The 57,671-nt window shown below is 53.5% G+C and carries 58 protein-coding genes (2 of these 58 running past the window's edge); 18 read left to right on the forward strand and 40 right to left on the reverse strand.

What is annotated here, in order from left to right; genetic code table 11:
- The 3 genes from K7G70_RS04535 to K7G70_RS04545 form a co-directional block, all read right to left on the reverse strand.
- Positions 1-236 carry the 5' end (the start) of a carboxylesterase family protein gene (locus K7G70_RS04535; RefSeq protein ID WP_223787410.1) on the reverse strand. 595 nt of this gene lie to the left of the window's left edge, so 236 of the gene's 831 nt are visible here — the first part of the coding sequence; its start codon is at positions 234-236; its stop codon lies beyond the left edge, outside the window.
- 75 nt (positions 237-311) lie between these two features.
- Entirely contained in the window at positions 312-1,085 is a 774-nt protein-coding gene (locus tag K7G70_RS04540; RefSeq protein WP_223787411.1) for a DUF817 domain-containing protein, read from the reverse strand.
- Between the two features lie 197 nt (positions 1,086-1,282).
- Entirely contained in the window at positions 1,283-2,821 is a 1,539-nt protein-coding gene (locus tag K7G70_RS04545; RefSeq protein ID WP_223787412.1) for an AbgT family transporter, read from the reverse strand.
- A gap of 167 nt (positions 2,822-2,988) precedes the next feature.
- Between K7G70_RS04545 and K7G70_RS04550 the strand changes: the two genes are divergently transcribed.
- Positions 2,989-4,107 (forward strand): hypothetical protein, encoded by a 1,119-nt coding sequence (locus tag K7G70_RS04550; protein WP_223787413.1) that lies wholly within the window; start codon positions 2,989-2,991, stop codon positions 4,105-4,107.
- Here the strand turns inward: K7G70_RS04550 and K7G70_RS04555 are convergent, their stop codons facing one another.
- The 5 genes from K7G70_RS04555 to K7G70_RS04575 are packed head-to-tail and all read right to left on the reverse strand — an operon-like array spanning position 4,108 to position 9,471.
- Positions 4,108-6,678, reverse strand: coding sequence for a serine/threonine-protein kinase (locus K7G70_RS04555; protein WP_223787414.1), 2,571 nt, complete (start codon positions 6,676-6,678; stop codon positions 4,108-4,110).
- Positions 6,675-7,235 carry an RNA polymerase sigma factor gene (locus tag K7G70_RS04560; RefSeq protein WP_223787415.1) on the reverse strand — a complete coding sequence of 187 codons (561 nt, stop codon included), beginning with the start codon at positions 7,233-7,235 and terminating at the stop codon, positions 6,675-6,677. The genes K7G70_RS04555 and K7G70_RS04560 overlap by 4 nt, the downstream gene beginning before the upstream one ends.
- A gap of 51 nt (positions 7,236-7,286) precedes the next feature.
- The gene (locus K7G70_RS04565; protein WP_223787416.1) at positions 7,287-8,207 is read right to left on the reverse strand and encodes a mechanosensitive ion channel family protein; all 921 of its coding nucleotides are present in this window, start codon (positions 8,205-8,207) and stop codon (positions 7,287-7,289) included.
- The gene (locus tag K7G70_RS04570) at positions 8,114-8,404 is read right to left on the reverse strand and encodes a hypothetical protein (protein WP_223787417.1); all 291 of its coding nucleotides are present in this window, start codon (positions 8,402-8,404) and stop codon (positions 8,114-8,116) included. The genes K7G70_RS04565 and K7G70_RS04570 overlap by 94 nt, the downstream gene beginning before the upstream one ends.
- A complete protein-coding gene (locus K7G70_RS04575) occupies positions 8,368-9,471 on the reverse strand; it encodes a hypothetical protein (RefSeq protein ID WP_223787418.1) in 1,104 nt (367 codons plus the stop codon). The genes K7G70_RS04570 and K7G70_RS04575 overlap by 37 nt, the downstream gene beginning before the upstream one ends.
- Before the next feature lie 200 nt (positions 9,472-9,671).
- On the opposite strand from K7G70_RS04575, the gene K7G70_RS04580 reads away from it, so the two are divergent.
- Positions 9,672-9,860 carry a lytic polysaccharide monooxygenase gene (locus K7G70_RS04580; protein WP_223787419.1) on the forward strand — a complete coding sequence of 63 codons (189 nt, stop codon included), beginning with the start codon at positions 9,672-9,674 and terminating at the stop codon, positions 9,858-9,860.
- 51 nt (positions 9,861-9,911) lie between these two features.
- On the opposite strand, the gene K7G70_RS04585 is transcribed toward K7G70_RS04580, so the two are convergent.
- From K7G70_RS04585 to K7G70_RS04595, 3 genes are all read right to left on the reverse strand, one after another.
- Positions 9,912-10,388 carry a DM13 domain-containing protein gene (locus K7G70_RS04585; protein ID WP_223787420.1) on the reverse strand — a complete coding sequence of 159 codons (477 nt, stop codon included), beginning with the start codon at positions 10,386-10,388 and terminating at the stop codon, positions 9,912-9,914.
- A gap of 47 nt (positions 10,389-10,435) precedes the next feature.
- Positions 10,436-10,861, reverse strand: coding sequence for a RidA family protein (locus K7G70_RS04590; RefSeq protein ID WP_223787421.1), 426 nt, complete (start codon positions 10,859-10,861; stop codon positions 10,436-10,438).
- A gap of 82 nt (positions 10,862-10,943) precedes the next feature.
- The gene (locus K7G70_RS04595) at positions 10,944-11,438 is read right to left on the reverse strand and encodes a nuclear transport factor 2 family protein (protein WP_223787422.1); all 495 of its coding nucleotides are present in this window, start codon (positions 11,436-11,438) and stop codon (positions 10,944-10,946) included.
- Positions 11,439-11,600: 162 nt separating this feature from the next.
- Between K7G70_RS04595 and K7G70_RS04600 the strand changes: the two genes are divergently transcribed.
- A complete protein-coding gene (locus K7G70_RS04600; protein WP_223787423.1) occupies positions 11,601-12,311 on the forward strand; it encodes a LytR/AlgR family response regulator transcription factor in 711 nt (236 codons plus the stop codon).
- A 111-nt stretch (positions 12,312-12,422) separates the two neighbouring features.
- On the forward strand, positions 12,423-13,634 hold the full coding sequence (locus K7G70_RS04605) for a cysteine desulfurase-like protein (protein WP_223787424.1): 1,212 nt from the start codon (positions 12,423-12,425) through the stop codon (positions 13,632-13,634).
- A gap of 141 nt (positions 13,635-13,775) precedes the next feature.
- On the opposite strand, the gene hrpA is transcribed toward K7G70_RS04605, so the two are convergent.
- The 7 genes from hrpA to petA form a co-directional block, all read right to left on the reverse strand.
- Entirely contained in the window at positions 13,776-17,582 is a 3,807-nt protein-coding gene (gene hrpA / locus K7G70_RS04610) for an ATP-dependent RNA helicase HrpA (RefSeq protein WP_223787425.1), read from the reverse strand.
- Positions 17,583-17,592: 10 nt separating this feature from the next.
- Positions 17,593-18,798, reverse strand: a complete 1,206-nt coding sequence (locus K7G70_RS04615; RefSeq protein WP_223787426.1) for a mechanosensitive ion channel family protein — start codon at positions 18,796-18,798, stop codon at positions 17,593-17,595.
- A 2-nt stretch (positions 18,799-18,800) separates the two neighbouring features.
- A complete protein-coding gene (locus tag K7G70_RS04620) occupies positions 18,801-19,190 on the reverse strand; it encodes a ClpXP protease specificity-enhancing factor (protein WP_255589865.1) in 390 nt (129 codons plus the stop codon).
- Positions 19,191-19,197: 7 nt separating this feature from the next.
- Positions 19,198-19,830: a glutathione S-transferase N-terminal domain-containing protein gene (locus tag K7G70_RS18045; RefSeq protein ID WP_223787428.1), complete on the reverse strand. Its 633-nt coding sequence runs from the start codon at positions 19,828-19,830 to the stop codon at positions 19,198-19,200.
- 113 nt (positions 19,831-19,943) lie between these two features.
- On the reverse strand, positions 19,944-20,687 hold the full coding sequence (locus tag K7G70_RS04630) for a cytochrome c1 (protein ID WP_223787429.1): 744 nt from the start codon (positions 20,685-20,687) through the stop codon (positions 19,944-19,946).
- Positions 20,687-21,925, reverse strand: a complete 1,239-nt coding sequence (locus tag K7G70_RS04635; RefSeq protein ID WP_488801373.1) for a cytochrome b — start codon at positions 21,923-21,925, stop codon at positions 20,687-20,689. Before K7G70_RS04635 ends, K7G70_RS04630 begins: the two co-directional genes overlap by 1 nt.
- 8 nt (positions 21,926-21,933) lie before the next feature.
- Positions 21,934-22,521, reverse strand: a complete 588-nt coding sequence (petA, locus tag K7G70_RS04640; RefSeq protein WP_223787431.1) for a ubiquinol-cytochrome c reductase iron-sulfur subunit — start codon at positions 22,519-22,521, stop codon at positions 21,934-21,936.
- A 348-nt stretch (positions 22,522-22,869) separates the two neighbouring features.
- Here petA and K7G70_RS04645 point away from each other — a divergent pair, with 348 nt between their 5' ends.
- The 3 genes from K7G70_RS04645 (at position 22,870) to K7G70_RS04655 (ending at position 26,778) form a co-directional block, all read left to right on the forward strand.
- Positions 22,870-23,967 (forward strand): S1C family serine protease, encoded by a 1,098-nt coding sequence (locus K7G70_RS04645; protein WP_223787432.1) that lies wholly within the window; start codon positions 22,870-22,872, stop codon positions 23,965-23,967.
- A 171-nt stretch (positions 23,968-24,138) separates the two neighbouring features.
- The gene (locus K7G70_RS04650) at positions 24,139-26,295 is read left to right on the forward strand and encodes a patatin-like phospholipase family protein (RefSeq protein WP_223787433.1); all 2,157 of its coding nucleotides are present in this window, start codon (positions 24,139-24,141) and stop codon (positions 26,293-26,295) included.
- A gap of 90 nt (positions 26,296-26,385) precedes the next feature.
- Complete coding sequence (locus K7G70_RS04655) at positions 26,386-26,778, forward strand: hypothetical protein (RefSeq protein ID WP_223787434.1); 393 nt, start codon at positions 26,386-26,388, stop codon at positions 26,776-26,778.
- A 59-nt stretch (positions 26,779-26,837) separates the two neighbouring features.
- Here the strand turns inward: K7G70_RS04655 and ligA are convergent, their stop codons facing one another.
- The 3 genes from ligA to K7G70_RS04670 form a co-directional block, all read right to left on the reverse strand.
- The gene (gene ligA / locus K7G70_RS04660; protein WP_223787435.1) at positions 26,838-28,856 is read right to left on the reverse strand and encodes an NAD-dependent DNA ligase LigA; all 2,019 of its coding nucleotides are present in this window, start codon (positions 28,854-28,856) and stop codon (positions 26,838-26,840) included.
- Positions 28,853-29,455: a cell division protein ZipA gene (locus tag K7G70_RS04665; protein ID WP_223787436.1), complete on the reverse strand. Its 603-nt coding sequence runs from the start codon at positions 29,453-29,455 to the stop codon at positions 28,853-28,855. Before K7G70_RS04665 ends, ligA begins: the two co-directional genes overlap by 4 nt.
- A 341-nt stretch (positions 29,456-29,796) precedes the next feature.
- Complete coding sequence (locus K7G70_RS04670; protein ID WP_223787437.1) at positions 29,797-30,504, reverse strand: SDR family NAD(P)-dependent oxidoreductase; 708 nt, start codon at positions 30,502-30,504, stop codon at positions 29,797-29,799.
- 318 nt (positions 30,505-30,822) lie between these two features.
- Between K7G70_RS04670 and K7G70_RS04675 the strand changes: the two genes are divergently transcribed.
- The 3 genes from K7G70_RS04675 to K7G70_RS04685 all read left to right on the forward strand — a co-directional run bounded on the left by K7G70_RS04675 (position 30,823) and on the right by K7G70_RS04685 (position 33,604).
- Positions 30,823-32,370 carry a peptide MFS transporter gene (locus K7G70_RS04675; RefSeq protein WP_223787438.1) on the forward strand — a complete coding sequence of 516 codons (1,548 nt, stop codon included), beginning with the start codon at positions 30,823-30,825 and terminating at the stop codon, positions 32,368-32,370.
- A gap of 78 nt (positions 32,371-32,448) precedes the next feature.
- The gene (locus K7G70_RS04680) at positions 32,449-32,754 is read left to right on the forward strand and encodes an FmdB family zinc ribbon protein (RefSeq protein WP_223787439.1); all 306 of its coding nucleotides are present in this window, start codon (positions 32,449-32,451) and stop codon (positions 32,752-32,754) included.
- A gap of 88 nt (positions 32,755-32,842) precedes the next feature.
- The gene (locus K7G70_RS04685; RefSeq protein WP_223787440.1) at positions 32,843-33,604 is read left to right on the forward strand and encodes a class I SAM-dependent methyltransferase; all 762 of its coding nucleotides are present in this window, start codon (positions 32,843-32,845) and stop codon (positions 33,602-33,604) included.
- A gap of 66 nt (positions 33,605-33,670) precedes the next feature.
- Here K7G70_RS04685 and ypfJ read toward each other — a convergent pair whose 3' ends face one another.
- From ypfJ to K7G70_RS04705, 4 genes are read right to left on the reverse strand one after another with little or no spacing between them, the layout of a single operon-like run.
- Positions 33,671-34,537 (reverse strand): KPN_02809 family neutral zinc metallopeptidase, encoded by an 867-nt coding sequence (gene ypfJ, locus K7G70_RS04690; protein ID WP_223787441.1) that lies wholly within the window; start codon positions 34,535-34,537, stop codon positions 33,671-33,673.
- 55 nt (positions 34,538-34,592) lie between these two features.
- A complete protein-coding gene (locus K7G70_RS04695; RefSeq protein WP_223787442.1) occupies positions 34,593-35,762 on the reverse strand; it encodes an ABC transporter permease in 1,170 nt (389 codons plus the stop codon).
- A 10-nt stretch (positions 35,763-35,772) separates the two neighbouring features.
- On the reverse strand, positions 35,773-37,023 hold the full coding sequence (locus tag K7G70_RS04700) for an ABC transporter permease (protein WP_223787443.1): 1,251 nt from the start codon (positions 37,021-37,023) through the stop codon (positions 35,773-35,775).
- 2 nt (positions 37,024-37,025) lie between these two features.
- A complete protein-coding gene (locus K7G70_RS04705; protein WP_223787444.1) occupies positions 37,026-37,949 on the reverse strand; it encodes an ABC transporter ATP-binding protein in 924 nt (307 codons plus the stop codon).
- A gap of 222 nt (positions 37,950-38,171) precedes the next feature.
- Here K7G70_RS04705 and K7G70_RS04710 point away from each other — a divergent pair, with 222 nt between their 5' ends.
- Genes K7G70_RS04710 through ispF form a run of 3 tightly spaced genes read left to right on the forward strand, consistent with a single transcriptional unit; the run spans position 38,172 to position 39,668 of the window.
- Entirely contained in the window at positions 38,172-38,462 is a 291-nt protein-coding gene (locus K7G70_RS04710; RefSeq protein ID WP_223787445.1) for a septum formation initiator family protein, read from the forward strand.
- Positions 38,452-39,195 carry an IspD/TarI family cytidylyltransferase gene (locus K7G70_RS04715; protein WP_223787446.1) on the forward strand — a complete coding sequence of 248 codons (744 nt, stop codon included), beginning with the start codon at positions 38,452-38,454 and terminating at the stop codon, positions 39,193-39,195. The genes K7G70_RS04710 and K7G70_RS04715 overlap by 11 nt, the downstream gene beginning before the upstream one ends.
- Positions 39,195-39,668 (forward strand): 2-C-methyl-D-erythritol 2,4-cyclodiphosphate synthase, encoded by a 474-nt coding sequence (gene ispF, locus K7G70_RS04720; protein ID WP_305067287.1) that lies wholly within the window; start codon positions 39,195-39,197, stop codon positions 39,666-39,668. Before K7G70_RS04715 ends, ispF begins: the two co-directional genes overlap by 1 nt.
- Here the strand turns inward: ispF and K7G70_RS04725 are convergent.
- Complete coding sequence (locus K7G70_RS04725; RefSeq protein WP_223787448.1) at positions 39,654-40,499, reverse strand: SGNH/GDSL hydrolase family protein; 846 nt, start codon at positions 40,497-40,499, stop codon at positions 39,654-39,656. The two genes, ispF and K7G70_RS04725, sit on opposite strands and share 15 nt — an antisense overlap.
- A 113-nt stretch (positions 40,500-40,612) precedes the next feature.
- Here K7G70_RS04725 and K7G70_RS04730 point away from each other — a divergent pair, with 113 nt between their 5' ends.
- Positions 40,613-40,996 (forward strand): SirB2 family protein, encoded by a 384-nt coding sequence (locus K7G70_RS04730; protein WP_223787449.1) that lies wholly within the window; start codon positions 40,613-40,615, stop codon positions 40,994-40,996.
- On the forward strand, positions 40,993-41,490 hold the full coding sequence (gene folK / locus K7G70_RS04735) for a 2-amino-4-hydroxy-6-hydroxymethyldihydropteridine diphosphokinase (RefSeq protein ID WP_223787450.1): 498 nt from the start codon (positions 40,993-40,995) through the stop codon (positions 41,488-41,490). The genes K7G70_RS04730 and folK overlap by 4 nt, the downstream gene beginning before the upstream one ends.
- On the opposite strand, the gene K7G70_RS04740 is transcribed toward folK, so the two are convergent.
- Positions 41,477-42,145, reverse strand: coding sequence for a DUF4097 family beta strand repeat-containing protein (locus K7G70_RS04740; protein ID WP_223787451.1), 669 nt, complete (start codon positions 42,143-42,145; stop codon positions 41,477-41,479). The two genes, folK and K7G70_RS04740, sit on opposite strands and share 14 nt — an antisense overlap.
- A 74-nt stretch (positions 42,146-42,219) precedes the next feature.
- Positions 42,220-42,762 (reverse strand): pseudouridine synthase, encoded by a 543-nt coding sequence (locus K7G70_RS04745; protein WP_223787452.1) that lies wholly within the window; start codon positions 42,760-42,762, stop codon positions 42,220-42,222.
- A 245-nt stretch (positions 42,763-43,007) separates the two neighbouring features.
- Between K7G70_RS04745 and K7G70_RS04750 the strand changes: the two genes are divergently transcribed.
- Positions 43,008-43,643, forward strand: coding sequence for an energy transducer TonB (locus tag K7G70_RS04750; protein WP_223787453.1), 636 nt, complete (start codon positions 43,008-43,010; stop codon positions 43,641-43,643).
- A gap of 178 nt (positions 43,644-43,821) precedes the next feature.
- On the opposite strand, the gene K7G70_RS04755 is transcribed toward K7G70_RS04750, so the two are convergent.
- The 8 genes from K7G70_RS04755 to hutF form a co-directional block, all read right to left on the reverse strand.
- Positions 43,822-44,013 (reverse strand): hypothetical protein, encoded by a 192-nt coding sequence (locus tag K7G70_RS04755; protein ID WP_223787454.1) that lies wholly within the window; start codon positions 44,011-44,013, stop codon positions 43,822-43,824.
- A 116-nt stretch (positions 44,014-44,129) separates the two neighbouring features.
- Positions 44,130-46,640 (reverse strand): B12-binding domain-containing radical SAM protein, encoded by a 2,511-nt coding sequence (locus K7G70_RS04760; protein ID WP_223787455.1) that lies wholly within the window; start codon positions 46,638-46,640, stop codon positions 44,130-44,132.
- 81 nt (positions 46,641-46,721) lie between these two features.
- Positions 46,722-47,270, reverse strand: coding sequence for an isochorismatase family protein (locus tag K7G70_RS04765; protein ID WP_223787456.1), 549 nt, complete (start codon positions 47,268-47,270; stop codon positions 46,722-46,724).
- Between the two features lie 9 nt (positions 47,271-47,279).
- A complete protein-coding gene (locus tag K7G70_RS04770; RefSeq protein ID WP_223787457.1) occupies positions 47,280-47,816 on the reverse strand; it encodes a TlpA family protein disulfide reductase in 537 nt (178 codons plus the stop codon).
- Positions 47,817-47,878: 62 nt separating this feature from the next.
- Positions 47,879-48,781, reverse strand: coding sequence for an SPOR domain-containing protein (locus K7G70_RS04775; RefSeq protein WP_223787458.1), 903 nt, complete (start codon positions 48,779-48,781; stop codon positions 47,879-47,881).
- Positions 48,781-49,869 carry a 3-dehydroquinate synthase gene (aroB, locus tag K7G70_RS04780; protein ID WP_223787459.1) on the reverse strand — a complete coding sequence of 363 codons (1,089 nt, stop codon included), beginning with the start codon at positions 49,867-49,869 and terminating at the stop codon, positions 48,781-48,783. The genes K7G70_RS04775 and aroB overlap by 1 nt, the downstream gene beginning before the upstream one ends.
- Entirely contained in the window at positions 49,866-50,426 is a 561-nt protein-coding gene (locus K7G70_RS04785) for a shikimate kinase (RefSeq protein ID WP_223787460.1), read from the reverse strand. The genes aroB and K7G70_RS04785 overlap by 4 nt, the downstream gene beginning before the upstream one ends.
- 62 nt (positions 50,427-50,488) lie before the next feature.
- Entirely contained in the window at positions 50,489-51,748 is a 1,260-nt protein-coding gene (hutF, locus tag K7G70_RS04790; protein WP_223787461.1) for a formimidoylglutamate deiminase, read from the reverse strand.
- A gap of 62 nt (positions 51,749-51,810) precedes the next feature.
- Here hutF and hutI point away from each other — a divergent pair, with 62 nt between their 5' ends.
- Both hutI and K7G70_RS04800 read left to right on the forward strand, forming a co-directional pair.
- A complete protein-coding gene (gene hutI / locus K7G70_RS04795) occupies positions 51,811-53,016 on the forward strand; it encodes an imidazolonepropionase (protein WP_223787462.1) in 1,206 nt (401 codons plus the stop codon).
- Positions 53,017-53,814: 798 nt separating this feature from the next.
- Positions 53,815-55,140, forward strand: coding sequence for a NupC/NupG family nucleoside CNT transporter (locus K7G70_RS04800; protein WP_223787463.1), 1,326 nt, complete (start codon positions 53,815-53,817; stop codon positions 55,138-55,140).
- A 226-nt stretch (positions 55,141-55,366) separates the two neighbouring features.
- On the opposite strand, the gene K7G70_RS04805 is transcribed toward K7G70_RS04800, so the two are convergent.
- From K7G70_RS04805 to K7G70_RS04820, 4 genes are all read right to left on the reverse strand, one after another.
- A complete protein-coding gene (locus K7G70_RS04805) occupies positions 55,367-55,825 on the reverse strand; it encodes a hypothetical protein (RefSeq protein WP_223787464.1) in 459 nt (152 codons plus the stop codon).
- Between the two features lie 12 nt (positions 55,826-55,837).
- Entirely contained in the window at positions 55,838-56,155 is a 318-nt protein-coding gene (locus tag K7G70_RS04810; protein ID WP_223787465.1) for a hypothetical protein, read from the reverse strand.
- Positions 56,156-56,211: 56 nt separating this feature from the next.
- Positions 56,212-57,273: a hypothetical protein gene (locus K7G70_RS04815; protein ID WP_223787466.1), complete on the reverse strand. Its 1,062-nt coding sequence runs from the start codon at positions 57,271-57,273 to the stop codon at positions 56,212-56,214.
- 67 nt (positions 57,274-57,340) lie between these two features.
- Positions 57,341-57,671 carry the end of a trypsin-like serine protease gene (locus K7G70_RS04820; RefSeq protein ID WP_223787467.1) on the reverse strand. It continues 476 nt past the right edge of the window, so the window shows 331 of its 807 coding nt (coding positions 477-807); its start codon lies off the right edge, out of view; it ends in the stop codon at positions 57,341-57,343.

Consider the following 57,671-nt stretch of genomic DNA (forward strand, 5'->3'; position numbering starts at 1 on the left):
ATGAACAACAACAAAGGGTATTCAGCCGCTGCGGTGGTGTATCCAGGCGGTAAATATTCGTAATATCCTTGGGCGGCTGTGGTGGAGCCCAAAGGTCTGGGGGTGTGTCGGTCAGCCGGCTGGCCGCTGCCGGCGGTTATTTCCGGCAAATCCGATGGTTCAAAGCCATCGACATGAATGGCCCAAGCCGAAGGTACCAACCAACACCACGCCATGATCACTGCGAATTTTTTCATGTGGGTCATCAATCATTGAGAAAACTTCAATGTAACACGACAAGACTGCCTGGATTGTGACCGATTTGGGTAAATTCAAGCCAGCCGCCGTTTGATCAAGGAAACCAACACAAAACTCAACAACATCAGCAAATACCAAGCGATCAACTTCGACCACGGCACCAAAGCCCAACCCTGGGATTGGTGGGGGTAGACCCAAACCTGGGTGAAGGTGCCGATGTTCTCGGCCAGCCAAATGAACAACGCCACCAAAAACCAGCCCAACAACAGCGGCATGTGGCGGTGGGTGTGCAACACCTTGAAGTGGATGCTGGTGCGGCGGAACAACCACAGTGTCAGGCCCAACAACAGCCACCGAAAGTCCCAGATATAATGGTGGGTGAAAAAATTCAAGTAGATGGCCACCACCAACACCACCGTCTTCCAGATGGGTGGATAATGGCTGAATCTGAAATCAAAAATGCGCCAGGCACGGGCCATGTAACTGCCCACCGCGCTGTACATGAAACCGGTGAATAAGGGCACATTGCCCAAGCCAAAAACATAGGCTTCCGGGTAAGACCAGGAACCGATGGCATCCGACGTTTTGAACAACTCCATCACCGTTGCCACCACATGAAACACCACAATCACCAGGGCTTCCCGTGGGGTTTCCAGGCGGCTGATCAACAACAGCAACTGAAAAGCGATGGCGGCCAAAAAAATGAAATCATAGCGGTGCAGGGACGCCAAGGGATACCACCAACTGGTGAGGATCATCACCCCCAACAAGAACCCACCGAACAAACAAGCATATGCCTGTTTCAGACCGAACCACCAAAATTCATGCAAGCCTGCTTTGATACCCAAGGTCTTACCCCTCCGCGTTTGAATCAATGGCCCCCATGATGCCGCACAAATCCGGTCCAGTCATGGCAATCCTGTGATCAATTATGGCATGTGGTCAGCCAATTGATCCGACCAAAGGGTCTGCGCCAGAAGCCCACAAAAAAGCCCCTTTTTCAGGGGCTTTTTTGGACTTAAGAACAACCAGCTGATGTTGGGTGTTATCCAGCCGGATACACGTAGCTGGCTTGCAAGCCCAAGGGGAAACCCAGGCCCCAATAGGCCAACAGGAACAAAGTCCAGCCGATCAAAAAGGCAATGGAGAATGGGATCATCAAGGCAATCAAAGTGCCCACCCCAGTGTCCTTCACATACTTCTGGCAGTAGACCACCACCAAGGGGAAGTAAGGCATCAGCGGGGTGATGATGTTGGAACTGGAATCACCGACCCGATAAGCCGCTTGGGTCAAATCCGGGGAAATACCCAATTGCATCAACATCGGGACAAAGATTGGCGCCAACAAGGCCCACTTGCCCGAGGCCGAACCGACAAACAAATTCACAAAGGCGGTGAGCATGACAATGCCAACGATGGTCACACCAGCCGGTAAGGCCAGGGCTTTGAGCAGTTCCGCCCCTTCAATGGCCATCAGTGCACCCAAATTGGATTGGCCAAATGCCGCCACAAACAAGGCACAGAAAAACACCATCACCAAATAATAGGACATGCCTTCCATCGCCTTGGTCATGGCGTCAATCATGTCTTTGGTGGTTTTGAAGGTGCCGGAAACAAAACCATACACCGCACCCGGTATCCAGAATAACAAGAAAATCAGCGGCACAATGGACTGCATCAACGGTGCCTGGAACACCGCCAATTTACCCTCATAGCGCAGCGGCGAATCTTCAGACCAAGCGGCCCAAATCAACAGCGCAATGCCGATCAACATGACGATCGAAGCGATGTAGAAAGATTTTCTTTCGGTGCTTGAAATTTCATCCAACTTGGGCAAGTCTTCGGTGTCGCCATCGAGTTTTGTGCTTTTTAACCGCGGCTCAATGATTTTGTCGGTGATGTACCAACCCACCAGGATGATGAACAAACTGGACACCGAGGTGAAGAACCAATTGTTCAATGGATTCACCGCCATGTCAGGCTGGATGATTTGCGCCGCACTTTGGGTGAAACTTTGCAACAATGGGTCGATGCCTGAGGGCACAAAATTGGCACTGAAACCACCACTGACCCCAGCGAATGCCGCCGCGATGCCGGCCAAAGGATGGCGGCCCATGGCGTAGTAAATCACCCCGGCCAAAGGAATCACCAACACATAACCGGCGTCGGTGGCGGTGTGACTGACGATGGCCACCAAGATGATGGTCGGGGTCAACAAAGCTTTGGGTGTGCGGCGCAGCATCAGCTTGATGGCGGTGTTGATGTAGCCGGAATGCTCGGCCACCCCGACCCCCATCATGGCCACCAGCACCACACCCAAGGGGGCAAATCCCGTGAAGGTGGTGACCATGGTTGAGAGGAAATTGGCCAGGGCATCACCGGTCAACAGGTTGTTGATGATGATGGGTGCCGAAGTTCGTGGATCAACGGCACTGAAATCAACCCCCGACAGGGCCCAAGACAGCACCCAAATCAGCAACAAGGCGAATAAAAAGATGATGGCCGGATCAGGCAGTTTATTGCCCACCCGCTCAACGGCATTCAAAAAGCGGGCCACCGCCCCCGGTTTGGTGGTTTCTGTCATGGTCTTCCTCTATTAAAAATGATGCCAAGGTTATACCCAATAGCGACGCCCAATTCAAGCGGTTTCATGGACAAGCCCGTGACTGCCAGAAAACTTTTGCAGGTTTTTTGTGTGGTTTTTGGCCCCATTGGCATTGACAGCAACAAGACTACCCAATTGGAGGGCCCATGAGAAATTCATTGATTTTGGTGGCACTGCTGTGGCCACCCTTGATGCAGGCAGCCAGCTTTTGTGTCAATGACTCGGCAGAGTTGGTTGATGCCCTGAGCGAAGCCAACAACAACGGACAAGACGACGTCATCCGCATCCGCAACGGGGATTATTTGATTGTCAACAACGAGCCCTTCCGATGGCTCAATTTGGAGCCCCACGACTTGGTCATTTCCGGCGGCTGGGAACCGTTCAATCAATTCGATTGCATGATCCAAAGTGGCACCCCTTATGACACCACTTTGGACGGCGATGACAGCGCTGCGGTGCTGTACTTACAAATCACCGGTGGCGATGAGGCCAATTTGGTGGTGGAAAACCTGACCATCAGCAATGGCCGCACCACCGCCGTGAATGAATCGGCCGGCTTGCGGATTTTGAACCAAGGCAACCCCAATGCCAGCGAAGTACTGATCGATCAGGTGCTGTTTTTGGGCAATGACGGGGTCAATGGCGCGGGCTTGTATTACCTCGGCACCGGTCAGCTGACTGTGCGCAACAGCGTCTTCATGTTCAACAACACCGACAGCGGCGATGGGGTGGCCAATATTGCCATGTCCGCCAATGCGCCAGGGGTTTATTTCATCAACAACACCCTGATCAACAACAGTTCCGACGACCCCAGCACCGCTGCCACCAACGTCAGTGGCTTGCTGTTGAACCTCAACTGGGACAATGGCGATACCCCGGAGGCGCTGCTGGCCAATAATTTGTTTTGGTATCAGAGTTCGAATGACTTTTATGTCACCTTTTCGGGCGGCTTGACCCATTTGTTCCACAACAACTATGAAAATGGCGGTGGCTTGATCGAGGCCAGTGGCCGTAACCGCTCTGTGCCACCGGCGCTGTCACCCTTTTTGTTGAACTTCACCCCGGAACCCGGCTCACCACTGATTGATGCCGGCCTGTCGATGGGTGATCCCATTCCCAATGCGTCGGCTTTCATCAACAATTGGGACCATGGTTCGGAGGATTTTGACCGCGGCATCATCACCCGCATTCACAACAACCAAGTGGACATCGGGGCGGTGGAATCCGATTGGGATGAATTGATCTTTAAAAGTGATTTCGATTGATTACTGCGACTGCAGCTGATTGAGCCAAGCCTGGTTGGCCGCCAGATCAGGGTGGCCCTCAGGCAAGTTTTGCTGTTGCACGGTGATCATGGCTTGTAAGCGGTTGGCGGCTTGTGTCACTTGTTCCGCCGCCAGCAAAGACTCCACTTCATGCCGCATCACCAACCACGTATAAGGATGGGCCTCACCGATGGCAGCGGACAAACCCCTGACCACTTGGCGGTGTTTGGGCAAGGCCGCCTCAAATTGCCCCAGGCCAGCCAGGCCAATGGCCCAGTTGTCCATACTCAGCCAAGTGTATGGATGCGTCGCACCCAACACCTCGGCTTTTTTCGCATGGGTGGCAGCGGCCATCGGGGCGGCGGTGGCATGTTGGCCTTGGTTGTTCAACAACTCGGCCAAGTTGTATTCCAATTTCAATGTTTCAACATGCGCCCGGGTGTATTGGCTGGTGGACATTTGTAATGCCTCTCGCATGTATTGTTCTCCTCTGGACACATCGCCTTGCTCCACCAACATGTTGGCCAAATTACCGGTGATGGCAATGCGTGTCAGGTTGACTTCCTCACCATAAATTTGCTGCGCCAATTGATAAGCTTGTTGATTGGTGGCCAAGGCATCATCCAGTTTTTTTTGGGCTTTTTGACCCGCTGACAGGTTAATCAAGGTTTCCAGGTATTCTTGGTTGTCGGTGCCATACACCCGTTCGGTGATCGCCAACACCTGTTGCAATTCCTTGACACCGGCATCGGCATCGCCCATTTCGATCAACACCAGGGCCAGCACCGTGCGACCACTGGCTTCATTCATCGGGCCACTTTTGGGATACTCTGCCAGCCATTGCAGACCACGTTCTGCCGCGGCTTTGGCCGCCTCAAACTGGCCCAACACATACAAGGCATTGGCTTTGAGCTGCAAAATTTCATAGCCGAAGTTATTCACCGCGGTTTTGGGATCGGGTACCGTGGCAAAATGGGTGTTGATCAAGTCATTCGCCTGTTGGTACTTGGACAGAGAAAACAGGTTATTGATCTGATGTTTTCTGGCCAGCTGCACATAACGATGCGCATCACCCAAGGCCGGCTCCGCCGCTGCCAAAAACTTGTCAATCAAAGCCAAGCTGGCTTCATGTCGACCGGCCAACTGATGGCTTTGGATGATTTCCAATAGGGTTCTGAATATTTCTGGGTCATCCGCTGGCAAGTAACTTTGCTTGTGCACCAGGGCGCTGTTGGCATGATCCAGGCTTTGCTCGGTGTCACGCAGTGCATTGTAAGAATTGGCCAGGGCATCAAACAAGGCCGCTGCCACTGGCGGTTGATCGGCAAATTTTTCGGCCACCTCTGGGCCTGCGATGTCCAGCATGTCAGCCACAGTGACATCCCGCCCCAAACCCAATTCAGCACTGGCGTGCAACATGTCTTGCAAGAAGCCACTGATCGCCTCGGCCTGATTTTTGGCGGTGATGGCGGCTTGTTTTTGTTGTTCGGCGCGGTAAAAGCCCCAGCCTGAAAGCAACAAACCCAGCACCAACACCCCGATGATGGCCAGCACGGCGCGCCGGTTTTTGCGCTGCTGAGGCAGCTGCTCAATGTGCCGCAGACTGCGTTGAATTTGCTGCGCGGTGGGTCGCAGGGACGCTTCTGGCTGCAGCATGGCTTCGATCAATTGCACCCAGGCTGGTTCCAGATCGGGTCGCAACGGACGCAGTTGTTGTCGCTGTTGTTGCTGGTGGGCTTGTTGGATGGCCGCCAGGGTTTCGCCCACCACCGGGTATTGACCGGTGGCCATTTTGAATAAAGTGGCCCCCAAAGCATACACATCAGCAGCCGGTCCAGATTGTTGTTGTAAGATCAATTCAGGAGCCATCAACAATGGCGTGCCTTGCCAAGCCGGTCCGGTCTGGCCGGCTGCGTCCATGCGACCTCCGGCCCCAAAATCCATGATCAGGTAGCCACCCCGGTCGTCTTTGATGATGTTGGCCGGTTTGATGTCACCGTGCACGATCCCAGCGCGGTGAATGGCCGCCAAGCCAGCCGATAAATCATCACTTATGGCCAACAATTCAGCGGCAGAGAGCGCCTCGTCTGTTGGCTGATCCAGGGTTTGCCCTTCGATCAAGTCGGCCCAAAATCCGGCCCGACCGTCATTCACATCGGCGCCATGGATGGCCAACACATGGGGATGACGCACCCGCGCCATGCGCCTGGCCTCGTCAATAAAGCGCATGGACTCCACCGCCGATTTGACTTCGGTTTTGAGCAGCTTCAACGCCACTTGCCGTTCCAACACCTCATCATGGGCTCGGAACACCTCACCATAAACCCCATCACCCAATCGGTCTTGTACCTTGAGGTGGCCCCAGCGAAAGGCATCGGGATCGGCGCTGGGCTCGGTTTGGGTGAATTGAGTGGCCTGACCTTGTAACTGCGCAATTTGACCCAGCACCCCCAAGTTGCGGATGGTTTTTTCGTCTTCTTCAGCCAAGGAATCGGCCAAGGCCCAGTCAATGACGAGATCATCGGCCAGCGAGTCTGCCAGCTGTTGCAGCACTTCAGTTTGATCACTCATGGCATGTGCCTCGCCACTTGCGCCAGTGAACGCGACACCATCATGCGCGCTGCATTGGCTGAATTCATGTCCACCGCACTGGCAATTTCGGCAAATGAATAGCCAAACTCCAAGCGCAAAATCACCGCCTCTCGGGCTTGTGGTTTCAGCTCCATCAAGCCTTTTTCATAGCTTTGTAAAGCTTCATCACCGATTACTTGCTGCATCACTGACGCCTCCATATCCACCACTTCGGCCTCGGGATCGGCGTGCCCGTGTTTTTGTCGCCGGCTGACCCGCCTGATTTCCATGCGGATGTGATTCAACAGGATTTGTCTGAGGTAGGCCAAAAAGGCCCCCTCCCTGACCGCCTCAAAATCGTCCACATGTTCCAGCGCTTTGAGTAATGAGGCTTGCACCATGTCGGCCGTTTCTGACAAGTCCCGGGCATAAGCCGGTAAGCGGCCATGGGCCCAACGGCTGATGATGGGTAGATAGGTGTTGAACAATCGCTCCCGGGCAGCTTCATCACCGGATTTGATTTTGAGCAACAAAGTGGAGGTGGATTCGGTGTTCACGATCAGCGGTCAAACAGTCACAGGTTCATTGATTTTAGCACAGCCTTGGACTCAATCATCGAGACGGATGAGGTCCTGAGTTGGCGGCGATTCTTTGGCCTGATGCAACACCCGTTGTGGGAATGGAATCTCAATGCCATGGTCTCTGAAGGCGGTGTCCAATTCCCACAAGAACGCCGCTTTGATCCGATTGGGGCGCCGCACGCCATATTTGGAAACCCACACCAACAAGATGAAATCCAGCGAATTGTCACCAAAACCGGTCATCCACACTTCGGGTTCTTTGCCTTTCATGTTGGTCAGGGTATACGGCACTTTTTCGGCCGCTTCAATGGCCGCTTGTTTGACCAGGTCTTTGTCGGTGCCGTAGGCCACACCGAAGGGGATTTTCACCCGCTTGATGGAATCGCGCAAAGTCCAGTTGATGATTTGGTTGGTCACCAAGTCTGAATTGGGGATCACCACATCGATGTTGTCATTGGTGTTGATGCGGGTGCTGCGGGCGTTGATTTCTCGCACCGTGCCGGTGATGCCGTCTTCGATTTCTATGTAATCACCCACTTTTAAGGTGCGCTCAAACATGATGGTCAAACCAGACACGAAATTGGCCACGATGTTTTGTAAACCAAAGCCAATGCCCACCGACAAAGCACCGGCAATCAAAGTCAGGTTGGTGAAATCGATACCCAAAGTGGTGAAACCCGCCAGGGTGGCAACAAAAATGATCACATAGTGAATCAATTTGTCGAGCATGAAAAACACCGGCGATTTGTCCTGGTCACGGCGCGACTCCATGCGTTTGATGATCACCCTGACCAATTTGGACACCAGGTAACCCACCAACACAATGATGATCAAACGCAACAAGGGCAACAAAGTCACCGGGGTCTCGTTGATGCGGAACAGCGGTTTGTTGACCACCGCATCAAAGCCACTGGAAACACTGGAAAAACCCCTTTCACACCATGCCAAAAACGCTCAAAACCGCCTTCGGTGGCAACCAATTGATCACTGATCAGACCATTGATGAAGGCCACTTTTTCCACCTGCCAATCCAGTGCGTCCAGCTTCAGCAACACCTGTTGGGCCAACTCGGTGCGTTTGACCTGGTTGTCGGCGGTGTCGGCACTTTTCACCGCCACCGAATCCAGCAAGGCATCCTGGGCCAAGTTGCGCCATGACCAAGGCGTCGGCCGGTTTCTGCCAACAACAACTCATTGGCAGCGATTTGTTCAGCCATGGGGCGGTCCAAAGACACCGAATCGGTGCTGCTGTTGGCCATCCATTGGATGTGTGATTGGTCCCGGGCAATGGCCAACTCCAAACGTTTTTCGGCCATCAAACTCTCGGTCAATACCAACTTGTTGTAGTCAATCAGTGTGCTGTTCAGGGTGTCCGGGGTTTTGGCCACTTCCAGGCCCGATTGCAAAGCGTCTTGTTGGGCTTGTTTGAGGGCTTGTTGGTTGATCTCGATTTGGCGCCGCAAACCTTCCAGGTCGGCCACCTCAGGCTGCAATTTCTCTTGCATCACCAGCACATGCGAGCTCAAGGCATCAATCTGTTCTTGGGTGTGCTTGAGCTGCTCTTCAAATTGTTTGATTTGGGCTTCATAAATGGCCATCCAGGAGCGGGCTTCGAGCCATTGGTAACCGAGATTCATGCGCTCGGGCTGATCCGGTTCCAGGGCTTGATAGGCAATGATCAACTGATCAATGAATTGACGTTGTTGGCTGATGTCGTTGTTGATCTGGCTGATGGCCGACCGTTCTTCCTCCAAGGTCTGACGTTTCAACCGCAGCCTTTGCTGCTGGTCCAGCACCGCATTCAGGCCATAAGAGGTGTTGACTGCAAAAGTCAGCGGGGCATGGGTTTGGTTGATTTCATTTTGTTGACCCAGCTCGCGGATGTTGGTGGCGAATTGGCGGATGGCTTGTTTGGCTTCCGTCCCCAGGCCAGCAGCCTCATCGGCCGCCAAAGCCAGCAACTCATCGCTCCACCGTTGTAGCTCGGCATGGGGTTGCTCGGCTGGCGCTGCAGCCAGGGCATTTTGCCACCAATTGGTTGGCAGCCGGTTGATGGCCGGTGCCTGGTAGGGATTTTGCTCGGCTTCGTTGTTCAGGAAATTGAGGTTGGTTTGCGCCTGGGCCGTTGCCAAACCCAAGCCAAGCAACAGCCACAACAGCCATCGGACGGCAGTCAGGCCGCTTCGGGGTCTGATTTGATTTGAATTTATCACCCCATCAGTGTAGCAGAAATCGTGTGAAATCAACATCTTATCGATCTCACAATTGCACATGGCCTGTCTTTGGCATGATCCATCCTGTTTTCAACACTTTGCCACGGGCCAAGCACCTAACATGGCCAGCGTTTCAAGCAAGAACCGAATATAAACTTAAACAGGAGAATACAAATGAAAAAATATGGTTTACATTGATCATGGCTTGCAGTCTGTCAACCCCACAACTGGCAGATGCCGCCAATTGCGGCGGTGCCCAGGCACGGGTTCAAGCGGCAGAGTATCGGTTGAACGTGACCAACGGACAAGGCAACCAAACAGCCATCGCCAATGCCATCCAAGAGCTGCAAGCAGCCATCAGGGATTTGCAACTGTGTCGGCTTAAATAAGCTGTGAACACCACCAGGTGGCACCAGCCGCCTGGTGGTTGAGGGGTCTATTCATCGATACTGCGCCGCGGTGATGAACTCGTTAAAAGACTCACACCAAATGATCACCGTGTTGTGTTGATCAATGTCCACTGAGCCATCGAGCGGCACCACAAAATTATCAAAAGTCCGCACCGGACCCACCCGCACCATGGTGTTTTTCAGGCGTTTGAACTCGGCTTCGGTTTCGACAAATTGCGGCGACAAATACAATTGGTAATCCGGACCAGGTGAAATGTGTCCCATGAAGGTAATCGCTGTATCACCGACTGTGACCGTCCCTTCACCCTGGTGCAAAAAATCACTGTCGGCCAGGTCTTGGCGGAATTCAGCGGTGTATTGTGCCCCGGCTGCCATGGATTCAACTTGGCTGGCACTTGGCGCCTCCGGTGCAATCAGGATGGGCAGCACATAAATGCCAGCGGCAAAGCCGACAGCCCCCACCACTGCGTGGGTGATGAACAGGATGATCAAAGTTTTGGTTTTCATGGCGTGGTCAGCTGAATCCTCGAAATGTCAAACAGGGTGTGAGTATATCACTGCGCTGGAATCACCGCTTCAACCTCCACTTCCAAAATCAGTTCCGGCAAAAACAAGCCCTTGACCTCGATCCAACTGGACGCGGGGTACTGCCCCTCTGGGTAGAATTGGCGTCGGGTTTCGATTTGCGCTTTCATCGCGGCCATGTCGGTGGTGAACAGCAATTCTTTCACCACATGACCCATGTCAGAGCCATGGTCTTGCAAAATTTTTTGGATGTGGCTGTAGGCCCGGTCCACCGCTTGTGCCATGTCGGGACCCGGCACCGCCACCCCAGACAGATACAAGCGATCACCATATTGCACCACCTGGGTGTAACCAATGGGTGCCTCATGCGGTGCCACATGGGTGCGTTTGATGACGGGTGCTTGGTGACAGGCCACCAGGGCCATCCCCATGATCCATACAGCTGTGATCTTCATGTCGTTATCTTAATTGGGTTCAGACAACATGATACCCAGTCTGGTCATCATCGGCATGGCCCATAGGTCAGTCTGTCATGAATCAGTCCAGCGCTTCAGTGGCTGCTGCTTTGCGTTGAAACCCCGACACATGCGAGGCGATGGCTTGCCAACGGCCGTCTTGTTTGATCAGCACATTGCTGGAATGGTATTGGTAGGTGTCGGTTTCGCCGCGACCACTGACCACGGCGGTGTGGCCAGCGAACACCTCCAAACGTTCAATGTGGTACTGAAAATTTACCGCCGTCCAGGGGTTGTCCTTAACGTATTGCAGTTCTTGTTGCCGGGTGGTGGTTTGGCCGCCTGCGTCAATCATTTGAAATTGGGGGTGCAATATTTGCGCCAACAACTCGGCATCCTGGCTGCGGTAGGCTTGTGGCCACAAGGTCAGTTTGAGGTGTTTCAGTTGGGCTGCATCGTCGGCCTGATTGGGCTTGGGTGGCTGCGCCCACAACGGCTGGGCCAATGACATGGCCAACAACAAGGTGATCAACAAGGTCAGTGCAAAGGTGGATGAAACAATGAACGGTTTGTGCATGTAATGACTCCATAAAAAACCACCAGCATACGGGGATTCACCCCTGTTGATCGCCCCTTGTGACCAACGACACCGCATCCGTGACCAATGACATGACCGATGCCAGATGTCGGACCACCACGCAGGCGATATAATGACCGGCATGCACACTGAGCCATCACCATGACCCGAGCCCATATTGACCGCCCTTCGAACCAAGCCCTGTTGTGGATGGGTTTGGTGCTGTTCACCACGCTGTATTATTTTGCTTACGACCGCCTCTATCTGAGTCGTGACGTGCTGCTGTTGGAGACCCTGATCGGCAGCCTCAAAGCCTGGGCCATTTGGTTGTTGTTGATGCCATTGATTTTGCACCACACACCGCCATGGCACAGCGGACAACGGGTCACTTCCCACTTGGTGCAGAACTTGTTGCTGTGGATGTTCTTGGGCTTGGCAGTGAGCACCACATACCAAGCTTGGGTGTTCAACGATGTGCCCAACTTGGGTTCCACTTTGTTGTTTTGCTACTTCCCAGCCAATTTAAAAATCTTGGCCGTGGTTATGGCCCTGAAAATGCTGGGCGCCAAACAATCCATGACCCTGAGCTGTCAGGACCACCGCAACCAAACCTCCGAACTGAGCATCCGCGACATCAGCCATTGCAGCAGCGATGGCAATTACCTGCAGCTGCACAGCGCTGATCGGACATACACCACCCGCAGTACCCTGTCAGCCATGGCCCAGCGATTGCAGTCACACGGCTTCATTCAAATCCACCGCCGACACCTGATCAACATGACTTTTGTCCGCGAACGCAACAGTCAATATCTGACCTTGAAGACCGGGGTGCAATTGCCCATTGGACGCTCATTCAAATCGGCCATTCCGTAGACCAGCGAAGGACTTGCTTACGGGTTGGCAGCCAGTTTGACCCGACCCAATTGCGGGCACCGCACGGCTCCGTTAGAATGGGCCCTTTCTTTGCTGGGCTTAATCATGGACATGGCATGGGTCAGACAACAATTTCCGGTGTTTCAAACAACACCCAACATGGTGTTCATGGACAACGCCGGTGGCTCGCAAACGGTGCGCCATGCGCTGGATGCCATCAGCGATTTTTTGATCCACAGTGATGTGCAATTGGGGGCCAGTTACGCCACTTCGGTGCGTGCCGCCGACAAGGTCCAAAGCGCCACCGCCGCCATCCAAACCTACCTCAATGCCGCCCATGCCGATGAGGTGGTGTTGGGACCCAGCAGCACCGCATTGGTGCGGATATTGAGCCAATGCCTGAGCCAAACCTGGCAGCCTGGCGACGAGGTGGTCATCACTGATGTCGATCATGAAACCAACCGCTCGGCCTGGTTGGCCCTGCAACAACAAGGCATCGTCATCAAAACCTGGCAGATCCGCCCAGATGACATGACTTTGCACAGCGAAGATTTGTTGCCCTTGCTCACTGAGCGCACCCGTTTGGTGTGTTTCACCCACGTGTCCAACATTTTGGGCAGCATTCACCCAGTGGCCGAATGGACCCAACTGGTGCATGAACACGGCGCCCAAGTCTGTGTCGATGGCGTGGCCCATGCCCCCCATCGCTTGCTTGATGTGGCGGCCTGGGATGTGGACTATTATTATTTCAGCACCTACAAGACCTTTGGGCCTCACCAGGCGGTGCTGTACGGCAAGCGACACCTGCTGCAAGCCTTGCCTGGCCACAACCACGATTTCATCCAATCGCTGCCGTATAAATTCCAGCCCGGCAACGTCAATTACGAACTGTGCTGCGCCATGGGTGGGGTGGTGCAATACTTGTGTGACTTGGGTGCAGGACCAGCGGCTGCCGAGATCAACCGCGCCAACTTGATCCAGGCCCACCAATGGATTGCTGAACACGAAGCCCAGTTGCTGCAACGCTTGCTGGATTATCTCAACACGGTGCCCGCCATTCGCATCATTGGCCTGCCCACCGCCGATCCCAAGCGGCGGGTGGCCACCTTGTCGTTGGTCCATGACACGCTGTCATCCGCAGCGATTGTGCAACAAGTCGACCGCCACCACATCGGCATCCGCTTCGGCGATTTTTATGCCGTCGAATTGATCAACAATTTGGGGTTGAGACCCAAACAAGGCGTGGTCCGCATCAGTCTGGCGCATTACAACACCATGCAGGATGTAAACCAATTGATGGCGGCGTTGAAAACAGTTTTTTGAGTTCTTTGGCATGCGATACCCAATCGATGTGCGAAGCAAGCAAACCAATCTTTTACCAACCCAGGGTTCAACACCAAAGGTGGCTGAGCCTGTCGAAGCCCACAGCCTGGTCTGAAAATTCCAATACCACTTATTTTGCGATCACAAAGCCTTGAAGGCTTGCTTGAGTCGTTTGACTGAGACTTTTTGTTGGGTGCCGAGGCTCTGGGCAAACAAGGAGACGCGCAATTCTTCCAACAACATCAGAAAGTCTTGGTGGGCCTCGGTGAATTCATCAATTTGGTCACAATAGTCATAGAAGGGTTTGCTCACCTGGCTCAGCTCTTTGAGTTTTTCGGCTTCTTTCGGGGGTGAATGCATGGCCGCGTCCAAGCGCATGGACAGGGCTTTGAAATAACGTGGGTAGTTTTCCAGGTCGCTCATGCGCACATGGTGCACGAAGTCGGCATAGACCAAATAATCCAATTGATACTGCATGTCGTGGTAACTGGCTTCGGTCAAGCGGTCGCTGTGGTCTTCCACCGCCTGCCAGGTGGCATGCCATTGTTGCATCACCGGTGACAACAACTCGGCCCAGGCATGGGTGTCTTGATACAAATGTCGGTTGAGGTGGTCAGCCAGTTGATCGAATTGGGCCTGATTGCCAATCCAGTCAGCGGCCGTGATGTGTTTTTCCAACAAGGCGTCAAGCAACTCATCGATCAAACGTTGGCCGCTGTCCAAGGCATTCCAGGCCATTTCGGCTTTCAGGTTCAGTTGCACCCGCAGGGCGTTTTTGATGATTTTGGGGTATTTGATCGCCAGCAGCCGCTTGATGCCTTGGCGGTGTTTCAACGCCGCCTGGTGGGCATTTTCAAACAAGCGCAACCCCACCTGATCGCCTTGATCGACAATGGCCTGGTAAGCCAAAATGCCGTTGTCCAACTGGATCTCTTGGGCCAAATCACCAAACACCCAATCTTTGGCACCATCGACTTTTTTCTGCTTCGATGCAGTTTGTTGAAAACTGCGGTTGGCTTGGCGGCTCAATGCCTCGATTAAGGCATTGAAATCCCGACCGCTTTGGAGGACTTTCCTGTTGTTATCATAGACCACGAAGCGAAACTTCAAATGGTCATCCAGTTCGGTGGTTTGCCAATCTTCAACTTGGGTTTGCAGGCCATTTTTGCGGAACACCCATTGCACCACCTGGGAATAAAATGGCAATGCATGATCCAGTGAATCACTGAGGATTTCGGCGTATTCTTTGATCGGGAACAAGCCGCGACGGATGCTTTTGGACAGGCCTTTGATCAACATTTCCAGCTTTTCCGGCAACAAGCCCGGGACCAAATACTCGAAGTCATTGGCATTCAGGGCATTGAGCCATGGCAACTCAATGTGTGCGGTGACCCCGTCGGTCTCACTGCCTGGTTGGAATTCATAGGTCAACGGCAAGGTCAAATTGCGGATGGTCAACGTTTCAGGAAACTGCTCGGCGCGGTCTTTGGGCACCGCCCGCAGGTACAGGTCTTGATCGCTGAATTTAAGCCCCTGATCACCATTTTTGGCCACCCATTTGCGCAGCTGCACTTCCGAATAAATGCCGGCCGGAATCACCGCATCATACAGGTCATACAAGGTGCCCGGATCGATCAACAAATCCTTCTTGCGGGAGCGGTCCTCTTCGGCCTGGATGGCGGCCATCAACTTGGCGTTGTGGTGGAAAAAGGCCATGCGCGTGTGCATGTGCTGTTCCACCAAGGCTTGTGAAATGAACAGGTGTCGGGCGGTCTTGGCATCATGTGGGCCATAGTGGATTTGTTGTTTTTCCCTTAACACCAAACCCAACATCACGCTGCGTTGATAACCCATCACCGTGCCGTGTTTCTTCGACCAAAAAGGGTCGTAATAAGACTTCTTGATCAGGTGTCGGCCAACGTCATGGATCCACGCCACCTCCAAGGAAGCCACCATGCGGGCAAAGACCTGCGAGGTGTGAACAATTTGCCCGGCCAACAGCCATTTGGGGCTGGCCCCATACAGCCCGGAGCCGGGAAAGATCATGAACTTTTTGTTGCGCGTGCCCAAATAATCCCGGTCAGACTGGTGCATGCCAACGTGCGAGATGAAACCGGCCAACAGGGCTTTGTGGATCTGTTCGTAATTCGCGGGTTGCTCGCTGACCACCATTTTTTGGCGTTTGACCAAAGCCGTCAACTGGCGGTTGACGTCTTTCCATTCCATGTAACGTTTGATTGAGATGAAATGATCCCGACACCATTGTTTGAACCCTTTGTTTTTCAGTTTTTTGCGTTGTTGATCCAAGTGTTTCCACAGTTTCAACAAGGCCATGAAATCCGATTTCTCGTGGTTGTAGCGTTGGTGTTTTTGATCGGCGGCCTGGGCCCATTCCAAGGGCCGTTCCCGGGGGTCTTGAATGGACAAACCCGAAACGATGATCAACAGGTCTTTCAAACAACCCAAACCATTGGCTTTGATCAATATGCGACCCAACTGCACATCAATCGGCAAGTGGGCCATCAGCCGGCCGGTGGGGGTCAGTTGCTGTCCCTCGTCCAGGGCTTCCAATTCGATCAACAGTTGGTAGCCATCACTGATCATCTTGTAATCCGGTGGATCAATGAATGGGAAAGCGGTCAAATGGCCCAAGCGCAATACATGGGTTTGCAAGATCACCGAGGCCAAGGACGTGCGCAGGATTTCGGCATCGGTGTGCTCCGGTCGGGCTTCGAAATCCTGCTCTGCATACAGCCGATAACAATGGCCATCGGCGATGCGACCACAGCGACCCATGCGTTGGTTGGCACTGTCCTGCGCGATCGGTTCAATCTGTAAGCCTTGGATTTTGCTGCGCGCAGAATAGCGGCTGATGCGGGCCAGACCTGAGTCAATCACATAATGAATGCGCGGCACCGTTAACGAGGTTTCGGCCACATTGGTGGAAACGATGATGCGGCGTTTGTCACCCGGTTTGAATATGCGCATCTGATCCGCAGCCGTGAGCCGAGCATACAGTTTCAACACCTCGGTGTTCGGCAGGTGTTTCTTCTGCAGCACTTCGGCCGCTTCATTGATTTCACGCTCACCGGGCAAAAACACCAACACATCACCCTCTGGACCTTGGGCATAGATTTCATCGATGGCCCGGATGATGCCTTGGTTCAACTCCAGGTTGTGCTCTTCCAGTGGCCGGTAGTGGGTGGTGACTGGATAGGTGCGACCGCTGACGTTGATGATCGGTGCGTCATCGAAGTGGGCGGCGAACTTTTCGGTGTCAATGGTGGCCGAGGTGATGACCACTTTCAGCTCAGGGCGCTGTGGCAGCAACTGTTTGAGGATGCCCAACAAAAAGTCGATGTTCAGGCTGCGCTCATGGGCCTCATCAATGATGATGGTGTCGAATTCATTGAGGAATTTATCGCGCAAGGTGTGTTGCAACAAAATGCCATCGGTCATGAACCGAATGAAACCATCCTGGCTGAATTGTTCGTCGAACCGGACTTGGTAACCGACCGCGGTGCCCAACGGCACCGACAACTCATCGGCCACCCGCTGTGCCACCGACTTGGCGGCAATCCGTCGCGGTTGGGTGCAAGCGATTTGGCCGGTGACGCCCAAGCCGGCTTGCAAACAAATTTTGGGTATTTGCGTGGTTTTGCCCGAGCCGGTCTCACCGGCGATGATGGTGACCTGGTGTTCACTGATGGTGCTTTGGATTTTTTGTGCCTGTTGACTGATGGGCAATTCGGCCACCAATTCGACTGTCGGCAGCTGCGCTTTGCGTGCGGCACAACGCTGTTGAGAGTCACTGATGTCGGCCAACACCTGGGCCAGCTGTTTGGGCTGGTTTTGACAGCGTTGCAGGCGGGTTTGCAGGCGATGCAGGTCTTGGGTCATGACGTGACCCGGCAGTTGCTCCTTCAGTTGATCAATGTCTGTGGGCACTGCTCAGCAATCATTCGGAGGCCGCTTGGCCAGCGTCTGCCAGACCTGAAGATGCTTTGCCAGGAAACTCCTTAATGTACAGGTCTTGTTTGGTGTAGGGAATCTCAATGCCGGCTTGGTTGAATGCTTCATACACTTGCATGTGCAATTCATGTTTGATGCGACCACGCAACACCGGTGTGGGGATCCAGGCCAACAATTCGAAATCCAAAGAGGACGCCCCAAAAGCCCGCATGCGCACCCGTGCAGCCGGGTTTTTCACCACATCGGGATGTGCTTTGGCCACTTTCTCAAGCACTTCACACACCTGTTTCACATCCGAACCATAAGCCGCACCGACTTGGATGCGGATCCGGCTTTTTTCCCAGCGACCCGAACTTTCATTGATGATCTTGGCGTTGCCGATGACGTTGTTAGGGATGGTGATTTCAATGTCATCGCGGGTCAACAAACGGGTGGAACGCATGCCGACATGGGTCACCATGCCGCGCTCGCCGGAATCCAGATTGACGAAGTCGCCCACCTTATATGGGGTGTCAGCGATGATGAAGAAACCGGAAAATAAATTGGCCAAAGTGTCTTTGGCGGCAAAACCAACCGCGATGCCGATGACCCCTGCCGAGGCCAACCAAGCGGTGGGGTTGATGCCCCAAATCACCAACAAGATGTACGAACCCAAACCAATCAACAGAATCTTGCCGATCAGCTCGAACAAGGGAATGGTTTTCGGTTGAATGAGTTCAAATTTGTCTTTCAAACTGGACAAAGACTTCAACAACAGGTGCAGGACTTTGAAGCCACGCATCATCCAGCTGAACACCAGGATGCTGGCCAGCACCCGAATCAGGTTGCTTTCCAAAGCGGGCGACAAACCCACGGTTTTCACCGCCATGCCCAAGAAGAAAAAGAATATGGTGAGGAAAAACGGCCGCCGCAGGGTTTCGATCAACTGGTCATCAACGTCGCTTTTGGTGCGTTTGGTGATTTGGGTGAGGCTTTTGCTGAAAATCGCCACCCCAATCTTGGCCACCACATAGCCCAACACCACGACCACGACGAAGGCCAACAAGGGAATCGACTGGATTTGTTCCCAATAAGGTTGCCACGAGTCGGGTAAATAGGCCGACAAGTTGTTGATGATTTGGGTCACATCACTGACCGGTGCCGCTGCTGGGGCGGCTTCGGTGGCGGTTTGTGTGGCTTCGTTGGCTTGCATGGTTAATCGACCAGTTTCAAATTGGGACGACCGCTTTTGGGCTTTTCGGCCTCATCAGTATTCGCACCTTCTTCAACCGCGTCACTTTCGACATCAAACATCATGCCTTTGCCATTTTCGCGGGCGTATACCGCTGACACCGCTTCCATTGGAATGATGATGGCATGAGACACCCCGGAAAAACGGGCATTGAAAGTGAGCAATTCTTCATCCATTTGCAAATGGCTAGTGGCGTCATGGGAGACGTTCAACACGATTTTGCCGTCTTCCACCACCCCATCTGGCACCCGAATGCCTGGATATGACGCATCCACCACGGCCAGTGGGGTCAAGCCATTGTCGCTGATCCACTGATGCAAGGCCTGGATGAAATAGGGTTTGACCGAGGTCATGTCAGGATCAAAAATCAAAGCGGTACTCGCGTTCTGACTCGGTGATGGATTTCTTGAAGGCTTTGCTTTGGAACATGCGGTGGGCATAGTTACGCAAGGCTTTGGGCAGGGCTTCCCAATCCAAACCATAGTGCTCCAAACGCCACAAGAAGGGCACCAAATTGGTGTCCACCAAGGTCATGTCGGCATTCATGAAATAAGGATTTTGGCTGAACAACGATTCCGCCGCCACCAACTCGGCTGTTAAATCAGCCACCGCCGCTTCTTTGGCTTTGCCCACGGCCGATTCAATTTTGTTGACGTATTGGAACCAACCATTTTCCAGGCGATAAACCGTGAAACGCAAACGCGCACGGGTCATCGGATCAGGTGGCATCAACGGCGGATGTGGGTAGCGTTCATCCAAATATTCGGTGATCACATTGACCCCATACAGGTGCATGTCACGATCCACCAAAGTCGGTACTTCCAGCGTGGGGTTGTTGGCCAACAAGTCCTCAGGCGGGTCGCTGCGGTCCACAGAAATGATTTTGCAGTTGATGCTTTTGGTGGCCAACAGGAACCGAATCCGGTGGGAGTCAAAAGCTTCAGTTTCTGAATAAATGGTTATAACTGATCGTCCACGTTCAATAATTGACACCTGGCATTCTCCTTATTTATCATGTTAAAAAGGGTTTTTGCAGAACCCATCCGCAAAAACCCTTCATGTTATCAAATTTTGACCTTTTTGTTAAGGCGTTCAATCGAGTCCCTTCAGTGTATGTCCCTGAAATAGTTCACTTTTAACAAATACGCCAGGAAGGTGAAGACCACCACAAACAACAGCACCCATGGCGCCAATGACATGCGAATCAATTGTGCTGGCTCCGAAGAGTAGTCCAGGAAATTGACCAAGTCAGTGACCATCGCTTTGTATTCCTGCTCGGTCATGGTGCCAGGCTCAAGCTGCTCAAAACTGTTGAAGGTTTTGGTTTCATTGCCTTCGGCATCGGTGTGGACATCAAAGTTGGCTTGGCGAATGCCTTGGAATTCCCACAAGATGTGTGGCATGGAGGCATTTTCAAAAGTCAGGTTGTTCCAACCGGTGGGTCGACTGGGATCCACGTAATAGTTGATCAAGAAGTTGTACAACCAGTCCAAACCGCGGGCCTTGGCAATCACCGTCAAATCCGGTGGCGCCTTACCAAACCAGGTTTCGGCATCTTCGGCAGCCATGGCAATGGTCATTTTGTCGGTGAATTTGGCATCGGTCAGCACCAAGCCATTCATCATTTCATCTTCGGTCAAACCCAAATCCTCGGCCACGCGGTTGTAGCGTTGCCATTCCATGGAGTGACACCCCATGCAGTAGTTCATGTAGGTTTTGGCCCCTTTGCGCAGAGAGTCGGTGGAGCGGATGTTGGTTTGCACGTGCTCACCAATGTAGGCATCACCGGCCGCTGATGCGAAACCAGAAAACAGCAACAAACCCAAGGTCATTACAATCATATTTTTCATCAGTGATCCCCTATTCTCTCTGGAACTTCGTGGTATTTTTCATTGCGACTGTAGAAATACAGCCAAATGAAATAGAAGAAATAAAAGCCCGTCAGCACTTGGGCAATGCGCGTCAAGGTGACACTACCGGCTTGCATTCCCAGCCAACCCAAGACCACAAATGTGATGGTGAACAGGCCCAACATCAATTTGAACGGCCAGCGGCGGTAACGAATGGATTTGACTGGTGACCGATCCAACCAAGGCAGGAAGAACAAGACCACGATGGCCAACAACATGATCAAGGCCCCCATTTGCATGTCAGGCACGGCCCGCAACATGGCATAAAACGGGGTGAAATACCACACCGGCTTGATGTGCAGTGGGGTCACTGCTGGATCAGCGGGTACGTAGTTGTCGTGTTCCAGGAACAGACCACCCATGTCCGGTTTAACGAACACGATGAACAGGAACACCAATAAGAACATGCCCACACCAAAGATGTCTTTGACGGTGTAGTAAGGGTGGAACGGAATGCCGTCCAACGGCTTGCCGTTTTCGTCTTTGTGTTTTTTGATGTCGATGCCTTCAGGGTTGTTAGAACCGACGGTGTGCAAGGCCGCGATGTGCAACACCACCAAGGCCACAATGGCCAATGGCAAGGCCACCACATGCAGCGCAAAGAAACGGTTCAAAGTGGCGTCTGAAATCAAGTAGTCACCGCGCACCCATTCAACCAGCGCGTCACCGACAAACGGCACCGCACCAAACAATTGGGTGATCACTTTGGCACCCCAGTAAGACATGTTACCCCAAGGCAACACATAGCCCAGAAAGGCTTCGGCCATCAAGGCCAGGTAAATCACCATGCCGAAGACCCAGACCAACTCACGCGGTTTTTTGTATGAGCCATACAACAAGCCACGGAACATGTGGAAGTAAACCACAATGAAGAAAGCCGAAGCACCGGTGGTGTGCAGGTAACGGATCAACCAGCCCCAGGGCACATCGCGCATGATGTATTCAACCATGCCAAAGGCTTTTTCGGCATCGGGTTTGTAATGCATGGTAAGCCAAATCCCGGTGAGGATTTGGTTGACCAACACCAACAAGGCCAAAGATCCAAAGAAATACCAAAAGTTAAAATTTTTCGGTGCGTAGTATTCTGACAAATGGTCTTTGTAGAATTGCGTGACCGGTAAACGGTCATTCAACCAGCCCATGAAGCCGGATGCAGATTTACTGCTTGAACTTGCTATTTTTCCCATTATGCTTGCTCCCCATCGGTGCCGATCTCGATGGTGTTTTCATCTAAGAAAGTGTATGGCGGAATGTCGAGGTTGCGACTGGCTGGTGAGCCAGCGAAAACCCGACCTGAAATGTCAAAACGAGAATTGTGACAGGGGCAGAAGAAACCGCCTTTCCAATTCTCATCGAATGATTGCGGCACCAAATCTGGATAGTATTTTGGCGAACAACCCAAGTGCGTACAAATACCCACCACCACCAAAAAGTTTTTCTTTCTGGCGCGGTAGATGTCCTCAATGTAGTCGGGTTGCATGCTGGATTCTGAATTGGGATCTTTCAATTGGTCATTCAATGATTCCAACACAGCGGTTTGTCGCTCGGTGCGGTTGACCAAAAACACCGGCTGTCCACGCCACAAAACATTCAACATTTGACCGGGTTCCACTTTGGAAATGTCGGTCTTAACCGGGCCACCGGCGGCTTTGGCACGCTCTGATGGCAGCCAAGATTTGAGGAAAGGAACGGCCGCGAACCCAGCACCAACGACGCCCACAGCGCCCGTACTGAGCAACAAAGTGCGACGACTTTTGTTGACATCTTCAGTCATTGAATTAACCCCTAATGAATCAAATCTTGTGGGCAAAAATCGCACACAAGGTGTATCAAATTATAAATCCGCGCAATTTTACAAGATTTTAATGTTTTTTCATAGCCAAGCAGTCATTTAATCGGAATTTTCAGCCGCCCTTTGGGTCCAAACTCAACGGTCACACAAGCCGTGATCGTGGCTGCCTGGATGCGCCAACTTGGGCCACTGATTGTGACCATTGACCACTGCAAGCCAGGTCACGATTGGTTACAATGGCACACAGGCAACGCGGTTGGGTCATGGGCCGCGCCAGCCGCTGTAAAGACATGCCACAAGCCCTTAACACGAACCAAGCCAAGCCAATTCATGAAGTCATACCTGCTATTCATCCTCAAATACGTCACCATAGGCCTGGCGGCCGGCTTTCTGTACCTGATGATCAGTGACAAGTTTTTCGCTGAGGATCCACCGGTCGAACAACCCCAACTGCTGTTCTCATATGCTCCGGCGGTGAATAAAATTTCCCCCTCGGTGGTCAGCATCTACACCCAAAGCAACCAACGGGTGCCCGCCAACTCGCCGGGCATATCACCCCGCGCACCCTATTTGACCCGCAGTTATTTGGGTTCTGGCGTGATCGTCACCGACCAAGGACACATCGTCACCAACAAACACGTGATTGATGACGCCACCCGGGTGGTGGTTTACCTGTGGGACAACCAAACTTTTGATGCCAGTTTCGTGGGCCAGGATCCTTTGACCGACTTGGCGGTGATCAAGATCAACGCCGCCAATGTCACCGCGGCTGAATTTGCCGACAGCGATCGGGTCAACACCGGCGATGTGGTACTGGCTGTGGGCAACCCCTTCGGCTTGAATCAAAGTGCTTCATTGGGCATCGTCAGTGCCACCGGCCGCCAAGGCTTGACCGAAAACCCCTTGAGCACCGAAAAACAGTTGGAAAATTTCATCCAAACCGATGCCGCCATCAACCAAGGTAATTCCGGCGGCCCCCTGATCAATCCCCTGGGTCAAGTGGTCGGCATCAGCACCGCCAGCTATGGCCAATATGGGGCAGAGGGCATTAACTTTGCCACCCCTTCCAACACCGCCGTGCAAGTCATCAACCAATTGATCCAGCATGGCCAAGTGCTGCGCGGCTGGCTGGGGATCCAATTCATCAATCCTTATGGCCACGCGGTCTACGGCATCCCCAAACCAGCCATTGGCATCATGGTTTCCAATGTGTTGCCCAACAGCGCGGCCGAACAAGCCGGCATCAAGTCCAAGGATGTGGTCACCCACTTGGGAAACCGGGTGATCAACTCTTTCGACCAATACCGCCAAGCCCTGTTCTCTTACACCGTGGGCGAACTGGTCACGGTCAAAGGTTACAACGACGAAGGTTCCTTCGAAAAAACCATGACCATTGAGCCCAGACCCAACCAGGAAGACAACCCTTGATTGGGTTGTCAACCGATTCATGGCACCGCTGACTGGCAACAATCAAATTAAAGAAATGGTTCACATTTCAATGAGATCGGGATGGTTTTGTGGCTCGAGTTTGGTTAAAATTCAAATGGGAATTCTTGTACAGATCGGTCAGATCGATCCAATCGAATCATGTTTAAGTCAATGAACATTCGCACCATCGGCTGGTGCCTGATGCTGCTGTCAGCGGCCTGGGCAGAGGCCAGAGAACGGCCCAAGGTTGGTTTGGCCTTGTCCGGTGGCGGTGCCCGTGGCATGGCCCATGTCGGGGTGCTCAAAGCGCTGGAAGAAAAAAACATCCCCATTGATTACATTGCCGGTACCTCGATGGGCAGCATTGTGGGTGGTTTGTATGCCACCGGCATGAGCCCGGAAGATTTGGAATGGGCCATCCGCTCAGTCGACTGGGATGACGCCTTGAACCCCTCGGCCAAACGACAACTGAAAGACTACCGCCAAAAACAAGAAGAGAAAGACTATTTTGCCGATTTGGAAATTGGCATCTCCCGCGAAGGGGCAAAATCAGGCACTGGCTTGGTCGGCGACCACAAAGTGATGCTTGAATTACAACGCCTGGTGGGTTCCTTCAATGAACAGGACTTTGATCAATTCCCGATCCCTTTTCGGGCCGTAACCACCGATCTCAATGAAGGCGAGCCCTATGTCATCGACCACGGCGATTTGGCCATGGCCATGCGCGCATCCATGGCGGTGCCACTGGTGTTCGGCCCGGTCAAACACCACGACCGCATGTTGGTTGATGGGGGCATGCTGAACAATTTGCCAGTGGACGTGGTCAAAGCCATGGGGGCCGACATCGTCATCGCGGTGAACATCTCCTCACCATTGGCCCGGGTCGATGAACAATCATCGGTGTTGGCTGTCACATACCAAAGCATTGATGTGGCCTTGGTGCAAAACACCAAAGCGTCCTTAAAACTGGCCGACATCGTGATCCAGCCGCCACTGGAGGGCATCGATGCCTCGATGTTTGATCGGGCGGCCGACATGATCAATGACGGCTATTTGACCACCTACCAAAAATCGGTGGAATTGGCGCCTTTGAGCCTGAGTCCCAAAGCGTATGTGACCCACCTGGAAAGCCGCAATTTCCTGCCACGCGAAATCCCCAGCCGCATTCGCTTTGTTGAATTCACCGGCAACAAGCGCACCTCAACCGAACGCCTGATGTCGCATGCTGCCAGGTTGATCGGCCAGGAATTCAAAGCCCAGTTGGTGCAAGAATTCGTCGACCAGACGGTGGCTGAAGAAGAAGACATCCAGGTGATGACCTACCACGTCGATGAAAATGCCGAAAGCGGTCGTGGCATCGTCTTCAAAGTGCAGGAAAAACGCTGGGGGCCTGATTACTTGAAATTCGGCTTGAAGGTACAGGATGATTTCGATTCCAACACCCGCATCTCATTGTTGGTGCGCCACCACCGGTACAACATCAACCGCAAAGGCGGGCGTTGGGTCAATGACTTGAGCATCGGTTCGGTGCTGGCTTGGCAATCCGAACTGTACCAACCACTGGATTTTGACAACCGCTTTTTTGCTACCGCTAACATCGACACCATCAAAGACACCCGGCGTTTTTATCAGGGCATCGACGCCACCGGTGAATACGACATCAAAAAGTTTGGTTTTGGTCTGAACCTTGGCTACAACCCCAACATCAACAGCGAACTGCGCGCCGGCATTTGGTACAAAGACGAAAGCGTGGTGCCGGTGATCAATGACGTTGATTTTGACACCGCCATCAACCGCACCGTGGGCCTGAAAGTGAATTACGGTTACGACACCCTGGAAAAGGCCGTTGGCGCCAGACATGGCTATGACATCAAAACCGAATTGGGGCTGTTTGATCGGGTGCAATACCTCAGCTTTGACGGCTACCGCCGCTTCCCCATGTTTGACAAATCGGCCGCCCATGTGCGGGTCAAATTCGACTTCACCGACCTGGTCGACGAAGAAGAGTTTTTCAAAGCCTATGGTGGCATCGATGATTTTGCCGGCTACCCGACCCATTCTTTGTTGGGTTTGAATGCCTTTCTGCTGGAATTGGGCTGGTACACGCCCTTGAGCTCCATAGACCTGCCCATCATCGGGGTGCCCGACCTGGCCTTCAAAACCCACTGGGGCAATGTCTGGCAGCGCAACATCAAAATCGACGAGATGATCTATGGCATGTCTGCCGGGATTTCATTCGACGTGCAAGACACCGTGATGTTTTTGGGCACCGGCTACAGCCATGACGGCGAAGCCCGCTTCTACCTGCGCTTGGGCACCGGGTTCTGAAGCCCCAACAAGACCCTAACGTTTTCTTGCTGATTTCTGAATGTTTGGCTTGTTACCATGAGCCGGAACAACCTGAAATGAGAACCCAACATGAAAACATGCCAGCCCCTGACCCAGGGTGCCACATGGGCTTGCGGCCTGCTGTGGGCAGCCTTGGCCAACGCCCAGGAAGCGCCACAGACCATGAACTTGACGCCCGTTTTGGATGGTCACGCCTATCAACTCAATGGTGATGTGATGATCGACTTTGCCAACCAAATCATCCACTTCAACAGCGACATGACCGAATGCCTGCAAGCCAATGGTCAGCCACCTTTGGACACTTTGGATTGGGCGGCGGCCACCAATTTGCAATTCATCGGTTTACAGCGCTTCAGCTTCAACACCAGCCACAACAACCTCTATTTGAGCAGCGAGACGGCGGACGTTTTGTGTGACAACGCGGTGTACGTGGATACCTTGTTTGCCAATGGCTTTGACTGACTGCGCTTTGACTGACTGGGATATGACTGAATGCGCAACGGGCCATGCAGCCCACTGACTCATTGCTGCAGCAACCAGTCTTCGTCCACCACCCGCACACCCAATTGTTGGGCCTTGGTCAGTTTGGAGCCGGCCTTTTCGCCGGCCACCAACAAGGTGGTTTTGGCCGACACCGAACCAGTGACTTTGGCGCCCAACGCCTGCAGTTTTTGTTTGGCTTCGGCCCGGGTCATCCGTGACAAAGAACCGGTCAGCACCACGGTCTGGTCTTGCAGTGGTTGTGAGGATTCATTCGGCACTTCAATGGCTGGCCAATGGATGCCGGCGTCAACCAAGGCTTGGATCACCGCTTGGTTGTCCTCATTGTCAAAGTACTGGCGGATTTTTTGCGCCACCACCTCACCGATGTCGGGCAAGGCCAACAAAGCGTCGGTGTCGGCCGCCATGATGGCTGGCAGGGTTTGTAAGTGGGTGGCCAAGGTCAGGGCCGTGGCCTCGCCCACTTCACGGATGCCCAAGGCAAACACAAAGCGTGGCAGGGTGGTGTCTTTCGAGGCTTCGATGCCGGCCAACAAATTGGTCGCCGATTTTTCTGCCATGCGCTCCAAACCCGAGACCTGTGACAGTCGCAGCTGAAACAAATCGGCCGGGGTGTTGATCAGTCCGGCATCAACCAACTGTTCCACCAATTTATCCCCCAACCCTTCGATGTCCATGGCTTTGCGCGAAGCGAAATGTTTGATCGACTCTTTGCGCTGGGCATCACAGGTCAGGCCGGCTGGACACCGCCACACCGCTTCCCCTTCGATCCGCAGCAATGGCGTGTCACAAACCGGGCAATGGCTGGGCATGGCAAAGGCTTGGGTGTCCACTGGCCGTTTGGCCAACACCACTTTAACCACTTCCGGAATCACGTCGCCGGCGCGACGCACAAACACGGTGTCACCGACCCGCACGTCTTTGCGCCTGATTTCATCTTCGTTGTGCAAGGTGGCATTGGTAACGGTGACGCCACCAACGGTCACCGGCTGTAACCGGGCCACCGGGGTGATGCTGCCGGTGCGGCCCACTTGCACGTCGATGTTTTCGACCACAGTGGTGGCTTCCTCAGCCGGGAATTTATGGGCGGTGGCCCAGCGTGGGGCTTTGGTGACAAAGCCCAAAGCTTCCTGCCAGGCCAAATCGTTGACCTTATAGACCACCCCATCGATGTCAAAATTCAAGGCTTCCCGCTGCTGACCGATGTGTTGATAAAAGGCCGCACAGCCAGCCGCCCCCTGGACCACTTGATTCAAATGATTGACCGGCAAACCCAGGCTTTGGATCCAGCGCAACACCTCACTGTGGCTGGTTTGCTCATGCGGCGGCTCGACCACGCCCACCGAATAGGCATAAAACGCCAACGGCCGTTGTGCGGTTTTTTTGGGATCCAGCTGACGCAAGGATCCGGCCGCGGCATTCCGTGGATTGGCAAACACCTTTTCTTCGTGTTCTGCCGCCCATTGGTTGTATTGTTTGAAGCCATCGCGTGGCATCACCACCTCACCCCTGACTTCAAACACCGCAGGCACGGCCTCGCCGCGCAGGCTCAGGGGGATGGATTGGATGGTTTTGATGTTGGCGGTGATGTCTTCGCCGGTGGTGCCATCACCGCGCGTGGCGGCTTGCACCAATTGGCCTTGTTCATAGCGGATGCTGACGGCCAGACCGTCCAATTTGGGCTCGGCAGAAAAGTCGATGGTGCCGGGATCCATACCGGCTTTGCCCAAGCGGTTGCTCACCCGTTCCACGAAATCCTGCAGTTCCTCGTCACTGAAGACGTTGCCCAAAGACAACATCGGCATGGCGTGCTGCACTGGATGGAATTTATCCAGCGGCTGATCGGCCACCCGCTGGGTGGGCGAGTCGCTGCTGACCCAATCCGGGTGCTCGCCTTCCAGGGCCAACAGTTGTTGATAGAGTTGATCGTATTCGGCATCGGCCACCAGCGGTTCATCCAGCACGTAATACTGGTAGGCCAGTTCATTCAAATGGCGGATCAACTCCAAATAGTCTTCGCGGGAGGCGGCTTGAGTCATGCCTGAGCGCTTTCAAAAGTCCGCATTTCTTCCCGCATCGAGGCGATGCGTTGGCGGGAAAAGGCACTGTGGTTTTCATCGGTCAATGACCCGTCCAACAACTCAGCCATGCGTTTGGCCACCGGAAACATGGTGTCCCACAAGTCCAAAGCATTCATTTCACCGGGCAAGGTCATGATGAAGACCAAGCCGGTGGTGCGCAAATCCGGATCAAACACCCCGGGTTTGAGCATGTTGGCCACCAAAAACAAGGCCTTCTTCTGAGAACCCACCCGGCGATAACGGTAAAACAAATGGTCCTCACCGTACTCCAAGCCGGCTTTGGCCGCGGAATCCTTGATCTGATGCCAATCGAATTGCAGGCCGTCTTTGGCGTGTAAAAACAAGGTCACGATGCGGCGGTCAGCGGTCATGGTGCCGGTCTCAGCAACGTCCGGCAAGGGTTCTTCGGCTTTGATTTCCGGCTCGATTTGGAACAACTCATCGGCATCGATGTCAGGCCGGGTGTGGCTCGGTTTGCGGGTGCCAAAATAATAGATCAACCCCAGCACAACCAGGCCAATGAGGAAGATGATGATTCTGAGTTCAAGCGCTGACACGGGTTTGGGTGACGTTCCAAAGATTGAAGACTGAATGATACAAAAACCATCGACTAACTGCAAGGCAAAGCCCTGACCGAATTACCGGGTGGATGACGCCAGCCAAGCCCGTTTGGCCCGACAATGGTATACTCAAGCGAAAAACTCAGCCAAAAATGGCCCAGCAATGTGCTCAAATGATAAGTGCTTCACAGATTTTCCAGCGCGAATAGGGGATAAAAGTTATAAGATAGAAACTCAAAGAAGCTGAATAGGATTGTAATAGGATTGAGCGACTTAGTGTATTAAGCCCTGACCCTCAGGGCTTTTTTTTGCGCGGATGAAAAATCAGTCGCGACGGTTTAAGACACGGCATCCACTGGCGCCAACGCATCCACATATAAATCGGCCACATCCAAAGGTTTGGCCAAACGGTCTGGATTTTCCGCCGGCCAGGCTTTGGCCCGCAGCGGTGTGTGCATCGGTGGTGGGGTGATGGTCAACACATTGACCCCTTGGTTTTCACATTCCTGGGCCAGGATGTTGGCGAACTGTTCGATCGCCGCTTTGCCCACCCCATATTGACCCCAATAGGCTTTGCCCAAGGTTTCCAGGTTGTCTGAGGTGAAAATCACCGAGCCCTTGCTTTTCAATATCAATGGCAACAGGGCTTGGGTCAAAAAGATCGGTGAATTGACATTGACCTGCATTTCCTTCAACCAACGCGACGCTTCATACAGCAGGAACGGCGTGAGACTGCCAAATTCTGCCGCGGTGTGGACCAAGCCATCCAACACCACGAAGTTGTCTTTGATGACTTTGCTCAATTGCATGTAGTCATTGGGGGTGGCACCTATCAGGTTCATTGGATAAATCACCGGCTCCTTGAGGTCCCGTTTGACCAGCTCATCACACAAGCGGTCCAAAGCCCGGGGATTTTTGTCGCTGATGATCAAATTGGCCCCCTGTTGCGTCAAGCGCAGCGCCAGGGCCGAACCCAACGCACCGCATGCGCCGGTCAAGAAGATGGTTTTATTGGCCAGTCGTTTTTGATTTTCTGTGGTAGACATCAACACCCCTGATAATGGATGCCAAAATTCTAGCAGCTTTAACCCAAAATAAACAACGTAAAAATACCCACCTGGGTCTCATGAACCATTTGACACCCACCATTCAAGCAGCCGACGGCTTGTTAAATTCCCATTAAACCAGTCAGTCCCGATTCAGATTTTTTGTGTTATCATCTACTGCTTTGGTCGTAGGGAGCGTGTGCAAGTTGCCAAAATTACCGTTGGCAAACAACACCCTTGAACCAAAAACCATCTGTGCCCGGTTCACGTTTTACCACTCAACGAAGAACTGACTGATCATCAATAAGAGGAAGATTTATGAATACTGAAGTGTTTACTCAGGAAGCCAGAAATGAGATGTGGGGTCATCCCAAAGGTCTCTATGTGTGCTTCTTTACCGAACTGTGGGAACGGTTCTCATTTTATGGCATGAAGTTTTTGTTGGTGTTGTACTTAACCAAATACCATCTATTCACTGATGCCGAAGGCCTGGACGTGCTGGGCGCTTATGCCGGTATGGTTTATGCCATTCCGGTGATTGGTGGCATGCTCGCCGATCGCTACTTGGGACCCAGAAAAGCCGTGTTGTTTGGCGGCATCTTGCTGGTCATAGGACACTTGTTGATGGCCGTTGAAGGTGAACAAGCGGCCATTGTGGATGGCGTGGTCACCCAAGACTTGGCGGCCCTGAATGTATTCTATTTGGCTTTGGCCTTCATCATTTTGGGGGTGGGTTTTCTGAAGCCCAACATCTCCACCATAGTGGGCAAACTGTATTCAGCCGAAGACCCACGGCGTGACTCTGGATTCACCATCTTTTATATGGGCATCAACATCGGTTCCTTCACCGCCACCTTGTTGTGTGGTTGGTTGGGAGAAACCTACGGTTGGGGTTATGGTTTTGGTGCCGCTGGTATTGGCATGTTGTTTGGTTTGATTTTCTTCCTCAAAGGCCAAAAGTTTTTGTATGGTCATGCCGACCCCGATGACCCAGAGAAGCTCAAGAAAAAAGTGCTGGGACCCTTGAATGTGGAATGGACCATTTACTTGGTGTCCTTGATGTCTCTGGCCCTGATCTGGTTTGTGGTACAAAGAGAAGCTTGGGTCCACTCAGGCCAATGGGTGTTGTTGGCTTTGGCTGCTGGCTTCATGATGTTTTATGCTTTCATGAAATCCACCCCAGTCGAGCGCAGCCGGATATTGGTGTTGATCGTTTTGATTGCGTCCACCATTGTGTTCTGGGCCTTGTTTGAACAAGCCGGTGCCAGCATGACCTTATTTGCTGATCGGGTGATGGAAAGAACCGCCTTTGGCATTGAATTCAAAGCCTCACAATTCGGCTCATTGAATGCCGGCTTCATCATCTTGTTGGCTCCGGTTTTTGCTTGGCTCTGGGTGTGGTTATCCAAACGCAACCTGGAACCATCGACACCAGCCAAGTTTGGTTTGGGTTTGATCCAGGCCGGCTTGGGTTTTGGCGCCTTGGTATTGGGTGCCAGCATGCCTGAAGCCTCTGGCAAAGTGGCCATGATTTGGTTGGTGTTGGCGTATTTGCTGCACACCACAGGTGAGTTGGCTTTGTCTCCGGTTGGCTTATCGGCAGTGACCAAGCTGGCTCCGAGCAAAATCGTCGGTTTCTCCATGGGTACCTGGTTCCTTGCCACCGCCTTGTCGGAGACCCTGGCCACCCGGTTGTCGAAATTTGCCGCTTTTGATGGTGATGCCGAGGAAACCTTAACCATGACCGAACAAGTGGCCAAATACACCGAACTGTTCGATTTCCTGATGTGGCTCGGTATCGGTGCCGGTGTGTTCATGCTGATCATTACCCCCATCCTGAAGAAAGGCATGAAAGGAATTCACTGATTGCACTTGCATTCAGCGCAAATCACACCCATTTATGGCGACATGAATGGGTGTTTTTTTGCCCACAATGATTGAGCCATGCCCGTTTACACCTACGAAAACCAACACCCTGACCGCCATTGCACCTATTGCTTGGGTGGTTTTGATGTGTTGCAGAAACTGGCCGATCCAAAGTTGACCCATTGTCCGCACTGTGGTCATGCCATCAAAAAAGTCATCAAAGCAGTGAATTTACAAGCAGAACTCACCGCTTCATCAAACACCACATTGTCTGAGAAGAACATCGCCAAGCAGGGCTTCACCCAATACCGCAAGACCGGCCCTGGTCAATACGAAAAAACCGCCGGTGAAGGGCCCGATACGCTGGACGCCAACCAGGACTGAAAAACTCCGAACAAGTCCGCACACTTTCACAGAGATTCCACACTGGGCTGTTATGATCCAGGGTTAACTTTTGAATTAGGGAGACACCATGAAAAAACTATTTACCGCCGCTTTGATCGTGGGTTTGGCATTCACTGCCCAAGCCGATGACCATGAAAAATCCACCGCCGATCTGATCAAAATGGCGATGGAATCTGACCTCAGAACCGACGCCGAAAAAGACCGCGATCGCAACCGCAAACCGGTTGAGACCTTGGAGTTTTTGGGTTTTTCTCATGACATGAAAGTGGTTGAGTTGTTGCCTGGTGGCGGCTGGTACACCAAAATTCTGGCACCGGTGTTGCAAGAAAAAGGTGAATTGACCGTGGCCTTGGGCACCGGTCGAGTCGGTTCCATGATCGGTGACAACGATGCCTTGTCAGCGGTCAAAATTGGCGCCGAAGCCTCCAATATTTACCGCAAAGACGGGGCCCGTTTTTACTCCCTGGAAAACGCCGATTTGGGGGTCAAAAAAGCCGACATGGTATTGACCTTCAGAAACTACCACAACTTTGCTGAAGACGGTCGCCAAGCGATGAACGAAGCGGCCTGGGATGCCCTGAAAATGGGCGGCATTTATGGCGTGGTGGACCACACCCGCCGCCACATGGAAGGCGATAATGACGAAAACCGCCGCCGCTTTGATCCGGTCAAAGCCATCTTGGAAATCCAGGCCGCCGGTTTTGAACTGGTGGACTACTCCACTTTGCACTACCGCGCCGATGATGAATTGCGCTATGAAGTGGGTCGCAAAACCGTCTCCGGTAACACCGACCGTTGGACGTTGAAGTTCAAGAAAGTGAAAAAATAATCGCGGCCATCAGCCACGAAAAAGGCCACCATTGCGGTGGCCTTTTTTTTGCGTCATCGGTCGGGGTTAAACCCCTTCTGAGAAAGTGTCACAGGAATCGGCCTGGCCCGTTTGTAAACCGCGGGTCAACCACTTGACCCGTTGTTCTGAGGAACCGTGGGTGAACGACTCGACATCCACTTGTCGGCCGGCCCGCGATTGGATGGTGTCATCACCGATGGAAGCGGCGGCCCTCAGGCCTTCTTCGATGTCACCGGGTTCCAGCATGTTTTGTTTTTTGTTGGCGTGGTGGGCCCAGACCCCGGCCAAACAATCGGCCTGCAGCTCCATCATCACCGACAATTGATTCACTTCGGTTTTTGATTTGGCTTGGCTTTGCCATTGCCGCACTTGGCGGGCGGTGCCGGTGATGTTCTGAATGTGATGACCCACTTCATGACCAATCACGTAAGCGCGGGCGAAATCTCCCGGCGCCCCCATCCGCTCCAGCTGCCGAAAGAACCCCAGTGACAAATAGACCTTGTTGTCAGCCGGACAATAAAACGGCCCGACCGCTTCGGAGTTGATGCCACAACGCGATTGCACCTGGCCATCAAACAGCACCATTTCAGGGGCTTGGTATTGTTGGCCAGCGGCACGAAACAGTTGGGTCCACATGTCCTCGGTGGAGGCCAAAATGACCGAGGCAAATTCGGCGTTTTCTTGTTCAGCGGCTGACGGCTGTTTGGGGATCTGCACCTGTTGCTGGCTGCTGCCACCCCCTTGTTGCATCAAATTCCCCAACATGGCCAAGGGGTTTTGGCCGGTGATGAAAGCGAAAATCAAGGCAATGACGATCATGCCCCCGGACAATTTGGCGCCACCACGAACCACCCCGCCTTTACCTCGGCGGTCGTCTATTCGACTGCTCTTTCTTTGGCCTTTCCAACGCATCTGAGACTCACCTGAATGTTAAAACCACCCAAGTATACCGCAAATCACAAACGGTTCATTTCACTTCATGGTTAAATTTTGTGAACGCCAACACCAGGCCCAGGATGGCCAAACCATACAAGGCAAACTGATGGAACATGACATCGGCCAGGGTGCCGCCAAAATACATCAACTCATGCAAGGCGTCCATCACCCAACCGGTGGGCAGGAACAGGGCCAGTTGTTGCATCCAGGCTGGGGCCACTTCGATGGGCCACCAGCATCCGCCCAAAGCAGCCAACAACATGGACACGATCACCGGGATGCCATTGATCTGGCCTTCGTTCTTGGCCACCGAGCCCATAAAAATGGCAAACCCGGCACAGGCCGCAGCCCAAGCCATGAGCATGATGAAAATCATCAGCCAATGCTCGCCCCAATGGATGCTGAACAACAAGGCACCCATGATCATGCCGTAAACCAATTGACAAGCGGCCAAGATCCATTTGCCCAACCATTTACCCAAAATCAATTGCCGCGGGGTGATCGGTGCCGCTGACAGGCGTTTGAGTACCCCGGTTTTGCGTTCCAGGTATAAGGCCATGGCGCCACTGGTCAAAGCGATCATCATGATGAACATGACCAGGATGCCGGGCACCGCTTGCTTGAAGCCGGTGGGGATGTTTTGTTGTTCACCGGCACTGTCGATCAACAGCTTGATGTGCCGGGGCTGTTCATTGGCCTGGGTGAAGTCCAGTTGTTGCCAGTCTTGCGGCGCGGTTTTTTTCAGGATCAACAAATCGCCCAAGGTTTGGTACACCGCTTTGTTGACTTTGAACACGTGGTAATCACCGCCCATGCCATCATTGTCAATGCGGTAATTAATCTCAATGGGCTCACCGGCGGCCATCGGTTCTTGTAGCTCAGCCGGTACCCACAACTGCCGAGAGTAGTCTTCAAAGGTCCATTTTTCGTTGTACAGGGGTTGCTCTGGACTGAACACCCGCAGCAGGTAATCTTCCGCTTCCAGGCGATGCTGCAGCTGGGCAAACACCGGATCATCGGCCGGGCCTTCGTACCACACCCCCAAGGTGCTCTGGTTGCCGGAGCCGCCACTGAAGCCTTGGGTGGTGGTGCCGATGAAGGCGAAAAACACCAAAGGCATGATGAACAGCCACACCAACACGGTTTTGTCTTTGATGGTGTAAAGAAAATCTTTGTGGGCGATCAACCAAATCTGTTTCATCTCTGCCTCCTTATACTTTGTGAATCAGTTGGCGAACCAGCACCCGACTCAACAACCAAAATGCGGCCAACATGACCAGGCCCAACACGGCCGGTAACCACAAGGCCTCCATCATCGGTTCCTGGCGCAACAGCCAATCTTTCAAACCCTTAAGCAAAAAGCCATTGGGTAAAAACTGCCCGATGCCGGCCAACCAAGGAGGCATGCTCTCCATCGGGAAGAAGCTGCCGCCCAACATCAACAAGGGAAAGGTGGTGGCGCTGATGGTGATGTTGGCCACTTTGCCGGTGGGCATCAACAAGGCGATGAACACAAACATCGCATACAGCACCAAACCGGCAAACACCAACCACACGATGATGGCCGGGATTTGCCACCACGGCAGGGCAAAATACAACCCGCCCAGGGTTGCCAACACCGTGGTCAAAAAAGTGAACACGGCAGCGGCGCCGAGAAATTGGCCGGTGCTGTAAGCTTGTAAGGCTTTGGGCGTGGCCGCCAGCCGCGGTATCACGCCATTGCCGGCGTCATCCCAAATCAACACGGCCAGTGAATTGGCCGAAAAAATCAGGGCCATGATGATCGCACCGGGAAACATCAACAAACCAAAAGTGATGTTGGTCGATGTCTCCTCCACTTCGGCCACTTGCTTTTCGATCAGCTTCAACTGCGGTGGAAACAAGGTCGATTCCAGCCGCTCCAGCTGTTGTTTGATGCCCAAAGTCAGGGCCACCAGATTGGCGTCATCAAATTTTTGGGTTTCTAACATCGGCTTGAGCACCGCCAACTCTTCGGCAAACAGGATTTGGATGTAAGTCGCCGCATCAACCAGCAATTGCATCGACGTTTCGACCATTTGCGGCAAGATCGACTGCGCTGGATTTTTGACCAAGCGCAATTGGCCGGGTTGGTTGTTCATGAAAGCTTCACCAAAGCCCGCATCGATGGTGATCCAGGCACTGGCCTCTCCAGCATCCATCAACTGCCGTCCTTCGTCTTCGGTGACCTGCTTGGCGGTGAAAATCTCAGCCAAGGGTCCTTGGTTGAAACTGCCCGCCAGCAATTGAGAAACGGCCGATTCATCGTGGTCGGTGATCAACAGCTTACCAGTCAGTTTGCCACTGCCAGTGCCGGCGATCAAACTCATCAAAAACACGATGATGGTGGGGATGGCCAACCAGGAGATCAGCCCCCATTTTTCACGCACCAGGCGTTTGAGGCGGAGGCCGGCGACGGTGATGGGCATGCGCTGAGAACTCATGATCAATCCCTCAACTCACGGCCAGTCAGTTTGATGAATAAACTTTCCAGATTGGCCTGTTGCACAGCGGTCTGTTTGACGGTGCCGGTGGCGAAACGGCCGAGGATGGCTGACAATTGTTCGGCCGCCTGTTCGGCCATGAAACGCACCGTTTGTGGCTGCCATTCAATCAACTCGAAGCCGGCCACATGAGCGGCCAACCAGTCTGGCTCAACCCCACTGAAATCACCTTGCAAGGTGATCAGGTCTTTTTCACCCATCTGCGAGCGCAGTTCATCGACCGAGCCCACGGCGATGATCTTGCCGTGATCAATGATGCCAATGCGATCACACAAGCGTTCAGCCTCTTCCATGTAATGGGTGGTGTACAGCACCGCCGTGCCCTGGGCTTTGAGTTGTTCCACCGCACCCAGCAGGTGTTCCCGCGATTGCGGATCGACCCCAACCGTGGGCTCATCCAACAACAAGGCTTTGGGTTGGTGCAGGATGCCACAAGCAAAATTCAAGCGCCGCTTCATACCGCCAGAATAGGTGCTGACCCGATCCTTGGCCCGGGCCGCCAAGCCCACTTGTTGCAACACCTCATCGATGCGCTGTTGCATGAATTGGCCGCTCAAACCATAGGCCTGGGCCCAAAAATTGAGGTTTTCCGCGCCATTGAGGTCTTCATACAAGGCCAAGTCCTGCGGCACCAGCCCCAGTGAGGCTTTGGCTTGGATCGCATCGCCGGTCACCGCGTGTTGGTTGATGTAGACTTCGCCTTCGCTGGGCACCATCAATCCCGAAATGCAATTGATGGTGGTGGATTTGCCGGCGCCATTGGGCCCCAACAAGCCGAATATCTCACCGGCATGCACCTCGAAGTTGATGTCCTCTGCGGCGGTGAAGTCCCCGTATTTCTTGGTCAATGCCTCAACTTTAATCATTTTGTTCTGTTCCCATGTGTGCTTCAAATCAGTCGGGGTTGCTGGCCCCTTGCTCCTGGATTATTTTATCAAACTGACTTCACCGGTGGTCAGATATTGCGTGAACGGTCATTTTGGCTGTTGGGAGGTTTGGGTCATCGGTTAAATGCCACACCGCCATGGATGTATTGTGGGCAGGCATGGTGATACAATGCGCTGTGAGAGAAATGAGAGACCGGTCCTTTGAAGTGGCTTAACATCCTTTTGGCAATTCTGATTCTGTGGGCATTGTTTCAACAGCAGTTTGGTGATGGTGGCCGCAAAGAAATGAAGGAAAAGTTGCTGTTACTGGAACAACAGCAAGCCGAAATCGAAACCCTCAAGCGCCGCAACGAACTGCTGGAAGCCGAAGTCAAAAGTTTGAAAACCGGGCTGGATGCCATTGAAGAACGGGCGCGTGCTGAATTGGGCATGATCAAGGAAGACGAAACCTTCATCCAAGTGATCAGCCCCTCCGACGACGATGACAACTGAGCGCATACACATCATCATTGTGGCCGCTGGCACCGGGGCCCGCTTTCGCCACAGCCAACCGGACAGTTCTTTCGTTGCCTTGCCCAAACAATATGAAATGATTGGTCAACAAAGTGTCCTGGCGCACAGCATCCAAGCCTTCGATGCGGTTGCCACCGACGCCGCTGAATTCGTCGGCATCACCGTGGTGTTACACCCGGCCGACCGCCACTGGCAAGACTTGCCACCGGTGGCCTCGCCACACCCCATCCAAACCACCCCAGGAGGCAGCCAACGTCATGATTCGGTGCGCAACGGCATCCGCGCCATCCAACTACAGCACCCCAATTGGGCCCAGGATTGGGTGTTGGTGCATGACGCCGCCAGACCCTGCGTCACCGCCGCAGAAATCAACGACCTGGTGGCCACCTGCCTGGCCCAAGGCCAAGGGGGCTTGCTGGTCAAACCGGTGATCGACACCATCAAACACTCCTGCGATGGCCACACCGTTGACCACACCGTCGATCGCCGCCACTTGTATGCCGCGCTGACCCCACAATTGTTCAATGGCGCTGACTTGCTCAAAGCCTTGACCGTGTTCGAAGCCGACAGCATCACCGATGAATCATCGGCTTTGGAGGCCCAAGGCAAAGCGCCGCTGATGGTGGTCGGCAAAAACACCAACATCAAAATCACCCAATACGACGATTTGCTGTTGGCTCAACACATTCTCACCACCCAAGGGAGGCTTTGATGCGCATTGGCACCGGTTTTGACGTCCACGCTTTTGGTCCTGGCTCACACATCACTTTGGGTAACGTCCGCATCCCCCATGACCATGGCTTCATCGCCCATTCCGACGGCGATGTGCTGATCCACGCCATTTGCGATGCCTTGCTTGGGGCTGGTGCCTTGGGTGACATTGGCCAACATTTCCCACCGTCCGATCCCCAATGGCAGGATTGCGACAGCACGGTGTTCTTGCGTCACTGCCAACAGTTGATTGAACAACGCGGCTGGCAAGTGGGCAACATCGACTGCACCATCATCGCCGAACGGCCCAAAATCGGGCCACACGTGGCGGCCATCCAACAACGTCTGGCCCAGATCATGGACCTGGAAGTCGATCAAGTGGGCATCAAAGCCACCACCACCGAACGCCTGGGTTTCACCGGTCGGGAAGAAGGGGTGGCGGTACAGGCCGTGTGTTTATTACTCAAAGGATGATTTGAGGATGGTGTCGAAGCGGTATTGAAAATACTGCTCATAAGTGTTTTGCACCAACACGTCATAACCTTCTGGGCGCAGGTGAAAACAATCCACAATGAACCCCAAATTCAAACGCATGGACTCCACCGGACTGGGCAGGGAAATGTCGCCAGGGGGTTGGATGGTGCCCGGCGGGATGTTGTCATCAGGAAAACCATAAAGGTTTTGCATCAAGCCAAAATGACTGACATGAGACACCCGCGGGTTGTTGGTGGCCACCGAAGCAAATGCCTGTTCAAAGGAAGCCCCCATGGTGTTGATTTCCAATGCAGTGGGCGCCCCCAAACTGTTGTGCAGGTCTTCACAGAACTCGTGGAAGGGGCCAGTCAGGGTGTCGACAAAGTTGGGGTAATCATAAAAACTCAAAACCACGTCGATGCGGATGTCATGGGCCAGGATGTGATTGACGATCAATTGTAAATCGGCAATGATTTGATTCTGAATGTCTTGCACCTCGGTGGGGGTCAGTGCCGTGTTCCATTGGTCCAAAAAGTCATTGCCACCCAAGGTCAGTTGCACCGTGTCAATGTCCGGGTTGGCATTCAAGGCATCGGTGATTTTTTGCAATTCACTGGGGGCCACCCATTCGGCCGCGGTGGATCCGCTGATCGCCACATTGTCGCCATAGCTGATGTATTGGGGGTAGCCATTGACGGCAAACACCGCATCATGCACCCCATCGTCCCATTGTTGTGACGCCCAGCTGTCTCCGACGATCAGCACGCGGGTGGTTTGTGCCACACCGGTCAAAGTGAACAACAACAGCAATGTGGTGGATAAGTATTTCATGGTCAGGCCCTCTCTTTTTTGGTGGTGATGGAAACGGTGGTTTTGCTGATACAATACCCTCAACGGCGTCTCTTGAGCTGTCGACACCCCTGTTTGTTTGATCATTAATTGTTATGTACAACATTGTAAAGCATTTTCACCTGTGGATGGTGATCATCAGCCTGCTCTTGTTCCAGTATCGCTACTGGCGCTTTCATGTCAGTCAGCGACCGATGCCGAAGATCTTGCGGATGATGCCCCACGCGATTGACACCCTGCTGCTGCTCAGCGGCGTCACCTTGGCAGTGATGATTGCCTTGGTGCCCTGGCAAGTGCCCTGGTTGGGGGCCAAACTGCTGGCTTTGCTGGCTTACATTGGCCTGGGTACCGTGGCCATGAAACGCCGTGGCTGGGCCCAATGGCTGGGCTATGTGCTGGCTACCCTGGCGGTGATTTACATGGTTTTGGTCGCCACCCAAAAGCAGCCGTGGCCGAGCCTGGGGTCGGTTTTTTCATGACCCCCAAACACCGCATCTTTCTCGGCATTGGCAGCAACATCGACCGCCAAGCCAACATCGAATCGTGTTTGCAGCACCTGCGTTGTGCTTTTGCCCGTTTGCGGATTTCGCCGATTTACCAATCGCCATCTTATGGCTTTGCCGGGGCTGATTTTCACAACCTGGCGGTGCAAATTGAAACCGCATTCACCCCACAAAAACTGAAACCCTGGTTGCAGTGGCTGGAGGACCGGCACGGTCGCGATCGCAGTCGCCCCCGCTATTCCAACCGCACCTTGGACATTGACCTGTTGTTGTGTGATGACTGGTGCCTGAATGAAGGATCCATTCAACTGCCGCGGGCTGAAATTTTGACCCGCAAATACGTGCTCAAACCCTTGCAGGATCTGGCCCCAGAATACCGACACCCGGTGGCAAAAAAAAGGCTTGCCCGGTTGTGGCAAGCCTTGGATGAGAGCGACTCCAGTGAGTTGAGTCTGGTCACATATCAATGATGTCATCACCGATGATTTCACCCACTTGGGCACTGTCGGCAATGTACAATTTGACTTTTTTCTTGAAAATCAAATCGCCTTTGACCACCACGTTTTCACCGATGTGAACTTCGGGGACTTTTTTGTTGCTGTTGAACCAGCCGGTGGATTTTTCAATGATCACATCGCCATCGACCACCGTGCCGCCGTCTAACTTGATGTTGCCATTAACGGTTTCGATGTTGCCATCCACCTCTGAACCAATTGCGGTGATTTTGCCGTTGACGGTTTCCAAGCGGCCTTCGATCACACAACCCGAGCCAGCTGCAATCGAACCATTGACGGTTTCGGCATGGCCTTTGATCATGCAACCGTCACCCAAAGTGATCGATCCATTCACGGTTTCGGCGTGGTCGGCGGTCACACCGTCTTGGAACTTGATGCTGCCATTGACAGTTTCGACTTTACCCACGATGGCCTGATCGGCCACTTTGATCGACCCATTGACGGTGTCCAAGTTGTCAACATGGGCTTTGGCACCGACGGTGATGCTGCCATTGACCGAATCATAGTCTTTTTCGGGTGAGTTGGTGCCAGCAGCCACTTTCTCGCTGCCAAACACACCGGCCTGTACGGTGACAGCGGCGGCCAATAAGATCAATAAGATGTATTTCATTTAAACCTCGTTTCGTTGTTTGATGCCTGTAAAACGGACCATGGTCCAGAATGTTACGCCGAATTTGATTTTTTTCATGTCAATTCGTGCCAAGTCAGCTCACCGGGGGCCAAATCACCCAGTTTGAAATCACCGATTTGGGTGCGCAACAAACGCAACACCGGCAGCCCAGCCGCAGCACACATGCGCCTGACTTGACGGTTTTTGCCTTGGTTGATGGTCAGCTGCAGCCAGCTGGTTGGTTGGTTTTTGCGCTGTCTGATCGGTGGCTGGCGCGGCCACAACCAGGCCGGCTTTTTGCCCAACACCTCGATGTCCAGGGCCTGGGCCACATAGTCTTTGACCCGGACCCCTTGGCGCAGCCGTTGCAGGTGTTTGGCTTGGGCCAGACCTTCGACCTGCACCACATAGGTCTTGTGAACTTGACCACTGCTGATGCGGTGCTGGGTGGGGCCGTCATCGGTCAACAACAGCAAGCCTTCCGAATCATAATCCAACCGACCTGCGGCATAAAATCCCGGCTGTTGGATGTGGTCACCCAGGTGGGCCCGGCCTTCTGAGTCGGTGAATTGGCACAGCACTTGGTAAGGTTTGTTGAACAATATGATGGCAGACACAACGGCGTTTCCAGGGCTTGGGTGATTGATGGTGATGATTGTATCAAATCTGCATGCCGGCGTTGGCGGTGCTTTTTGACAGCCCCATGTTAAAAATTTTCTTCATTTTTTTAACATTTTATTTCAATCACTTAGGCACAAAAGTGAGCCTGTGGCCATGGATTGGACCGATTTTTTGTTGAACCTTTCATCTGTGCCAAAAGTCATACTTCACACAATAACAATAAATAGTAAGGAGCAGCGCCATGGAAAAAATGATTCGATTTTCTTTAGCAGGATTACTGGGATTGGGCATCACCGCCGCCCTGTTCATTGGCATGAAGGGATTGTTGAGCCAAGCCAAAAAACCGGCTGCCAGCAGCGACCTGGATTTCAAATTCTCTTGGGTCAACGAATACGAGGAGGTGAAAACCACGCCACGGGATCGACCTGAAGAGCCCGAGCAACAAACCACCGCTCAGGCGCCGGCCATGCCACTGATGCAACCCGACACGGGTGACACCACAAGCATTGACCTGCCACTGCCCAACACTTCGGCCAGCGACTTCAATTTGTTGGCAGGGTTCAAGTTCAACGGCGTGGGAACTGGCATTACAGGCACTGATTTTTCATCAGGTGGCGTGCAAACTTCAATGGCACCCATGTATCCACGAGAAGCACTGATCAACAAAACTGAAGGCTGGGTCAAGTTATTGATCAGTGTCAATGAGTTTGGCATGGCTTCAAGCGTCGAGGTGTTACAAGCCAAACCAGCACGGGTATTCAATGATGCAGCCAAAAGAAGCGTCATGAAGTGGCGGTTTCACCCCAAAGTGGTCGATGGTCAGGCCGTTCCCTACCAAGTGACACAAACCATCGAGTTCACCATCGATCAACCCTAGTTGGAAAATCAGTCATGGAAGATGACTGGATTTGGGCACAGAAGGATCTGTACTTCATGGACTGAAGACAGGAGGTGCGACCATCAAGGACGGTGATAAGGACAGCCACTGAGACAAGGATGTCTCTTTTTACCCCGCCACAGCATGGTGATCCTGGTATCTGGATCCAAGGGTTGGCTTATGAAACCCAGCAGAATGGCAGCAACAACAGCAACAACAGGGGCAGCAACAAAATCTTGAACAGCAACAAGAAGGCTCCGCCGACAATCAAGGCCGCGCCCAAAGCAATCGACAGCACAATCCCCACCACCAAAATGATCGGGCTGAACAGCACCACCAAAACCCAAAACAGGACTTTGGTCAGGACCATTAAAATCAATATACCGATGAACGCTTCAATCATTGTCTTTACCGTTGTGCCCGTACCTCATGTACCGGATAACAATCAAAATACCAAAATTGAACGCCCAAAGGCAGTGCCGGAAGTCAGGATTCGGCGAACTCAGAGACCGATTTTGGCCGTGCCACGGCCGAATGCAGCTCCCAAAAATACTGGTGTGAATCGTATTGCAGGTAGTCCAGATCGATGCTGACCATGCTGTTGGGGTCGGACACGTGGAACTGGGCCGGTGGGTAATGGCTCAGGGGCGTGTCTTTGTGCCTCGCCTCACTGGATCGCGCGGTAAAATAAGCCGAAAAATCATGTGGCAAACTGACCTGCAAGGGGTAACTTAAGGTGTCATCCGGCATGCACAACTGGTTGACCTTGAGGATGGTCTCCAAGGCTGAATCCGTGGCGATGCCCAACTCATGTTCCAGGTAATGGGCCACTTGTTGATAAAACAGCGTCCAGCCACCGGGCATGCACTTGTCCTGATTGAAAAACCGCACCGCCCATGTGATTTGTTGGTGGCGTTGGGGGTGTTGCTGCACAAAACGCAGCAGGTCTTGCAGGAAATCAATGGCACGGATGCCATGTTCCCATTGCAAAAAGCGAATCACATAGCGCAACAAAGAATAGCCATCGGCCATGGTGTAAATTTGGTACATCGCTTTCATCCAATGCAGGTCTTGCTCGGTGAAACTGTAAGATGAAATCACAAAATCCTGTTCATCCACCTTGATCTGGTATTTTTCAATGTACTCGGGATCGGCCATCGGGCTGTTGGGTAACAACTGCGTGGGGTAGGCTTTGACCGACACGTCCATGTCGATGTAACGCTGCAAATCGTTGTTGAAGGCCGCCACGGTGATGCCAGGCAAGCCAATCATCAGGTCGGTGGACAAAGGCAACTTCAAATCATAAAACACCTTGGTCAACTCATCGTACTTTTCGGTTTTGATGTTCTTGCGGTTGATCACTTCCAAAGTCTTTTCATCGGTGGTCTGGATTGAAATGATGCCTTGCGAAATGATGCCGCCAGCAGTGAACACCTTGATGATCTCGACCAAGCGCCAGGTTGAATTTTTGGTGTAGTTGACCACCACTTCCTGCGGGTAGCCATATTTGGCTTTGGTGTCGACGATGAATTGCGACAGTTCAATGTCGCGGTCGTACAACCCAAAGTTGGCATCGGCGATCCAGATCACCCGCACTTTGTGGCGGCCGATCCAATCGATTTCTTGTTTGACCCGGTCCAAATCAAACTTGCGCACTTTTTGGTTGGTCGCCGATCCCCAATCACAAAAGGTACAACCAAAGGGACAACCGCGGTTCGATTCAATGATGGCCGCTTCCACCCGCCCCTGATAACCATCAAACAAACCACTCAGATACGGTGAAGGCACCGCATCGGGGGCCGCCATGCGGGTGCGTTTGGGGGTGCGGATCAAACCACCCAGGCGTTTGTCACGGAAGGTGATGCCGGCCACTTCGGCCAGGGCGTCTTGTTGGTAGGTCACTTCCCCTTCGGCGGTTTGCACCAACTGTTCAAACAGTTCGGTGATCGCCACTTCGCCTTCGCCATGCACCGAAATGTCGACCGAGGGGTTGGCGGCCATGAAGTCGGCACTGGCCTGCTTGTATTCAGGCGTGCTGGGACCACCGTGGATGGTCAAATTGCGTCGGTCGTGGTTCTTGATGGCGTGGCTGACTTGCAAGTTCACATCCATCGACCACATGTAATTGGAAAACAACCACACGCCGGTTTTGAACTTGCGGTAAGGCCCGTTGATCAAATCACTGGGGTGTAAAAAGGTGATCGGGATGAGTTGAAACTTGTCCAATAACTCACCGCCTTTGTGTTCCGCCAGGGCACTGTAAATGATGCCCAGGGCCAAAGGAAAATGGTTTTCCATGTGCGGCACGAAGTACACCGGAATGCGGTCATCCGGGGTCAGTTGCTCCCAAGACACGAAGTCGCTGCCGGGTTTGACTTCGGCATATTGTGTGGCCTCGGCTTGCAGTTGTTTGGCCACATGTTTTTGGGCAATCAAAAAACCATGGTGGTACAGCGTTTTGAGCACAGCCTCAGGGTCTTCCTCCAACAAAAAGGCCTTGTCTTGCAGCACCTCTGCCACCGGTTGACCCTCACCAAAAGCCAACATCAAGATGACCCACGCGGTGGGCAGCAAGCGCGGTAAGCCGTCTTGTTTGGAACAGGCGAAAAAGCCCTCACCGTGCAGCGAAATGGCGGCGTGGCTGCTGAGGCTCAAGTTGCTGGGCAAAGCCACGGGCTCATCTTCATCGTGCCAAGCCAGTGGTAACAAGCCCAATGCGTCATTCGGCGCCTGCGCGGTTTGGAACAAGCCGGCTTGTTCAAACTGGGCCAGGCGTTGGCTCACCCCGGCGGTTTGGATGTGGGGGATCCAGGTTTGGACCCACGGATGGGCAATGAATTGTTCGGCGGCCTGCTCGAACTGGCCATCGCGCAAAAAATAAGACAACAACAACACATCCGGCTCATGGATCACCAAGGGCGCTGCGACGCCGGAAATTTGCGACACCATGGATTGACCCTTGCGGTGCAATATCATGAAATCCTGATTGAGTTGCATGTTGGTTTATGGGTAATGAATCAGCCCATCATTATAACGAAATTGATCTGGGCTGCAGCAACATTCGGTCGGTCACCCAGCTTATTTAAGCAAGGCAGAAATCTCGCGAAAGCGTGGATGCTCGGCACTTTGCATCAGCTCAAACAAGATCATTTCGGTGCTGGTCAGCTCGGCGCCGGCCAACTGCATGTTGTGCAGCCCGAGTTTTTTGTTGTCCTTGGCGCGGGAGGCCACGGCCTGTTGGTTGACTTTGACCGCAAAGCCCTGGGCCAACAAATCCAACACCGTTTGGTAGACGCAGACATGCGCTTCGATGCCACTGACGATGACCTGGCGGCGGCCGCTGGCCCGCAGCTGGCACATGAATTCAGGCACCCCACAAGCACTGAAGGTGATTTTTTCATGGTAGAAAGCGGCACCCAACAGGTCCTTGATCTCGGGCTTGGTGGGGCCCAGTCCCTGGGGGTATTGTTCAAACCAATGAATCGGAATATCCAACAGCTCAGCGGCTTGGATCAGGGTAGACAAGTGCTTAAACAGCCGCTGTTTGTGGTGCATCAACTCGGCCAGGCGGCCTTGCACATCGATCACCAACAAGCTGCATTGGTCGGTTGAGAAACGGTTCATCATGCACCCATTTTAGGCGCCATCGACCAGTTGCTGCAATGCCTGCCTGATAAGTGCCGCCCAATAAGGGGCTTTGCGCATGCTTTTGGCCCCATGACCGGCGTTTTTTCTGACCAGGTGATCGGCCTGTACATTTCGCAAATCGAACACCAACTGGCCTTTGGCATCAAAGATCAACACCCCAGGGGTGCCATGCATTTGATACAAGTCCGCCACTTGTTCAGCCTCAGGCATCAATGTGAAGGTGTGGCCTTTGCTGTTGAGATAGGCCTGGGGGTCGGCATCTTCATGCACGTTCAATGCCAATACCTTTAAATTCAGCGGGGATTCGTACTGATGCAGGGCGCTTTGGATGTGGGGCATCAGTTCTTGACAGTATGGGCACCAAGTGGCCCAAAAAAACAACACCGTGACCTGTTGATTGGCCATCGCATCTGTGGGGAAGTGGTGTACTTTTCCGCTGGCATCGGCCAATGACCAAGCGGTGTTTTCTGCTGACCAAGTCGGTCCAGACAAAACCGTGAGCAAGGCAAATAGGCAAGATTTCAAAAGTGGGCTCCAACAATCAGATGATCAAGGAGACCTGGGTGATCGGTTTTTATTGCAAGCAATCAGTCGGCTTGACCCACGATGGTTTGGATTTGTCGCACCCAGGCATTGCCAGCCAGGGCATCGGGCAAGGTGTGGCGTTGACTCAAGGCTTGTTCACGGCTGTCAAACAAACCGACCAACACCACCCACCAATCGGCGCCATTGACTTCGGTGCGGACCACCGCATGGGGCATGGCTTGGATGCCCGAGGTGCGCACGAAATCATCGATGTGGTGGCGGTTGGAGGTGCCCACCACTTGGAACGCCCACTGTTCGGGGTGATTGCGTTGCCAGGCCCGAAAATCATTGGCCACCGCAGACCCATCATTGCTGGTATTTTGGCGGCTGGGATTGCTCGGCCGGGTCACCGGCTCAGCTGGCTGATCCATCAAATCATCGCGATTGACTGGCGGTTCGGAATCGGCTTGGGCCATGGTCACGGTGGATTCAGGGTCCGCCATCACCGGTTCGCCGGCTGGCGCATCGGCTTGGGCCAGAGGGTTGCTTGGCTCGGCTGTTTGGTCGCTGGCCCGAGCAGCCTCATTGGCGGCAGCTGGCTGTTCATTGACCGCCGTTTCGCGGGGAATGAAGTCTTGAATCTGGGCTTGCAAGGAGTTGGGATCAACCTCTTGTACCTGTTGCGCAAAATTTTGCCCGCTCGGCATGGTTTGGATTTCCACCTGGCCGTCATTGAATGATTCAACTTGATCGGGTTGCTCGGCCAATTTCATGGCCTTTTGGTGCGCTTTGTCCTTGTCATCGGCCGGCGCACAAACCCATTGTTTTTTGGCCGCAAAACAGACGATTTCAGTCTCCGGTGGTGGCTGCTCTTCATCCGCATCTTCACCGTTCTGGGCCACCGCCAGTGGCAACCACAAACAGCCCAGCCAAGCGCTGATCAGCCAGGTTTTGGGCCAACGCATCAAACCGAACCTCCAGGCTGGAGACAGGTGTTGAGGGTTTGTAGGATGTCGGCATCGGTGAGGCCATCGGCAATGAAAGCGTCACCCAAGCCTCGCATGAGGATCAAACGGTGCTGATCATTGACCACTTTTTTATCGGATTTCATTAAATTCAATAAGTCGTCTGCGCTGATGGGTGAATCCAGCATAATCGGCAAATCAAAGGCTTGCAACAAGTTTTCCAGCATTTTTCGTATTTCAGGCCCGGCATACCCCTGCTGCGCCGACATTTCGGCCGCCATGACCAGGCCCAAAGCCACCGCTTCACCGTGTAAATAACTGTATTCGGTGGCGGTTTCAATGGCATGGCCAAAGGTGTGGCCCAGGTTCAACAAGGCCCGCACACCCTGCTCTTTTTCGTCTTGTTCCACGATGTCGGCTTTGAATTGACAGCATTGCGTGATCAACGACATCAGGGTGTCGGGCTCCAAGGCTTTGATCGCTGCGGCTTGCGCCGCCAGCCAATAAAAAAAGTCGGCCTGGTTGATGCCGCCGTATTTAATCGCTTCACCAATACCGGCATTGAATTCCCGGGTCGGCAAGGTGTTCAAGGTACTGGCATTGATCACCACCGCCCGGGGTTGGTGAAAAGCCCCGATCAGGTTCTTGCCGTGGGGGTGGTTGATGCCGGTCTTGCCCCCCACCGACGCATCGATTTGGGACAACAGGGTGGTGGGGATTTGGATGAAGTCAATGCCGCGCATCCAGCTGGCAGCGGCAAAGCCGGTCATGTCGCAGATCACCCCGCCGCCCAGTGACACCAATAAATCACTGCGGTTGAATTGGTGTTCGGCCAAGGCATCCAAAATGAGTTGCCAACTGGCCACAGTTTTGTGGTCTTCGCCATCGGGCAGGATGCAGCTGAACACCGGCTGGTCACCGAATTGGCGTTTGACCTCTGCCAAATACAAGGGGGCCACCACTTGGTTGGTGACGATCATCACCTTGCGCTGTTGCCACAGCGGTTTGATCTCATCCAGGGCAAAGCAGTTGGCTTCAAGCAAAATCGGGTAACTGCCCCCAGGCAAGTTAATGGTCAATGGTTTCATCGTTTTTTTTGTATTTTGCGGTCTTCCGGTGATTTCAGGTATTGCACGATCTTTTTGGCCATGCCGTACGAACTGGTACGGCCACTGGCAAAAGACACGTCGCTGACTTGTTCATACCAGGGGTTGCGGATGCGGGCCAGGTTCAACAAGCGCTCGCGTCGGCCGGTGCCTTGCAACAACGGCCGCTGTTTGTCCCGCTTCAAACGCTTCAACTGGTGTTTCACTTCAGTCTTTAAGTAGACCACCAAAGCGTCGGTGTCTTGCAAAATTTGTCGGTTTTCCGGTGTTACCACGATGCCGCCGCCGGTGGCAATCACGCAATTTTCCCGGCTCAACAATTCCGCCAGCATGGCCGTTTCGCGGGCCCGGAAGCCGGCTTCTTTTTCAATTTCAAAAATCAAATTGATCGACACCCCAGTGCGGCTTTCCAATTCATGGTCCACATCGACAAAGGTTTTGCCCAGAAAATGGGCCATCTGTTTGCCCACTGTGGTTTTGCCGGCTCCCATGGGACCGACCAACACGATGTTGTTTGATTGACGCTTATTTGTGGACATGGTTTGGCATTCTATCACGGGGCCGTTGAGGACATGTTGAGACTGTCAACGGCCCTGTTTGTTCACAAGCGGTGACTCTTGATCGACACCCGATCAGAGAAAATCCACGCGTCCAATAACTGCTCGGCACGGCGTGCGGGCTCATGGCCCAACAGCGCCACCACCCCTGACAAGGCGCCGACACGGATGCCTGCCGCGGCGAAACCACAGGCCTGGTTGCCCCCTTGCACCGCCTGCAGCCATTGCCAGGTGCCGACATGGGGCTGGGCTTCACTGCAGCACACGTTGCGTTGTTGCTGCAGCAGGCGTTGGCTGTATTCGAGCATTTTCAGTTCTTGCTGTGGCTGGATTTCCACGTGGCTGTCCGAACCAATGGCCCACAGACCCTTTAGTTGTTTGAATGCCGGCATCGGGAAGATGCCATCACCCAAGTTGGCTTCGGTCAAAGGACACAGCACCGCCACCGCGCCGCTGTCGGCGATGTGTTCGACCTCAGCCGCATCCAGGTGGGTGGCATGCACCAAATTCCAACGCCGATCCACCGCAAACTGGTCCAGCAACCAAGCCACCGGTCGCTGTCCGTAATGGGCCAAAGATTGCTCGACCTCGGCCTGCTGTTCGGCAATGTGGATGTGGATCGGTGTGTCGTTGGGCAAGGCCTCGATGACCGCCTTCATTTGCTGTTGATTGACCGCCCGGATCGAATGAAAGCAAATGCCCAAGTGTTGTTCGGCTTGCAACTGTGGTTTGATCCGGTGGTGCAAATCCAAGTATTCTTCAACCGACAAACCAAAGCGTTGTTGCAGCGGGTTCAATGGTTGGTCACCGACTCCAGCAAAAGCATACAACACCGGTAACAAAGTGATCGGCAGTCCCACCTCAGCCGCCGCTTGCAACAAGGCCAGCGAATGGCTGTGGTAATCGCTGGGATCATCCAACCGGCGGTGCAGGTAATGGAACTCACAAACCGCGGCGTAACCGGTCTCACGCATCTCCTGATAACAGGCTTTGGCCACTTGATACAAACCGTCATGATCCAGCTCATTGGCCAGTTGATACATCCGCTCGCGCCAGGTCCAAAAACTGTCCTGACCCGCTGCGGCATCGGTGCTGCGGTGTTCAGCCAGGCCGGCCATGGCCCGTTGAAACACATGCGAATGGCCGTTGGGCATGGCCGGGATCACCACGCCCAGGTGTTGATCACCGGCTTGCGGTTCGGTCTCGGCCACCACTTCGATGAAGCGACCCTCGGACACCACCGCCCGCACCCGCTGATGCCAGCCATCGGGCAGCAAGGCGGCTTGAAAAAAATAACTGTTCATCCAGCACCCATTTTTGGATAATGAAGAAAACTGAACTGTAGGCCAATCGGCCAGCGAACACAATGAAAAAAAACTGCGATTTACTGATCCACCAGGCCCGGCTGATCACTTGCGCCGACAACGGCCAGCCTTGCGGCCTGATCGACCATGGCACGGTGGCCTGCGATCAGGGCCGCATCGTTTGGGTGGGGGCAGCCCATGAGTCCCATGAATATACCAGCACACAAACCATCGATGCCCAGGGGCAGGTGTTGACCCCGGGACTGATCGATTGCCACACCCATTTGGTGTTTGCCGGTTCTCGGGCCCATGAATTCGCCCAACGCCTGGCCGGTGTCAGCTACGAAGCCATCGCTCAAGCCGGTGGTGGCATCTTGTCCACCGTCCAAGCCACCCGCGCGGCCAGCCTGGATGAGTTGGTGGCCGGCACCGTCCAGCGTTTGCAACAGCTGCAAGCCCAAGGTGTGATGACGGTGGAAATCAAATCCGGTTATGGGCTGGATGTGGACAACGAACTGAAGATGCTGGCCGCCGCCAAAGCCGCCGGCAAACAAGCCGGGGTGGACGTCAAGACCACCTTGCTGGCCGCCCATGCCCTGCCGACAGAATTTGCCGATGACGCCGATGGCTACATCGATTTGATTTGCACCGAATTGATCCCGCATGTGGCGAAAAACCACTTGGCCGATGCGGTCGATGCGTTTTGTGAAGGCATTGGTTTCTCTTATGCACAAACGGACCAGGTGTTTGCCGCCGCCGCGCGTTGGGGCTTGCCGGTGAAATTACACGCCGACCAACTCAGCGACTTGGGAGGCGCCGGCTTGGTCGCCGACTACTGCGGTTTGTCCGCCGACCACGTCGAATACACCTCAACCGCCAGCATCAAAAAAATGGCCACCAACGACACCGTGGCCACCTTGTTGCCCTATGCCTTCTATGCGCTGAACGAAACCCGCAAACCACCAATCGAAGCCTTCAGAAAACACGGCGTGGATCTGGCCATCGCCACCGATTGCAACCCCGGCACCGCCCCCACCACCGACCTGCTGCAGTGCCTGCACATGGCCTGCACCCTGTTCGGCCTGACCGTCGAAGAGGCCATCCGCGGCGTCACCATCAACGCCGCCAAAGCCCTCGGCATCGACCATGACAAAGGCTCCATCGAAGTCGGAAAAGCCGCCGAACTGGTGCTGTGGAACACCACCGAAGTGGCCGATCTGGTGTATTGGCAAGGTGGCGATCGGGTGCAACAATTAATCAAACCTTAAGCTCACTGAGCCAGTCGAAGTGTTCCGCCAACTAAAAAAACAACACCCTGGAGCGCCGACTTCAGTCGGCATTCCAAAACAACTGGATCCCGGACCCCGATCCGAATCAAACGGCAGGAAAGCCGTTTTACCACGCGCAGCACCCAAAGGGCTGTTGGCAGGGATGCCAACAGGTACATCCAGTTGGCGGAGCCAACACGCACAGCGTCAATTAAGTCATCACGCATTGTAGTGGCTGTGAATGCCACCACCCGTATAAAAGCATGGACTGATGCCCACTGAAACTCGGCATTATAATGCGTTAATTGACTGAACTAGCCGCATATCAGCACCTGATGGCTGCGGCTCAACGCCTCGCCATGTCGTCGACTGAAGTCGACGCTCCAAAATTCTGTCAATTTGGCTTAACTACCAAGCCCACTGAGCCTGTCGAAGTGTCCTGATTCATTGGATAGGCTTCGCCACCTTTTTTAAAGAAATGACATCCTTGGAACGCCGACTTCAGTCGGCGTTGGGTTTGGTATGAAGCCCATTGAAACTCATTATGACAGTGCATTGATTCACTGACCAAGTTGCATGCCAGCACCCGATGGCTGCGGCGCAGCGCCTGGCCATGTCGTCGACTGAAGTCGACGCTCCAGGGATCATGCCGGACCGCCGGCGGCTTGTCGGTTTTTTTGGACTGCGACTTCACCCAACCAAAAACCATGGGGCATCAGCCAAGCCGAAACAGTGAATGACTTGATTTTCACATTCCTTTATAATCGACGGGTTATATAAGAATAAAGAGGGTCACACATGGACATCATTCCATCCGCAGGATTTTCCCTGGAATCATTGATGCGCGGTGCCATTGGCATGCTCACCTTGGTTGCCATCGCCTATGCCTTCAGTGCCAACCGCAAAGCCATCAGCTGGAAAGTGGTGGGAATTGGCCTCGGCATGCAATTGATTCTGGCCATTGGGGTGTTATATGTGCCCTTCGTCGGCGCCATTTTCGATGCGGTCGGCAAATTCTTTATCCTGATCATGGACTTCACCAAGGAAGGCACCAACTTCCTGTTCCGCTCCTTTGGCAGCGGCGAGATCGAATCTCCGCTGGTCAACTTTGCGGTGATGATCCTGCCCACCATCGTGTTCTTCTCGGCCCTGACCTCAGTGCTGTTTTACTTGGGCATCATCCAAAAAATCGTCAAAGGCCTGGCTTGGCTGCTGACCAAAGCCATGAAAATCTCGGGCGCCGAAAGTTTGTCGGTGGCCGGCAACATCTTCCTGGGTCAGACCGAATCGCCGCTGATGATCAAAAAATACCTCGAAGCGATGAACAAATCAGAAATCCTGTTGGTGATGGTCGGCGGCATGGCCACCGTGGCTGGCGGGGTGTTGGCAGCCTATGTCGGCTTCCTGGGTGGTGAGGACGAAGTCATGCGTCAGTTCTATGCCAAACACCTGTTGGCAGCGTCGGTGATGGCCGCACCTGGCGCCATTGTGGTGGCGAAAATGCTTTACCCACAGACCGAGGAAATCAATTCCAACATCGAAATCAGCCATGATTCAGTCGGCTCCAATGTGCTTGATGCCCTGACCAACGGCACCACCGAAGGCCTGAAACTGGCCTTGAATGTGGGTGCCATGCTGTTGGTGTTCTTCGCCTTCTTGGCCATGATCAACTACGGCCTGCAAGCGCTCGGTGGATGGGTCGGCCTGAATGAAATCATCGCCAACAACACCCGCTATGACGGTTTGACCTTGCAGTTCTTGTTGGGTTATTTATTCGCCCCCTTGATGTGGTTGATCGGCGTGGCGGTGGAGGACATCACCCTGCTCGGCCAACTGCTGGGCGTGAAAATCATCGCCAGTGAATTCGTCGGCTATGAAAGCCTGGCCAACATGAAAAACACCGCCAATGAATTCCACCTGATGTACGACAAGTCCATCCTGATGGCCACTTACATGCTCTGCGGCTTCGCCAACTTCGCCTCCATCGGCATCCAAGTCGGCGGCATCGGCTCACTGGCCCCCGGTCAACGCAAAGTGCTGTCCAGCTTCGGCATCAAAGCCCTGATCGGCGGCACCCTCGCTTCCCTGTTCTCCGCCACCATGGCGGGCATGTTGGTGGGGTAGCGGCTCAGCACAACACGCCCTGAAGAACCACAAACAACCAAACATCGTCATCCCGGACCCCGATCCGGGATCCAGGGTCTTTGGGGTGGTGCCGAGTCATTGCCACTTCATGACACACTTACCAGACCTTAAAAGACGCTGAGTACCGGCCCCTGTTTTCACGAGGGGCAGGCTCTTCGCCGGTAAATCGATCTGGTGGGTAAAGTCATACATGTAACCCACCCATTTACACGATTCTTTTGAGCTTCCTGATCTTCGCCAAAATCAACGCCCGGTTCTTCGCCAGCTTGACCCATTTAGGCAAGCGACTGATTTGGCTTTGGTTGGCCCAGCCGTGTTGATCCCGGCGGCGCAGGCGGTTTTTGGCCGAGACAAAATCTTCGATGTACTGCAAATGGGCCTCATTAAAAGCACACAATTGGCCTTGTGATGTGGTGATGGTGTAATACAAGGGCAGTCCGAACACCCAGTCGCGGTCGGCATGACAGTGCCAAGCCGGGCCGGCTGTTTTGCTTTGGCTCAAACCACAATCTGGGCACACCAGCTGAAAGGTTTGTTTGGGTTCATTGGCCTTTTGCCTGGTCAACACCCGTGCTTTACCCGCACAGCGGGGACAGATCACGACAAACTCATCGGCAAAAGCCCAACAGAAACGGAAGTCGTCTTTGAAATGGGTTTTATACAAAACAAGCACCCATCAAAAAAACCAAGCAATGAGGCTGACCAATCCGACCAAGAAAATGCCGAGAATCACCGCAATCACAGTCCAAAAAACCACCGAATCTGCGATGGAGTGTGGCGTTTCGCGTTCGAAGAACACCGATTCAACGAGTCGCACACCAACAAAATCCCCCACGTCGAGTTCCGACTCGCCATGATCCAGTGCCTGGCTGATGGCTTGTTGCAAACGTTGTAAACCGGCTTGGTCGCCAATCAGGTAATCTTCGTGTTCTGGCCATTCACTGCCGTGGCTCAAGAAATGTTTGTCAGCGGGTTCCATGTTCGTGTACTCCATTTTGGTTGGCTGGGTGCATCCGATTCATGATATACCATCTACAGATGGCCATTCAATCATTCCCCATAAGGCGTGGCCAGCATGTCGCTGATGCCCAGCTCCTGGCGGAACAGATAAACCACCCCGAGGATCAGGCACAGGCAAGCAAAAGCCACCAGGGCGCTGGTGCCTTTGGCTGGGTTGTCTGGCAGGTCCACTGGGATCTCCTCCCGATCGACGTATTCTGAATACAGTTCACACAAGGCCAGGATGTAGATGGGGCGCAACAACAACATGATCACCGCGGTGGCGACCAGGATCGGCACCGCGGCCCACAGGTAAAAGGTGTAGACGTGACCGTAGATTTCACCGCCTTCGGGCACGATGTCAACGCTCATGAACAAGAATAGGGTGCCGATGTAAGCCAGGATGCCCACCACCCAACACAAGGCCGAATAGCCGGTGCGCAGTTTGGCCACTTCTTTGAAGTTGTCTTTCACAAACAGCACCGAGTTTTTCCCGGAGCGGATCAAACCGTGGCCGGTCACCAAGTTGGGCAACACCCCAGCGGTGCCGAGTTTCCAGGCGTAGTACAAAGCTTCGGCCGCTGCTTTTTGTGCGGTGGTTCTTTTGTCGTCCTTTTTCGGCAAGCGATCCAAAATGCGTTTGACCGTGATCCAACCATCGATCCAGTGAAATGACCACAAAGGCCAGCTTTGTGGCATCACCATTTGTAAGCAGGCGGCGATGGATGAAGGCTGCCCTTGGCGGTGCAAAAAATGCGCGGCACCCATGCAACCGGACAAGATACCAATCGGATAGGCCACCACGCCGACACAAACAAAGGACCACAGCCACAACACCAAATCAGCGATCGAGCCGCTGTCAGACTCAGCCGCACTGCGCCACACCGATTCGGGGATCCAATCCAGCATTTGTACCCACAACAAATAGCCGAGGCCAATGGCCGCCCACTGCAACAGGCCAAAAACGAAAATTTCTTTTTCTTTGAAGCCCAAGGACAAGGCATGGCCAATGCGGCTGGTGAAACTGCCAATGCCGCCGGGAGGTTTGCGCTTGATCCCCGGCAGGTCTTTGATCTCGTCCCTGACGAAGCTGATTTCGTTGAATACCCCCATAATCGATGGTCTGTGTTGTGGCTCAGTCCATCATCATAACCCAAATCTGGCTTCTTGGCCTGAATGACTACTGGGCTTTAGGGCCCTGACCGATGACCGCATCAATCCATGGGTTGTGACTGGACACCCGACACAACACCGCGGTGCTGTCATAGACCCCACCCTTGAAGTCTGCCAGGTCTCCTTTGAAATCGCGAAAACATTGGATGCCAATCAATTGCGGCTCACCTTCAACCATGATGACGGTCGGACCTCCACTGTCTCCCGATCCCACTGTACCCTCCAGCGGTAAGGCCTGCTCAGGCCGATCGAATCGAAACAGCAAATGATTGGGTAACACCTGGTCAATGCGGTTGTTGAAATGGTTCAATGGCCGATGCATTTTGGTGTATGTCTTT

Origin of the sequence: Marinicella meishanensis (assembly GCF_019931145.1) — a bacterium.
GTDB classification, from domain to species: Bacteria; Pseudomonadota; Gammaproteobacteria; order Xanthomonadales; family Marinicellaceae; genus Marinicella; species Marinicella meishanensis.

What these genes read in the sequence shown, in the direction of transcription:
- K7G70_RS04545 (WP_223787412.1), bottom strand. Translation starts at nt 2,821, where the DNA reads ATGACAGAAACCACCAAACCGGGGGCGGTGGCCCGCTTTTTGAATGCC.
- K7G70_RS04550 (WP_223787413.1), top strand. Translation starts at nt 2,989, where the DNA reads ATGAGAAATTCATTGATTTTGGTGGCACTGCTGTGGCCACCCTTGATG.
- K7G70_RS04555 (WP_223787414.1), bottom strand. Translation starts at nt 6,678, where the DNA reads ATGAGTGATCAAACTGAAGTGCTGCAACAGCTGGCAGACTCGCTGGCC.
- K7G70_RS04580 (WP_223787419.1), top strand. Translation starts at nt 9,672, where the DNA reads ATGGCTTGCAGTCTGTCAACCCCACAACTGGCAGATGCCGCCAATTGC.
- K7G70_RS04585 (WP_223787420.1), bottom strand. Translation starts at nt 10,388, where the DNA reads ATGAAAACCAAAACTTTGATCATCCTGTTCATCACCCACGCAGTGGTG.
- K7G70_RS04590 (WP_223787421.1), bottom strand. Translation starts at nt 10,861, where the DNA reads ATGAAGATCACAGCTGTATGGATCATGGGGATGGCCCTGGTGGCCTGT.
- K7G70_RS04595 (WP_223787422.1), bottom strand. Translation starts at nt 11,438, where the DNA reads ATGCACAAACCGTTCATTGTTTCATCCACCTTTGCACTGACCTTGTTG.
- K7G70_RS04600 (WP_223787423.1), top strand. Translation starts at nt 11,601, where the DNA reads ATGACCCGAGCCCATATTGACCGCCCTTCGAACCAAGCCCTGTTGTGG.
- K7G70_RS04605 (WP_223787424.1), top strand. Translation starts at nt 12,423, where the DNA reads ATGGCATGGGTCAGACAACAATTTCCGGTGTTTCAAACAACACCCAAC.
- K7G70_RS04615 (WP_223787426.1), bottom strand. Translation starts at nt 18,798, where the DNA reads ATGCAAGCCAACGAAGCCACACAAACCGCCACCGAAGCCGCCCCAGCA.
- K7G70_RS04620 (WP_255589865.1), bottom strand. Translation starts at nt 19,190, where the DNA reads ATGACCTCGGTCAAACCCTATTTCATCCAGGCCTTGCATCAGTGGATC.
- K7G70_RS04630 (WP_223787429.1), bottom strand. Translation starts at nt 20,687, where the DNA reads ATGAAAAATATGATTGTAATGACCTTGGGTTTGTTGCTGTTTTCTGGT.
- petA (WP_223787431.1), bottom strand. Translation starts at nt 22,521, where the DNA reads ATGACTGAAGATGTCAACAAAAGTCGTCGCACTTTGTTGCTCAGTACG.
- K7G70_RS04645 (WP_223787432.1), top strand. Translation starts at nt 22,870, where the DNA reads ATGAAGTCATACCTGCTATTCATCCTCAAATACGTCACCATAGGCCTG.
- K7G70_RS04650 (WP_223787433.1), top strand. Translation starts at nt 24,139, where the DNA reads ATGAACATTCGCACCATCGGCTGGTGCCTGATGCTGCTGTCAGCGGCC.
- K7G70_RS04655 (WP_223787434.1), top strand. Translation starts at nt 26,386, where the DNA reads ATGAAAACATGCCAGCCCCTGACCCAGGGTGCCACATGGGCTTGCGGC.
- ligA (WP_223787435.1), bottom strand. Translation starts at nt 28,856, where the DNA reads ATGACTCAAGCCGCCTCCCGCGAAGACTATTTGGAGTTGATCCGCCAT.
- K7G70_RS04670 (WP_223787437.1), bottom strand. Translation starts at nt 30,504, where the DNA reads ATGTCTACCACAGAAAATCAAAAACGACTGGCCAATAAAACCATCTTC.
- K7G70_RS04675 (WP_223787438.1), top strand. Translation starts at nt 30,823, where the DNA reads ATGAATACTGAAGTGTTTACTCAGGAAGCCAGAAATGAGATGTGGGGT.
- K7G70_RS04680 (WP_223787439.1), top strand. Translation starts at nt 32,449, where the DNA reads ATGCCCGTTTACACCTACGAAAACCAACACCCTGACCGCCATTGCACC.
- K7G70_RS04685 (WP_223787440.1), top strand. Translation starts at nt 32,843, where the DNA reads ATGAAAAAACTATTTACCGCCGCTTTGATCGTGGGTTTGGCATTCACT.
- ypfJ (WP_223787441.1), bottom strand. Translation starts at nt 34,537, where the DNA reads ATGCGTTGGAAAGGCCAAAGAAAGAGCAGTCGAATAGACGACCGCCGA.
- K7G70_RS04695 (WP_223787442.1), bottom strand. Translation starts at nt 35,762, where the DNA reads ATGAAACAGATTTGGTTGATCGCCCACAAAGATTTTCTTTACACCATC.
- K7G70_RS04700 (WP_223787443.1), bottom strand. Translation starts at nt 37,023, where the DNA reads ATGAGTTCTCAGCGCATGCCCATCACCGTCGCCGGCCTCCGCCTCAAA.
- K7G70_RS04705 (WP_223787444.1), bottom strand. Translation starts at nt 37,949, where the DNA reads ATGATTAAAGTTGAGGCATTGACCAAGAAATACGGGGACTTCACCGCC.
- K7G70_RS04715 (WP_223787446.1), top strand. Translation starts at nt 38,452, where the DNA reads ATGACAACTGAGCGCATACACATCATCATTGTGGCCGCTGGCACCGGG.
- ispF (WP_305067287.1), top strand. Translation starts at nt 39,195, where the DNA reads ATGCGCATTGGCACCGGTTTTGACGTCCACGCTTTTGGTCCTGGCTCA.
- K7G70_RS04725 (WP_223787448.1), bottom strand. Translation starts at nt 40,499, where the DNA reads ATGAAATACTTATCCACCACATTGCTGTTGTTGTTCACTTTGACCGGT.
- K7G70_RS04730 (WP_223787449.1), top strand. Translation starts at nt 40,613, where the DNA reads ATGTACAACATTGTAAAGCATTTTCACCTGTGGATGGTGATCATCAGC.
- folK (WP_223787450.1), top strand. Translation starts at nt 40,993, where the DNA reads ATGACCCCCAAACACCGCATCTTTCTCGGCATTGGCAGCAACATCGAC.
- K7G70_RS04740 (WP_223787451.1), bottom strand. Translation starts at nt 42,145, where the DNA reads ATGAAATACATCTTATTGATCTTATTGGCCGCCGCTGTCACCGTACAG.
- K7G70_RS04750 (WP_223787453.1), top strand. Translation starts at nt 43,008, where the DNA reads ATGGAAAAAATGATTCGATTTTCTTTAGCAGGATTACTGGGATTGGGC.
- K7G70_RS04755 (WP_223787454.1), bottom strand. Translation starts at nt 44,013, where the DNA reads ATGGTCCTGACCAAAGTCCTGTTTTGGGTTTTGGTGGTGCTGTTCAGC.
- K7G70_RS04760 (WP_223787455.1), bottom strand. Translation starts at nt 46,640, where the DNA reads ATGCAACTCAATCAGGATTTCATGATATTGCACCGCAAGGGTCAATCC.
- K7G70_RS04765 (WP_223787456.1), bottom strand. Translation starts at nt 47,270, where the DNA reads ATGATGAACCGTTTCTCAACCGACCAATGCAGCTTGTTGGTGATCGAT.
- K7G70_RS04775 (WP_223787458.1), bottom strand. Translation starts at nt 48,781, where the DNA reads ATGCGTTGGCCCAAAACCTGGCTGATCAGCGCTTGGCTGGGCTGTTTG.
- aroB (WP_223787459.1), bottom strand. Translation starts at nt 49,869, where the DNA reads ATGAAACCATTGACCATTAACTTGCCTGGGGGCAGTTACCCGATTTTG.
- K7G70_RS04785 (WP_223787460.1), bottom strand. Translation starts at nt 50,426, where the DNA reads ATGTCCACAAATAAGCGTCAATCAAACAACATCGTGTTGGTCGGTCCC.
- hutF (WP_223787461.1), bottom strand. Translation starts at nt 51,748, where the DNA reads ATGAACAGTTATTTTTTTCAAGCCGCCTTGCTGCCCGATGGCTGGCAT.
- hutI (WP_223787462.1), top strand. Translation starts at nt 51,811, where the DNA reads ATGAAAAAAAACTGCGATTTACTGATCCACCAGGCCCGGCTGATCACT.
- K7G70_RS04800 (WP_223787463.1), top strand. Translation starts at nt 53,815, where the DNA reads ATGGACATCATTCCATCCGCAGGATTTTCCCTGGAATCATTGATGCGC.
- K7G70_RS04810 (WP_223787465.1), bottom strand. Translation starts at nt 56,155, where the DNA reads ATGGAGTACACGAACATGGAACCCGCTGACAAACATTTCTTGAGCCAC.
- K7G70_RS04815 (WP_223787466.1), bottom strand. Translation starts at nt 57,273, where the DNA reads ATGGGGGTATTCAACGAAATCAGCTTCGTCAGGGACGAGATCAAAGAC.